Origin of the sequence: Pseudomonas sp. PB105, from assembly GCF_009764655.1 — a bacterium.
GTDB lineage: Bacteria > Pseudomonadota > Gammaproteobacteria > Pseudomonadales > Pseudomonadaceae > Aquipseudomonas > Aquipseudomonas cyclaminis.
The window spans coordinates 1-43610 of sequence record NZ_RWIO01000033.1 but is presented as its reverse complement, the minus strand read 5'-3'; the positions used below and the strand labels follow the sequence as shown (position 1 = coordinate 43610).

41 protein-coding genes and 2 pseudogenes are annotated in these 43610 nt (G+C 60.9%); 14 read left to right on the top strand and 29 right to left on the bottom strand.

From position 1 onward, the window contains the following. Positions 1-181 precede the first annotated feature (181 nt). The 12 genes from EJD88_RS07285 to arnC form a co-directional block, all read right to left on the bottom strand. Positions 182-1333, bottom strand: a complete 1152-nt coding sequence (locus EJD88_RS07285) for an acyl-CoA dehydrogenase family protein (protein ID WP_158877462.1) — start codon at positions 1331-1333, stop codon at positions 182-184. A gap of 3 nt (positions 1334-1336) precedes the next feature. Then, a complete protein-coding gene (locus EJD88_RS07280; protein WP_158877460.1) occupies positions 1337-2440 on the bottom strand; it encodes an enoyl-CoA hydratase/isomerase family protein in 1104 nt (367 codons plus the stop codon). A gap of 142 nt (positions 2441-2582) precedes the next feature. Beyond that, complete coding sequence (locus tag EJD88_RS07275; protein WP_112195272.1) at positions 2583-3293, bottom strand: HPP family protein; 711 nt, start codon at positions 3291-3293, stop codon at positions 2583-2585. A gap of 163 nt (positions 3294-3456) precedes the next feature. Continuing rightward, entirely contained in the window at positions 3457-3615 is a 159-nt protein-coding gene (locus EJD88_RS27360; RefSeq protein WP_371926550.1) for a hypothetical protein, read from the bottom strand. Between the two features lie 272 nt (positions 3616-3887). Further along, positions 3888-5510, bottom strand: coding sequence for a glycosyltransferase family 39 protein (locus tag EJD88_RS07265; RefSeq protein WP_158877458.1), 1623 nt, complete (start codon positions 5508-5510; stop codon positions 3888-3890). Between the two features lie 3 nt (positions 5511-5513). Further along, on the bottom strand, positions 5514-6893 hold the full coding sequence (locus tag EJD88_RS07260) for a UDP-glucose/GDP-mannose dehydrogenase family protein (protein ID WP_099582982.1): 1380 nt from the start codon (positions 6891-6893) through the stop codon (positions 5514-5516). Continuing rightward, the gene (gene arnF, locus EJD88_RS07255) at positions 6890-7291 is read right to left on the bottom strand and encodes a 4-amino-4-deoxy-L-arabinose-phosphoundecaprenol flippase subunit ArnF (protein WP_099582980.1); all 402 of its coding nucleotides are present in this window, start codon (positions 7289-7291) and stop codon (positions 6890-6892) included. The genes EJD88_RS07260 and arnF overlap by 4 nt, the downstream gene beginning before the upstream one ends. Continuing rightward, positions 7288-7635: a 4-amino-4-deoxy-L-arabinose-phosphoundecaprenol flippase subunit ArnE gene (arnE, locus tag EJD88_RS07250; RefSeq protein WP_158877456.1), complete on the bottom strand. Its 348-nt coding sequence runs from the start codon at positions 7633-7635 to the stop codon at positions 7288-7290. The genes arnF and arnE overlap by 4 nt, the downstream gene beginning before the upstream one ends. Beyond that, positions 7632-9287 carry a lipid IV(A) 4-amino-4-deoxy-L-arabinosyltransferase gene (arnT, locus tag EJD88_RS07245; RefSeq protein ID WP_158877454.1) on the bottom strand — a complete coding sequence of 552 codons (1656 nt, stop codon included), beginning with the start codon at positions 9285-9287 and terminating at the stop codon, positions 7632-7634. The genes arnE and arnT overlap by 4 nt, the downstream gene beginning before the upstream one ends. Continuing rightward, on the bottom strand, positions 9284-10168 hold the full coding sequence (gene arnD, locus EJD88_RS07240; RefSeq protein ID WP_112195263.1) for a 4-deoxy-4-formamido-L-arabinose-phosphoundecaprenol deformylase: 885 nt from the start codon (positions 10166-10168) through the stop codon (positions 9284-9286). The genes arnT and arnD overlap by 4 nt, the downstream gene beginning before the upstream one ends. Continuing rightward, positions 10168-12159 (bottom strand): bifunctional UDP-4-amino-4-deoxy-L-arabinose formyltransferase/UDP-glucuronic acid oxidase ArnA, encoded by a 1992-nt coding sequence (gene arnA, locus EJD88_RS07235; RefSeq protein ID WP_158877452.1) that lies wholly within the window; start codon positions 12157-12159, stop codon positions 10168-10170. Before arnA ends, arnD begins: the two co-directional genes overlap by 1 nt. Further along, positions 12156-13187, bottom strand: a complete 1032-nt coding sequence (gene arnC / locus EJD88_RS07230; protein WP_099582972.1) for an undecaprenyl-phosphate 4-deoxy-4-formamido-L-arabinose transferase — start codon at positions 13185-13187, stop codon at positions 12156-12158. Before arnC ends, arnA begins: the two co-directional genes overlap by 4 nt. Positions 13188-13586: 399 nt before the next feature. On the opposite strand from arnC, the gene EJD88_RS07225 reads away from it, so the two are divergent. Further along, the gene (locus EJD88_RS07225) at positions 13587-14393 is read left to right on the top strand and encodes a M949_RS01915 family surface polysaccharide biosynthesis protein (protein ID WP_158877450.1); all 807 of its coding nucleotides are present in this window, start codon (positions 13587-13589) and stop codon (positions 14391-14393) included. Between the two features lie 108 nt (positions 14394-14501). Further along, a complete protein-coding gene (gene xerC / locus EJD88_RS07220) occupies positions 14502-15416 on the top strand; it encodes a tyrosine recombinase XerC (RefSeq protein ID WP_112195257.1) in 915 nt (304 codons plus the stop codon). Between the two features lie 181 nt (positions 15417-15597). On the opposite strand, the gene EJD88_RS07215 is transcribed toward xerC, so the two are convergent. Next, positions 15598-16455, bottom strand: a complete 858-nt coding sequence (locus EJD88_RS07215) for an SDR family oxidoreductase (protein ID WP_112195255.1) — start codon at positions 16453-16455, stop codon at positions 15598-15600. Positions 16456-16574: 119 nt separating this feature from the next. Then, the gene (locus EJD88_RS07210) at positions 16575-17783 is read right to left on the bottom strand and encodes a multidrug effflux MFS transporter (RefSeq protein ID WP_158877448.1); all 1209 of its coding nucleotides are present in this window, start codon (positions 17781-17783) and stop codon (positions 16575-16577) included. A gap of 146 nt (positions 17784-17929) precedes the next feature. Between EJD88_RS07210 and EJD88_RS27510 the strand changes: the two are divergent. Both EJD88_RS27510 and EJD88_RS27505 read left to right on the top strand, forming a co-directional pair. Then, a pseudogene (locus tag EJD88_RS27510) lies at positions 17930-18685 on the top strand (MCP four helix bundle domain-containing protein); the annotation flags it as partial. Continuing rightward, positions 18680-19543, top strand: coding sequence for a methyl-accepting chemotaxis protein (locus EJD88_RS27505; RefSeq protein WP_371926549.1), 864 nt, complete (start codon positions 18680-18682; stop codon positions 19541-19543). The pseudogene EJD88_RS27510 and the gene EJD88_RS27505, both read left to right, overlap by 6 nt. A 65-nt stretch (positions 19544-19608) precedes the next feature. On the opposite strand, the gene EJD88_RS07200 is transcribed toward EJD88_RS27505, so the two are convergent. The 4 genes from EJD88_RS07200 to EJD88_RS07185 form a co-directional block, all read right to left on the bottom strand. Then, complete coding sequence (locus EJD88_RS07200) at positions 19609-19980, bottom strand: DUF4019 domain-containing protein (protein ID WP_256673652.1); 372 nt, start codon at positions 19978-19980, stop codon at positions 19609-19611. A 171-nt stretch (positions 19981-20151) separates the two neighbouring features. Next, positions 20152-20760 carry a dTMP kinase gene (locus EJD88_RS07195; RefSeq protein WP_158877444.1) on the bottom strand — a complete coding sequence of 203 codons (609 nt, stop codon included), beginning with the start codon at positions 20758-20760 and terminating at the stop codon, positions 20152-20154. A 39-nt stretch (positions 20761-20799) separates the two neighbouring features. After that, positions 20800-22122: an LLM class flavin-dependent oxidoreductase gene (locus tag EJD88_RS07190; RefSeq protein ID WP_158877442.1), complete on the bottom strand. Its 1323-nt coding sequence runs from the start codon at positions 22120-22122 to the stop codon at positions 20800-20802. Positions 22123-22138: 16 nt separating this feature from the next. Further along, positions 22139-23095 (bottom strand): ABC transporter substrate-binding protein, encoded by a 957-nt coding sequence (locus EJD88_RS07185; protein ID WP_158877440.1) that lies wholly within the window; start codon positions 23093-23095, stop codon positions 22139-22141. A gap of 299 nt (positions 23096-23394) precedes the next feature. On the opposite strand from EJD88_RS07185, the gene EJD88_RS07180 reads away from it, so the two are divergent. Beyond that, positions 23395-24264, top strand: coding sequence for an oxaloacetate decarboxylase (locus EJD88_RS07180; RefSeq protein WP_099582933.1), 870 nt, complete (start codon positions 23395-23397; stop codon positions 24262-24264). Between the two features lie 74 nt (positions 24265-24338). On the opposite strand, the gene EJD88_RS27355 is transcribed toward EJD88_RS07180, so the two are convergent. Continuing rightward, positions 24339-25694 (bottom strand): PAS domain-containing methyl-accepting chemotaxis protein, encoded by a 1356-nt coding sequence (locus tag EJD88_RS27355; RefSeq protein ID WP_158877438.1) that lies wholly within the window; start codon positions 25692-25694, stop codon positions 24339-24341. Between the two features lie 181 nt (positions 25695-25875). Between EJD88_RS27355 and EJD88_RS07170 the strand changes: the two genes are divergently transcribed. Further along, positions 25876-26256 carry a RidA family protein gene (locus EJD88_RS07170; protein ID WP_158877436.1) on the top strand — a complete coding sequence of 127 codons (381 nt, stop codon included), beginning with the start codon at positions 25876-25878 and terminating at the stop codon, positions 26254-26256. A gap of 70 nt (positions 26257-26326) precedes the next feature. Next, complete coding sequence (locus tag EJD88_RS07165) at positions 26327-28306, top strand: U32 family peptidase (RefSeq protein WP_158877434.1); 1980 nt, start codon at positions 26327-26329, stop codon at positions 28304-28306. Here EJD88_RS07165 and EJD88_RS07160 read toward each other — a convergent pair. Beyond that, on the bottom strand, positions 28284-29189 hold the full coding sequence (locus EJD88_RS07160; protein WP_158877432.1) for a DMT family transporter: 906 nt from the start codon (positions 29187-29189) through the stop codon (positions 28284-28286). The genes EJD88_RS07165 and EJD88_RS07160 overlap by 23 nt on opposite strands. 109 nt (positions 29190-29298) lie before the next feature. Between EJD88_RS07160 and EJD88_RS07155 the strand changes: the two genes are divergently transcribed. Then, positions 29299-29739 carry an Lrp/AsnC family transcriptional regulator gene (locus tag EJD88_RS07155; protein ID WP_158877430.1) on the top strand — a complete coding sequence of 147 codons (441 nt, stop codon included), beginning with the start codon at positions 29299-29301 and terminating at the stop codon, positions 29737-29739. Between the two features lie 118 nt (positions 29740-29857). Here EJD88_RS07155 and xylB read toward each other — a convergent pair whose 3' ends face one another. From xylB to EJD88_RS07130, 5 genes are read right to left on the bottom strand one after another with little or no spacing between them, the layout of a single operon-like run. Then, positions 29858-31318, bottom strand: coding sequence for a xylulokinase (xylB, locus tag EJD88_RS07150; protein ID WP_158877428.1), 1461 nt, complete (start codon positions 31316-31318; stop codon positions 29858-29860). Between the two features lie 16 nt (positions 31319-31334). Continuing rightward, positions 31335-32327 carry a LacI family DNA-binding transcriptional regulator gene (locus EJD88_RS07145; RefSeq protein ID WP_158877426.1) on the bottom strand — a complete coding sequence of 331 codons (993 nt, stop codon included), beginning with the start codon at positions 32325-32327 and terminating at the stop codon, positions 31335-31337. A 21-nt stretch (positions 32328-32348) separates the two neighbouring features. Next, positions 32349-33281, bottom strand: a complete 933-nt coding sequence (locus EJD88_RS07140) for an ABC transporter substrate-binding protein (protein WP_099582920.1) — start codon at positions 33279-33281, stop codon at positions 32349-32351. 34 nt (positions 33282-33315) lie between these two features. Then, entirely contained in the window at positions 33316-34293 is a 978-nt protein-coding gene (locus EJD88_RS07135; protein ID WP_099582919.1) for a ribose ABC transporter permease, read from the bottom strand. Further along, complete coding sequence (locus EJD88_RS07130; protein WP_158877424.1) at positions 34286-35818, bottom strand: sugar ABC transporter ATP-binding protein; 1533 nt, start codon at positions 35816-35818, stop codon at positions 34286-34288. The genes EJD88_RS07135 and EJD88_RS07130 overlap by 8 nt, the downstream gene beginning before the upstream one ends. A 314-nt stretch (positions 35819-36132) precedes the next feature. On the opposite strand from EJD88_RS07130, the gene EJD88_RS07125 reads away from it, so the two are divergent. The 4 genes from EJD88_RS07125 (at position 36133) to EJD88_RS07110 (ending at position 39524) form a co-directional block, all read left to right on the top strand. After that, entirely contained in the window at positions 36133-37482 is a 1350-nt protein-coding gene (locus EJD88_RS07125; protein WP_112195231.1) for a HAMP domain-containing sensor histidine kinase, read from the top strand. Beyond that, positions 37467-37850 (top strand): response regulator, encoded by a 384-nt coding sequence (locus tag EJD88_RS07120; RefSeq protein ID WP_099582914.1) that lies wholly within the window; start codon positions 37467-37469, stop codon positions 37848-37850. Before EJD88_RS07125 ends, EJD88_RS07120 begins: the two co-directional genes overlap by 16 nt. Before the next feature lie 9 nt (positions 37851-37859). Next, a complete protein-coding gene (locus EJD88_RS07115) occupies positions 37860-39092 on the top strand; it encodes an EAL domain-containing response regulator (protein ID WP_099582912.1) in 1233 nt (410 codons plus the stop codon). 84 nt (positions 39093-39176) lie between these two features. Then, positions 39177-39524, top strand: coding sequence for a helix-turn-helix domain-containing protein (locus tag EJD88_RS07110; RefSeq protein WP_158877422.1), 348 nt, complete (start codon positions 39177-39179; stop codon positions 39522-39524). On the opposite strand, the gene EJD88_RS27170 is transcribed toward EJD88_RS07110, so the two are convergent. From EJD88_RS27170 to EJD88_RS07100, 3 genes are all read right to left on the bottom strand, one after another. Next, entirely contained in the window at positions 39515-39649 is a 135-nt protein-coding gene (locus tag EJD88_RS27170; RefSeq protein ID WP_256592792.1) for a hypothetical protein, read from the bottom strand. The genes EJD88_RS07110 and EJD88_RS27170 overlap by 10 nt on opposite strands. An 11-nt stretch (positions 39650-39660) precedes the next feature. After that, entirely contained in the window at positions 39661-39873 is a 213-nt protein-coding gene (locus EJD88_RS07105; protein ID WP_158877420.1) for a hypothetical protein, read from the bottom strand. 70 nt (positions 39874-39943) lie between these two features. Then, complete coding sequence (locus EJD88_RS07100) at positions 39944-40489, bottom strand: hypothetical protein (protein WP_099582907.1); 546 nt, start codon at positions 40487-40489, stop codon at positions 39944-39946. Positions 40490-40907: 418 nt separating this feature from the next. Here EJD88_RS07100 and EJD88_RS07095 point away from each other — a divergent pair, with 418 nt between their 5' ends. Together EJD88_RS07095 and EJD88_RS07090 are read left to right on the top strand one after the other, a co-directional pair. Then, positions 40908-42317, top strand: a complete 1410-nt coding sequence (locus EJD88_RS07095) for a circularly permuted type 2 ATP-grasp protein (protein ID WP_099582905.1) — start codon at positions 40908-40910, stop codon at positions 42315-42317. 3 nt (positions 42318-42320) lie between these two features. Beyond that, positions 42321-43271, top strand: a complete 951-nt coding sequence (locus tag EJD88_RS07090; protein ID WP_112195228.1) for an alpha-E domain-containing protein — start codon at positions 42321-42323, stop codon at positions 43269-43271. On the opposite strand, the pseudogene EJD88_RS07085 reads toward EJD88_RS07090, so the two are convergent. Then, positions 43268-43373: pseudogene (locus EJD88_RS07085) on the bottom strand (alpha/beta hydrolase); the annotation flags it as partial. The gene EJD88_RS07090 and the pseudogene EJD88_RS07085 overlap by 4 nt on opposite strands. Between the last annotated feature and the right edge of the window lie 237 nt (positions 43374-43610).

Below are 43610 nucleotides of genomic sequence, written 5' to 3'. Positions count from 1 at the left end.
CTGCGCAGCAGCCCCAAAACCAGGCAACTTGGTTTTTCTGAAAAAACGCGGTGGCTTTGATGGGGCTGCTTCGCAGCCCAGCGCGGGACAAGCCCGCTCACCACAACAGCCCAGTTGCCATAGGCTCAGCATCCACGGGAAGTTATGTAGATACCTATGCCGGTGAGGGTGCGTGAGTCGGTCAGAGCTGGTAGTGCTTGAGCTCCCTGGCAATCACCATCCGCTGAATCTCGCTGGTCCCTTCGTAAATCTGCGTGATCCGCGCATCCCGGTAGTAACGCTCCACCGGGTAATCCTCCAGGTAACCGTACCCGCCATGTATCTGCATGGCTGACGAGCAGACCTTCTCCGCCATTTCCGAGGCAAACAGCTTGGCTTGTGACGCTTCCGACAGGCACGGCTTGCCGGCACTGCGCAGGCGGGCGGCGTGCAGGATCAGCAGGCGGGCGGCGTTGAGGCGGGTTTGCATGTCCGCCAGCAGGTTGGCCACGCTCTGATGTTCAATGATCGGCTTGTCGAACTGCACCCGGTCACGGGCGTAGGCCAGCGCCGCTTCAAACGCCGCGCGGGCGATACCCAGGGCCTGGGCGGCGATTCCGATGCGTCCACCTTCCAGATTCGACAGCGCTATCGCCAGGCCTTTACCGCGTTCGCCCAGCAGGTTGGCTTCCGGGATCGTGCACTGGTTGAGGGTCACCGCGCAGGTGTCAGACGCACGAATACCCATCTTGTGTTCGGTACGGTCCACCACAAAACCCTGGGTGTCGGTGGGCACCAGGAAGGCGGAGATGCCTTTCTTGCCCAGGCTCGGGTCGGTCACGGCAAAGACGATGGCCAGCTTGGCGCGTTTGCCGTTGCTGACGAATTGCTTGGCGCCGTTGATCACCCACTGGCCTTCACGCAGCTCAGCGCGGGTGCGCAGGTTATGGGCTTCGGAACCGGCCTGGGGTTCGGTCAGGCAGAAGCAACCAATCGCCTGGCCACTGGCAAGCTGGGCCAGCCAGGTTTCCTTCTGCGCAGTTGTGCCGTAGTTGAGGATCGGCCCGCAACCTACTGAATTGTGGATACTCATCAGCGCGCCGGTGGCGCCATCGCCGGCGGAAATCTCTTCGACTGCCAAGGCATAGGCCACGTAATCGACGTAGGTGCCGCCCCATTCTTCCGGGACCACCATGCCCAACAGGCCCAGTTCGCCCATCTTGGCGACCAGGTTGTCGTCGATCCAACCGGCTTTTTCCCAGGCTTGGGCATACGGGGCGATTTCACCCCGCGCAAAGTCGCGCGCCATGTCGCGAATCATCACTTGTTCTTCTGTGTATTCAATGTCTTGCATGATTTATCTCGCAACCTGCTCGAACTGTTGGAAGAAGCTTTCGACATGGGCCGCCGCCAACCCATGCAGGGTGGACGGGTTCCAGCGTGGGGTCTTGTCCTTGTCGATGATCAGGGCACGCACGCCTTCGATCAGGTCTCCGCGCTCGAACCATTGACGGTCCAGGTGCAGCTCAAGGGCAAAACATTGTTCCAGCGTCAGCCGGCGGCCCTTGCGCAGCATTTGCAAGGTGACGGCCATGGCCAGGGGGGAACGGGTCTGCATCAGGTGGGCGGTGTTGAGCGCCCACGCATGGCTGTCGGCAACAGTAACGGCTTGTAATTGCTCGACCATGCTGGGTACATCCGGCAAGCCGAAGAAATGGTCTATCGCCGGGCGCAAGGCCGCCAGCGGCGCATCGGGCAGTTGCTGCACCGCAAGCTTTGCCAGCAGGCCTTGCAAGTCTTTGAGGGGGGAGTCGTGCCAGCGCAGGTGGTCGAGTTTCTGGTCCAGTTCGTCGAGCTTCGCGCTGTCGAGGTACCAGTCGGCCAACCCGCAATACAGCGCATCGGCAGCACGGATCTGCACGCCGGTAACGCCGAGGTAGATCCCCAACTCGCCCGGAATGCGCGGCAGAAAATAGCTGCCGCCCACGTCGGGAAAATAACCGATGGCCACTTCCGGCATGCCCAGGCGGCTGCGCTCGGTGACCACACGCAAATCCGCACCTTGCACCAGGCCCATGCCGCCGCCCAAGACAAAGCCGTCCATCAGGGCGAGTACGGGCTTGCGGTAGTGGTGGATCGCGAGGTCGAGGGCGTATTCCTCGACGAAGAACTCTTCGTGCAGGGTGTCGCCGTTCTTGAAGCTGTCGTACAGCGAGCGAATATCGCCACCCGCACAGAAGGCCTTGTCGCCAGCGCCGCGCAGGACCACGGCGTACACCGAAGGGTCGTCTGACCAGGCCTGCAGTTGCCGGGTCAGGCTGCGAACCATGTCCAGGGTTATGGCGTTTAAACCGGCGGGGCGGTTGAGGGTGAGGTGGCCGATATGGTTGCGGACGTCGGCGAGTACCTCTTCCTGAGGTGTATCGGCACGGCTTGCTTCGGATGAAACCTGAGCAGTCATCTCTAACTCCCTGCTTTTATTGTTCTTTATCAAGATGTTCGCGGACGAACCTTCTCGCGATCCTACCAGCGCAAATTTGCGCAGTACAACCCGGAATCATGCAGGTGGTTGTTGCATTTATGCAGGGTGGCTGTGGCCTCGGTCAGGGCGTGCGATTGGCCAGCACTTCGCCGATGCTGCGACGGCGCGCGTGGGTTTCGGCCGCGTGAATCAGTTGCTCAAGCTCTGCAGGTGCCACATCGTAGAACTGTTCCATTTCGGCGAGGGCCAGCTTCAAGTCGACGGCGGTCACGGCAGGGTCCGGAGCCGCATTGGCGTTATTCAAAACGATTGACGGTGACTCGACAGCGCCCTTGGGATAGCGCGTGCGCGTGGCATTGTTATAGGCCAGGGCACAGGCCAACAGCGCGCCGGCGCCGAGCAGCACGGCGCCCAACTCATGCCAGCCCAGCGCCGCAGAGGCCGGGTCGGCCAGCACCAGCGTCATGGCCAGGCCACCGGCGGGTGGGTGCAGGCATCGCAGCCAGCACATCAATACCACCGACATGCCCGCCGCCAGGCAAGCGCCGCCCAATGTGCGCCCGAGCACGCGCGCAACCAGCAATGCCACAACGGCGGCGCACAGGTAGCTGCCGATGATCGACCAGGGCTGCGCCAGCGCACCGGACGAGACCGCAAACAACAGGACTGCCGAGGCCCCCAGCGGGCCAAGCAGGTGCAACGCGACCTCCATGCCAAACACCTGGGCACAGAGCCAGACACTGAACAGTGTGCCCAGGGCCATGCCAATGGCAGCACGGCTCCATTCGGAGGGACGGGTATTGATTGCAGCGGGGAACCAGCGAGCGAGCATTGAACAGGAATCCATAAACGGCGGGCAAAAAAAAGGCTTGTCTGGTTGCCCGGAAAAGCCCTCTGAAAGTTCCTGCATTTGGGGGAGGAACCTGCGCAGTGTGCCGTGCCCTATAGCGCAGCGCCAATGCATATTAGTGAGGTTTTAATACAAAAATAATGAACTAGACGCGAATGCACTGGGTATTGGGCTTGCCCAGAACGCGGTTATCGGTGTCTTCATTGAACAGCTGCTTCTGCAGGTTTTCCTGCATGCCAGGTTCACCGGCCAGGGGGCCTTTTAGAGCGACGAGGGCATTGCGCAGCGCCATCAGTCGATCCAGCGGCGGAATCGGCAGGTAGCCGATATGCACTTCATCGCGGACCAATGAGGCAGGGGTATTCAGTAAATGATGATTTGGCACGGCATTGTCCTCTCACGAAGCGAGCCGCAGCAGGCGCTGCGCCTTCTAGCGTCCTTGTAGTTATTCATGGCCAGTGGCGGTAGATACTTAACGCACCTGGCGATCGAGTTTAACGTTGGGGTTCGGACGTAGGAAAGTGATATGACACCAGCCTTTACGTATAGGTGCGTAGGAGGTTTCCGCGTGGCAACTCAAGGCTGCGTGGGTTTGACCAGGTGCAGCAGCACATAGGGATTGCGGTCGAACTCACCGGTCAAGGTCGGCGTGAGAGTGGCAAAGCGCGGATCTTTGAGACCTTCAAAGTCCACCTGACTCATCACCAGCCAGGCCGGGCCTTGCAGGGGCGTCAGGTCGGCCGCCTGTTGGGTGAACAACGGCACCTGGTCGCAGTCAAGGTTGACCATGTATTTAATGGCCTTGGCGTCTTTGCCCAAGCCGTGCAAGACCACGGGGGCGCGCTGTTGCATCACCTGTTGGTGAACCCGCAAGGTAAATGTGCGGGTGTCATAGACACTGCGCTCCAGCGGTTCGACCACCAGAATGTACGTGGACCACACTGCCAACACCGCCGCAATGGCCGGACCCACCGGTCGCAGGCGAGGCACGCACCACGCCGACAGTGCCACTGCCTGCAGGACGCCCAGCACACCTAACATCAGCCACAGCTGGCTCAGCTGTTCCGGGTAGCGTGGGCGGGCGAACAGCAGGCCGGCGATCAACAGCGCGGGCAATAGCGTCCATATAACCAGCATCAGCCCGCGCAACCAGGCAAACAGCCGCCCGTGCGCGGTAGAGAAGGGATACGCCGCAATAATCGCCGCCATGGGCAGCATCGGCAGTACATAGCGCGCCTTCTTCGCCTGGGGAATCGACAGGCCAAGCAACACCAGCAAGCCCGCTGCGGCGCAGTACAGCACCAACTGCACGGCCGGGTCAGGTGTGCGCCGCCCGCTGATTGCTACAGCCAGCAGCACCAATAATGCCAATGGGTAGGCCAACGCGTAATTGCCCAAAGAGCTGGTGAAGTAATACAGCACGCCGCTGGAACCTTCGCTGCCATCCATGCGCCCGAGGAACTGCATGCGGATCACATCCTGCATGAAGCCCTCACCGCCACTGAGCTTGGCCATCAGCAACAGCAGGCCGACACACGCCACCAACAGCGCCAGGGCCACCAGGCCGAAGCTCACCAGTTGGCGCCATTGCCGGTTGATCAGGTAATAGCTGCACAGCACGCCGGTAGGCACCACCAGGCCAATCGGGCCGCGTATCGCAAACCCCACGATCAAGAGCAGGAACAGCCAGTGCAGGCGCTTGTCGGCAGCGAAGTGGTCGTGGGCGTAACCGAGGTAGAACACCGTCAAGGTGATGGCGGCGAGCATCTGGTCCAGGGAAACGGCGCGGGTTTCGCTGATAAACGTGGTGCTCAACAGCAACACCGCAATGCTCAACAGGCCCCAGCGCTGGGAGTAGGGCGCCGTCAGGCGATACACCAGAATGACGATCACTGCCGAGGCCAGCGAAGTGGGCAGCCAGGCGGTGAGGCTGGTGACCTGGCCCAAGGGCAGCGACAACAGCCAGGTCATCAGCGTCGAGGTGGCCAGATAATCGGCATACGGCTGGCCGTAAGTGGTGGGGAAAAAGCCCGGCCCATGGCGCAGCATTTCCTGGGCGAACAGCACGAAGCGTGAGTCGAACCCGATAATCGCCTGGTGCCAACTGCCGGCGATAAACAGCAATAACGCCAGCAATCCCAAACCGAGGGATTGGCGGCGGATCGTGGTACTCAGCAACGGCAGTTGGGCTGTGTTCACGTATCAGGCTTCCACGACCTGCGGCACCCACTGCTGCTGCGGAATCGGCAACTGGCACGAGTCGCCCCGGCCAATCGGGAAATATTGGAAGCCCTTGCGCGACAGGCGTTCGCCGTCGTAAAGGTTGCGGCCGTCGAAGATCACCGGGGTTTTCAGGCGCTGGTGGATCAGGTCGAAATCAGGGGCCTTGAACTGCTGCCATTCGGTGCACACGATCAACGCATCGGCGCCCACCAGGGTGGACTCCGGCGTACCCATCAGCATCAGCCGCTCTTCGTCGCCGTAGAGGCGCTGGGTTTCCTGCATGGCTTCCGGGTCGAAGGCGCGTACGTTGGCGCCCGCCGCCCACAGCGCTTCCATCAGCACGCGGCTGGGGGCATCGCGCATGTCGTCGGTGTTGGGCTTGAAGGCCAGGCCCCACAGGGCGAAGGTCTTGCCGCGCAGGTTGCCCTGGAAGAACGCATTGATGCGCTCGAACAGCTTGCTCTTCTGGCGTTGGTTGATGGCTTCCACGGCTTCCAGCAGGTCGCTGGAGCAGTTGGCCTGTTTGGCGCTGTGGATCAAGGCGCGCATGTCCTTGGGAAAGCACGAACCGCCGTAGCCGCAACCGGGGTAGATAAAGTGATAGCCGATGCGCGAGTCGGCACCAATGCCCAGGCGCACGGCTTCGATGTCCGCCCCCAGGTGCTCGGCCAGCTCGGCGATCTGGTTGATAAAGCTGATCTTGGTGGCCAGCATGCAGTTGGCGGCGTACTTGGTGAGTTCGGCGCTGCGCAGGTCCATGAAGATGATGCGGTCATGGTTGCGGTTGAACGGCGCGTACAGATCGCGCATGACCTCGCGGACTTCTTCGCGCTCGCAGCCGATGATGATGCGGTCCGGGCGGCGGCAGTCAGCAACCGCCGAGCCTTCCTTGAGGAATTCCGGATTGGAGACGATATCGAACTCCAAGTGGCGACCCGCGACGTGCAGGGCTTTTTCGATGTGGGCGCGCAAGGTGTCGCCGGTGCCCACAGGGACGGTGGACTTTTCCACCAGAATGACCGGGGCCACCCGATGACGAGCCACGGCATCACCCACCGACAGCACGTATTTCAAGTCGGCCGAGCCGTCTTCATCCGACGGCGTGCCGACGGCGATAAACAGCACTTCACCGTGTTCGACGGCGAGCTTTTCATCAAAGGTGAAATGCAGGCGCCCGCTTTCCAGGTTCTCCTTGACCATCGCGGCCAGCCCCGGCTCGAAGATGCTCACATGGCCTTGCTGCAGCAGCTTGACCTTGTTTTGATCGACGTCCATGCAGATCACATCATGACCGACTTCGGCTAATACGGTGGCCTGTACCAGGCCGACGTAACCACTACCAAATACACTGATTTTCATGGGGCATTCCTGGGGCTTGTAGCACTGGCACGACGAGAGTTGATGATCAGCACACCGAGGATGACAAGCGCCACCCCCAGGGTTTTTGAAACGGAAAAATGTTCGTTGAACACCGGCAGGCTGGCCGCCAGCAGGTACACCAGCGCGTAGCTGATGCTCAGCAGCGAATAGGCGCGACCCAGTGGCAGGTGCTTGAGTGCGCCGAGCCAGCAGAGCATCGACAACGCATAGGCGCAGATCGCCAGGCTCACCACGCCGAGGGCGCCCGGATCAATGCGGGCCGTGAGCCATTCGTTGGGCAGCGGCAAGCGCGTCATGCTCCAGCGCATGCCCAACTGGGCGGCGCTGACCAGGCCGACGCTGCCCAGGGCCAGGGCGAAGCCTTGAGCCCGGCTCATACCTGGCGCCCCAGCAGCACGACGCCGGCAATCACCAGCAGCACACCCAGCCAGTGACGACGGTCGATGGTTTCATGGAACACAAACCGCGCCACCAGGGTGACCAGCACGAAATTCAGGCTGAGCATGGGGTAGGCGATGCCGACTTCCAGGCGCTGCAACACCAGCAGCCACACCAGCAGCCCCAGGCCGAGGCACACCAGCGCCGCCCACAGCCACGGTGAGCGCAGTTTCAGTGCCCAGCCGTCGGGCTGGTCGCGCCAGCCTTCTACAGCAAATTTCTGTGAAACCTGGCCCATACAGGTGAGCAGGCAGGCCGCCAGTAACAACAGCAGGGTGATCACGGCGCCACCTGCGGGAAGATCAGAATCATCAGATTGCCTTGCTCATAGCGCTGACCGTCAGTGGGCAGCAATGCAACTTCGGCAATTTCATCGTCACCTTTAACGCGCATCACCACACCCACCGCACCTTTTTTGCGGGCGTCGCTCATCCACTGCTGGACTTGCCGGGTATCCACCTTGTGATGGGCTGCATCCGGATAAGCGAGGCCGTACTTCACTTCGCCGATTGTGTTGTAGAGCGTCACGTCCGGCCGCTGCAAGCGCCACGACAGCGCCGAGGCCGCACCCAGGTCATTGCTCAGCAACGCGGTGGCCGGCTGCAGCTCCTGCAGGTGATCGATGATGAATTGATCCGGCGTCTTGTTGTAGACCACCGAGTGCGGCAGTGCGGCCGGCAGCAGGGCAACCATCAGCCAACTGCCCAGCGCCGGTGCCGCCCACAGGTGCAGCGGCCGTGCGGCCTGCAACAGGTTGACGATGATCCAGCTGAACAGAAAGGCAAACACCAGCACCAGGCTTAGGGTTTCGTCGCCGTGTGCGTACACCGGCTTTTTCAGTTGAACCCACGTCAGCGCCAGTAATACCGCGACGCCAATCACCAGGTTCAGCCAACCGTTGATCCGCAGCACACGGCCACGGCCGGCAGCGAGTTTGTCCGCCAGGGTCGAGCCCATCAGCAGGGCCAGGGGCAGCAGGCACGGCATGATGTAGGACGGCAGCTTGCCTTTGGCCAGGCTGAAGAACGCCAAAGGCATCAGCAGCCACAGCAGCACGAAGCCGATTTTTGCACTGCGCTTGTCCTGCCACGCCTGTTTGAGCGTTGACGGCAGCAGGGCCACCCAAGGCAGGCAAAACGCGACCAGCAACGGCAGGTAATACCAGAACGGCTCGGCGTGCTGGGCATCGTCGCCGGCAAAGCGCTGGATATGCTCGTGCCAGAAGAAGAAATTCCAGTAGTCCGGCTCTTGCAGGTGCACAGCCAGCGCCCAAGGCAGGCTGACCACAATCGCCACCACCACGGCAACCACGCCGAACTTGAGTAACTCGCCAAAGCGTTTCTGCCAGATCGCGTAGGGCAGGGCGATCAACACCGGCAGCAGCCACGCCAGGAAACCCTTGGTCATAAAGCCCATGCCACAGGCAAAGCCCAGCAACGCCCATGAACCCAGGCGGCCATTACGGGTGGTGCTGTCGAAGCAGAACCACAAGGCCACGCCGGTCAGGTTGACCCAGAAGGTGAACTGCGGGTCGAGGTTGGCATAGCCGCCCAACGCCGCGATGCTGACAAAACTCATGTACAGCACGCTGCTGACCAGGCTCTTGTGCGGGGCATTCCACAGCCGACGCGACACCAGGTACACCAGCAGGATGCTCAGGCCGGTACTCAGGGCCGAGGCGAAGCGAACGCCAAACAGGTTCTGCCCGAAGATCGCCTGGCCCAGCGCGATCATCCAATACCCGGCGGCGGGTTTTTCGAAGTAACGAATGCCCATGAAGTGCGGCGACGCCCACTTGCCGGTCAGCAGCATTTCCTGGCTGATCTGCGCGTAGCGGGTTTCATCCGGAATCCATAAGCCATGGGTGGCCAGCGGCAGCAGGTAAAACACGCCGAATGCCAACAGGAGCAGGGGCAAGGCCCAGCGGCGGATCATGCCTGCTGTACTCCCAGCCAACCCTCGCGGCCGCTCAAGGCGCCGCGTACCAACTGTTGCTGGGGCAGAGTGGTCACGTCCGCAGGCAACAAATCGCCCAGGGGGGTGAAGTGGATGCCGCGCTGCCCAGCCTGGGCAAGCAACTGGCGAAAGTCATTGGCCATCAGAATCCCTTCTACTTCTGCGTGGATTGTGTAGACGTTGAGCTTCGACTCGGCAAACCGGTCGAGGATGAAGCCATTGAAGTCTTTGGCAGCCACCACCGGCCCGACGACTTCGTCGAAGGTCGGCAGGTCCACCGGAATTTGTGGGGTGCCCGCGCTGCCATCGGCCAAGGTCGGTCGAAACAGGCTGGTACCCCGGCAATCACTGTTATAGCGAAAGTTGAAACCTTGCTTGGCTTGCACCACGCGCTCATCGGCACGCCAACCGGCGGCCGCCGAGCAATCGACGCGTTCACCCAGGATGTCGCTCAGAGTGTCGACGCCACGCCGGACCTGCTCGACCAACTGTGCCTCGCTCCAACGCCCGGTATTGGCCTGCCAGCCGTGGTGATCCCAGGCGTGCAGGCCGACTTCATGCCCGGCGGCCTTGGCCTGGCGCATCAGGTGCCCCAGGTCACGGCCAATCGGCTTGCCTGGCCAGGCGGTGCCGGCCAGCAGAATATCCAGGCCATACAGGCCAACGGCGTTGGAACGCAGCATCTTCCACAGGAATTGCGGGCGGATCAGGCGCCACAAATGGCGCCCCATGTTGTCCGGCCCGACACTGAAGAAGAACGTCGCCTTGACCCCGGCTTCATCCAGGGTTTCGAGCAGCTGCGGCACACCTTCACGGGTGCCACGGTAGGTGTCGACGTCAATGCGCAAGCCAGCCTTCATTACTTTTTGTCCGCGATTTCGAGCATGGCTTCACGCAGGAAGAAATCCAGGGTGTTGCCGATGGTTTCGCTCATTTCCACGGTCGGCTCCCAGTTCAGCAGGCGCTTGGCGTTTTCGATGCTTGGCTTGCGGTGTGCCACGTCCTGGTAACCGGTGCCGTAGAACGCCTTGCTCTCGACGTCGCGGAAACCGGCGAACGGCGGGAAGTTGCCGCGCAGCGGATGCGCTTCGAACTGACGCAGCAACTCTTCGCCCAACTGGCGGATGCTGGCTTCGTTTTCCGGGTTGCCGATGTTGATGATCTGGCCGCTGCACGCATCGTTGTCGTTATCAATGATGCGGGCCAGGGCTTCGATGCCGTCGGCGATGTCAGTGAAGCAGCGCTTCTGCTCGCCGCCGTCGAACAGACGGATCGGCGTGCCTTCCACCAGGTTCAGGATCAGTTGGGTGATTGCACGGGAGCTGCCGATACGCGCCGAATCCAGGCGGTCGAGGCGCGGGCCCATCCAGTTGAACGGACGGAACAGCGTGAAGTTCAGGCCCTTGGCGCCGTAGGCCCAGATCACGCGGTCCAGCAGTTGCTTGGAGACCGAGTAGATCCAGCGCTGTTTGTTGACCGGGCCGACCACCAGGTTGGAGGTGTCTTCATCGAAGTACTGGTCCTGGCACATGCCATAGACTTCGGAGGTCGACGGGAAGATCACGCGCTTGTTGTACTTGACGCAGTAGCGCACCAGCTTGAGGTTTTCTTCGAAATCCAGCTCGAACACGCGCAGCGGGTTGCGGGTGTATTCGATCGGCGTGGCGATGGCCACCAGCGGCAGGACCACGTCGCACTTCTTGATGTGGTACTCGATCCACTCGGTGTGGATGCTGATGTCGCCTTCCACGTAGTGGAAGTTGGGGTGGCTGCGCAGGCGCTCGATGGCGTCGGAGCCGATGTCCAGGCCGTAGACTTCGTAACGGTCGTCACGCAGCAGGCGCTCGGACAGGTGATTACCGATAAAGCCGTTGACGCCCAGGATCAGTACGCGGGTGCGGCGCGGCGTGCGGCCGGACTCGGCGCCGCGCAGCACGGAACCGTCCACCAGGCCCAGTTCATTGGCCAGGGAAGGACCGGCCAGGTACAAGCCGTTGTCGTTGCGCTGGCCGAACTTGACCACCAGGGAGTCTTCACCGCAAGCGATGCGCAGCGGGTTGACACTGATCACACGGCCCGGCGCCAGGCCTTCGTTGCCCTTGACCACCTCGGCTTGCCACACGATCAGCTTGTGCTCGCCCACAGCGCAGAAGGCGCCCGGATACGGTTGGGTCACGGCGCGAACCAGGTTGAACAGGGTTTCAGCCGGTTGTTTCCAATCCAGCTTGCCATCTGCCGCGGTGCGGCGACCGAAGCAAGTGGCTTGGCTTTCATCCTGTGCGGTTTCGGTCAGCTTGCCTTGGGCCAGTTGCGGCAAGGCATCGCGCAGCAGGTTGCTGGCTGCTTCACGCAGCTTGGCGTGCAGAGTGAGGCCGGTGTCGCTGCGGTCAATGGTGACTTTCTGTTGGGCGAGGATCGCGCCGGCATCGGCACGCTTGACCATGCGGTGCAGGGTCACGCCGGTCTCGGTCTCGCCGTTGACCAGCACCCAGTTGGCCGGCGCGCGACCACGGTATTTGGGCAGCAGCGAGCCGTGCAGGTTGAACGCGCCTTTGCTGGCGATGGCAAGCAAAGGCTCGCTCAGCAGGTTGCGGTAGTAGAAGGAGAAGATGTAGTCCGGGTTCAGCTTGGCGATGCGCTCAATCCACAAGGGATGGTTGGCGTCTTCCGGGGCATGTACCGGGATGCCATTGCGTGCGCAGAGTTGGGCGACGGAGCCGTAGAAGTTGTTTTCCTTGGGGTCGTCGGCATGGGTAAACACGGCAGCAATTTCGTAGCCGGTATTGAGCAGCGCTTCAATGCCTGCACACCCAATATCGTGGTACGCGAATACAACAGCTTTTGAACTCATGACTGGACCTGATCGGCAGAAGTGGAAGTATGGGAAGACGCCAGGCCGTCAACGACGACCACGGGAGCCGGTGCTGCCGGTTGGTTGCGCAGCACTTTTTCGATAAAGAAACGGGGGCGGGCGCGCACATCGCTGTACATGCGGCCCAGGTATTCACCCAAGAGGCCCATGCCAATGAACTGGCCGCCGGTGAACACGAACAGCACTGCGAACAGCACGAACAGGCCGTCGCCCGCCCAGTCGGCACCGAAGGCCAGGCGCAGGACGATCAGCGCGAAGGCGAACAGCATGCCCAGGGCCGCCAGGCTGAAGCCGACAATGGACAGCAGGCGCAAAGGGGTGGTGGTCATGCAGGTCAGCAGGTCGAACATCAGGCTGATCAGGCGCATGGCGCTGTATTTGGACTCGCCGTGTTCACGCTCGGCGTGGTGCACCAGGATTTCGGTGGTGTGGCGCGCGAAACCGTTGGCCAGGATCGGGATAAAGGTACTGCGCTCGCGGCAGGCGAGCATGGCATCGACGATGGTGCGGCGGTAGGCGCGCAGCATGCAGCCGTAGTCTGTCATGGCCACGCCGGTGGAGCGCTGCACGGCAAGGTTGATCAGGCGTGACGGCCAGCGGCGAAAGGCCGAGTCCTGGCGATTGTTGCGCACGGTGGCCACCACGTCGTAGCCGAGGGCGGCTTGTTCCACCAGGCGCGGGATTTCTTCGGGCGGGTTCTGCAGGTCAGCGTCGAGGGTAATCACCACTTCGCCCCGGCATTGTTCGAAACCAGCCATGATCGCCGCATGCTGGCCGTAGTTGCGGTTGAGGATCACGGCCACTACGTGGCTGCCGTCTTCAGCTGCAGCGTCTTCGAGCAGTTGGGCAGAATTGTCACGGCTACCGTCATCCACCAGGATGATTTCGTATTCGTAGGCCAGTTGCTTGCAGGCTGCGGTGGTGCGACGCAGCAATTCGGGCAGGCTTTCTTCTTCGTTGTAGACCGGGATAACGATCGACACGCAATGAATAGGGTAGGGTTTCAAAGAATCATGACCTCGGGGTAAGTACAACTTGGCGCGTGAAAACAGCAGCAATCATTGGGCGAAAAGGCAGCCCGCTGATAAAAAGGCGGCGCTAAAGATGAAGCATAATCAACAGGTTAGTCGCTAATGCGCGGATTGCCATGAAGTGCTGTGTTTAAGATTAAGCGTAAAAATGTGGAACAGATATGAAAGGCAGATGAAAAACTCGTTTATTTGACAGGCAGACAGCTAGGGTTCAGCTAGTCAACTAAGGTGGGCTGGGGCGATATCGGAACTGTCTGTAAGGCGTTTGGTTCCGGTGTGACACGCCCATCCCGGCTTGGCGTTTTATTCAACAATCTTCTCTGCAATACCCGCCAAGTGCCGGTAAAGTAAGCGCTCTCTTGCCAGGGTGATCGGATGAATAGCGTGCAGCTTTTACGCGGCCAGTTGCGGCCGGTATTGATGGGGTTGTTGATGAGCGTGGCGTGTGTCGCGACCGTACGCGCCGATGAAGGCGTGGCGCTGACCAGCATCGATCAGGTGCCGGAGGGCGTGGAAGTGCGTGGCAAGCAGATCGCCGCCTATACCTGGGACGACCGCCAGGGCAAGAACCTGCTGGTGCTGGCTGAACAGGTCAGCGAGCGGGATGACGACGGCACCCAGTCGGCCTTTGTGTATGCCGCCCAGTACCTGATTGACGGCAACCGCCCCAAGCGCGTGTGGATGCTCTACGACGATGTACAGCATTGTGAGTTCGACGCCTCCCTGCGCTTCGATCAGGGCGCAACCAAGGTCACCGACCTGGCCGGCGATGGCATCACCCAGGCCACTGTGGGCTATTCGCGCACCTGCACCAGCGACGTCAGCCCCAATGAGTTCAAACTGATCATGCACGTGGGCAAGTCGCAGAAGTACCGTTTGCGCGGTGTCGACCGCTACGGCGCCGCGTGGTGGGATGAAGAGGCCGGGGCACTGCGCGGTATGCCGCTGCCCAAGGATTGCAGCATCGCCGGGCAACAGGCGCTGGTCAGCCAGTACAAGGAGCAGGGCACCGAATTGCCATTGCCGGGTTGCTATGGCGATGAGAAGGATTTCGCCAAGGCGCCCGAGGCGTATCTCACGTTCATGCGCCAGCATTGGTTCGCACTGATGCAGAAGCAGGACGCCGAGTGGAGCCAGGCCCAGACCCAGGAACCCACCGAGGATGAAGAAACCGCCCCGTGATTTGGTAAGAGGGGCCGCCCTGCGCTAGACTCGGCCCTCGCCAATTCACTAAATACCTCGATTAAACAATGGCTTGTTCGAGGTATTTAATCCAAAGGCTGATCTATTTTGTCTGAGTCTATCCGCAACCCACTGACCCTCTACCTCACCCGTTTGGCACCTTCCAGCCAACTGACCATGCGCTATGTGCTGCAGGACGCTGCCGACCGCCTGGGCTTCGAGGACATCAACCTTGAAGACATCGACTGGCACCTGCTGCAACCTGAACATGTCATCGCCCTGGTGGCGGCCTTGCGCGAAGACGGCTACGCGCCGAATACCTCATCGTTGTACGTCAACGCGGTGCGCGGGGTGATGAATGAAGCCTGGCGCATGAGCCTGATCAGCCAGGAACATTTGTTGAAAATGCGCACGGTCAAACCCGCGCCCGGTACACGGCTGGGCCAAGGCCGCAACCTGCGGCGCACGCTGATCCGCGAAATGATGGAAGTCTGCGCCGCTGACCCTCGACCACAGGGGCTGCGTGATGCGGCGGTGATCGGCATTCTCTACGGCTCTGGGATGCGCAAGTCGGAATCGGTCAACCTTGACCTGTCACAGATCAATTTCGACGAACGCAGTTTGCGGGTAATCGGCAAAGGCAACAAAGAACTGATCAAGTACGCGCCGGACTGGGCTTTTGCCAAGCTGCAGGCGTGGTTGGCGTTTCGGCGTGAGCAACTGAAGGAGGGGGAGCAGGACGACAGTTTCCTGTTCAATCGCATCCGTCGGGGCAGCCATATCACTCGGGAACGCATCACCAAACATGCGATTTACTACATTGCCCGGCAACGCGGGGAGCAGGTGGGGGTCAAGATCATGCCCCACGATTTTCGCCGTTCGTTCATCACGCGGGTGATCGAGGAACATGACCTGTCGATTGCGCAGAAACTGGCGCATCACACCAATATCCAGACCACCGCCAGCTACGACGTGCGTGACGACAACGAACGCCGTCGAGCCGTAGACCGGTTCGACCTGTAGTGAGCGGGCTTGCCGCGCCGGGCCGCGAAGCGGCCCCAAAACCTACCGACGCAGTACCACTGAATAATCTCGGCAGCTTTATTGGGGCTGCTTCGCAGCCCGGCGCGGGGCAAGCCCGCTCACCACAGCAAGCCCGCTCACCACAGCAAGCTCTCCCTCACCACAAGGATCATGTTCGGCCTTAGAGGATGGGTTTGCCCCCAGTCACCGCATAGCGTGAACCGGAGATGTAGCTGGCTTCATCCGAAGCAAGCAGCACATATATCGGCGCAACTTCCACCGGTTGGCCCGGACGGCCCAGCGGGGTTTCCTCGCCGAAGTGCTTCACATCGTCATCGGTCATGGTCGCCACGATCAACGGCGTCCAGATTGGCCCTGGCGCGACGCTGTTGACACGAATGCCTTTGCTGCCCAGAAGCTGAGCCAGGCCACCCGTGAAGTTGGCAATCGCGCCCTTGGTGGCGGCGTAGGCCAGCAGCGTCGGTTTGGGCATGTCGGAGTTGACCGAGCTGGTGTTGATGATCGAACTGCCAGCCTTCATATGGGGCAGGGCGGCCTTGCAGATGCGAAACATCGCCGTGATGTTGATATCGAAGGTCTTCACCCATTCCTCGTCCTCGATCTCTTCGAGGGTTTCGTGGGTCATCTGGAACGCGGCGTTATTGACCAGCACATCGATGCGGCCGAACTGCTTGACGGTATTGTCGACCACGGCCTGGCACTGGGTTTTCTGCGCAAGGTCGCCGGGCAGCAACAGGCACTGTCGACCGGCTTCTTCCACCCAGCGGGCGGTTTCCTTGGCGTCTTCGTGTTCATCCAGATAGGCGATGGCAACATCGGCGCCTTCGCGGGCAAACGCAATGGCAACTGCGCGACCGATGCCGCTGTCGGCCCCCGTAATCAGCGCGATCTTGTTGGCCAGTCGGCCGGAGCCTTTATAGCTTTGCTCGCCACAGTCGGGGTACGGGTCCATTTTCTTCTGAGCGCCGGGGACCGATTGGGCTTGGGGGGCGAAGGGCGGACGTGGATAGTCAGTCATTTCAATCTCCATAGGTTCCTAAGGGTGCTATGGAGTTAGTAATTTCGTGGCCGGCGATAGTTGTGCCGGATCCCGCCCAAGCCCGACGAATGGTTGGCGCCTCCCCCTGCCGCAGGCCATCAGGGGGAGGGCGGGGCGCTCGCCAGGTGGGCGGGCAAACGGCGCAATGTCCAGATAACCGTGAGCATCGCCGCGACCGCGCAGAGCGCAATGCCGATGATCATTGGCGCCGGCGTGTGGTCGGCAAAGACACCGACCAGTGTCATGGACACAGCGCCCGTGATCATCTGAATCGCGCCCAGCAAGGCAGAGGCCGAACCCGCCACCGCGCCGTGATCTTCCAGCGCCAGAACGCCGGCCGCCGGCAACAGCAAGCCAAGGAAGCCGAAGCCGATAAACAACAGGGTCATCATCAGGGCCAGGCTATCCACCCACAACGTGGTGAGCGCCAGCAGGAGCATGACCGCCGCCACCGCGGTGACCGACCCGCGAATCAACGGCACCAGGCCGAAGCGGGCACTCAGGTGCGCGGTCAATTGGCTCATGGCGAAAAATGACGCTGCATTCAGGGCAAAACACAGGCTGAATTGCGTGGGCGTCAGGCCGAAATACTCGATGTACACAAAGGGTGCGCTGCCGATAAACACAAAGAAGGTAGCCAACCCGAAGCCGCTGACCACCGACAAACCGATAAACACCGGATCGCGCAGCAGTGTCCCGTAACTGCTGAAGGCGTTGCCCAGGGTCTTGCCCAGGCGACGCTCGGGCGGGTGGGTTTCGGGCAATTGCACCGCCGTCATGACCATGCACAACAAGGACACCACCGCCAGCACGGCAAACACTTCGCGCCAACTCCAGAGCGCAATCACCACGCTGCCGGCCAGCGGCGCGAGGATTGGCGAGACACTCATCACCAGCATCAGCAACGACATGAGGCGCGCTGCTTCATGACCGGTGTACAGGTCGCGCACGATGGCCCGTGGGATCACCATGCCGGCGCAGGCACCAAACGCTTGCAGCGCCCGAAAACCAATCAGCACTTCGATGGTCGGCGCCAGGGCGCAACCGATACTGCCAATGGCAAAAATCAGCAGGCCGGCATATATCGGTGGTTTACGGCCGAAGACATCGCTGATCGGCCCGTAAAACAGTTGGCACACACCTACAATCACGAAGAACACAGTGAGGCTCATCTGCACAGCGGCGGGCGAAGCGTGCAGGCTGGCACCCAGGGTTGGCAACGCGGGCAGGTAGATGTCGATTGCGAACGGGCCGACGGCGGTGATCAGGCCCAGCAGCAGGGCCAAATGGGCAATACTTCGAGACATGGGCAGTTCCGGGCGGAGCAAGGGACGGCCAGCTTAAGGGATCCGTGCAGATCCGCAAACTTAGGCTTCACTAACCAGCAACTGTTGCCGATAACGTTCATAGCGGTTGGGCTCCCAACCGGCGGTCCAGGTATGGGGATACCCGCATGACGATCAAATTACGCTTGATGCTGTTGATAGCGACCGGGATGCTCACTGCCCTGGTCATGAGCCTGGCCAGTTACCTGGGCAACGCGCGCATGGGCGAGGCGGTGCAGGCCAACGAAGTGAGCATGACGGTGCTGCGCAACCATATGGAAGCCGACATGATGCACGACGCCCTGCGCGCCGACGTGCTGTCGGCCATGCTGGTGGGCTTGGGGAAAAGCACCAGCACCAAGGCCGAGGTCACCAGTTCGCTCAAGGAGCATGCCGAGCACTTTCGCCAGGTACTGGGCGACAACCTCAAGCTGCCGTTGGATGAAGCCCTCAAAGCCAGCCTGGAAAAAATCAAACCCAGCCTGGATACCTACGTCAGTGCCGGTGAGCGCATCGTCGCGCTGGCGTTGGAAAATCCCGAAGCTGCTCGCGCAGAACTAGACAGTTTCAACACCGCGTTCAGCCACTTGGAAGACCAAATGGCGGCCCTGAGTGAACTGATCGAAACCAAGACCCAGCAGACCGGCGAGGGCACGCGTCAAACCATCAGCACCGCCAACTTCACCCTGGGCACGGTGTTGATTGCCAGCCTGTTGCTGTTGTTGGCTCAAGGCCGCTGGGTCATCCTGAGCATCATGGGGCCGCTGCAAACGGCTAGTCGCATCGCGGCGAGTATCGCCAGGGGCAACTTGAGCGAACCGATTGTCGAACCCAAGCGCAAGGATGAAGCCGGCACGCTGATTCTGAGCCTCGCCACTATGCAGCGAGACTTGCGCGGCATGATCGAAGTGGTGCGCAGCAACGCCCACGGCGTCAATGGCATGAGCGAACAATTGAGCCACGGCTGCCATGAAGTCGCCGGCAGCAGCCAGCAACAAAGCGCGGCCGCCAGCACCATGGCGGCAGCAGCCAGTGAAATGACGGCGAGCATCGAAGAAATCACCCGCCACGCCGGCCGCGCCCTGGACATGGCCAACCAGGCTGAAGCCTTGGCCAAGGATGGTGGCCGAGTCATCCACCAGGTGGTCAAGGACATGGATGGCATTGCCCGTTCGGCGCAGCAATCGGCCCAAGTGATCCGTACGCTGGACAAGGAGTCCGAGGCGATTTTCAGCATTATCCAAGTCATCAAAGGCATTGCCGACCAGACCAACCTGTTGGCCCTCAACGCCGCGATTGAAGCGGCGCGTGCAGGTGAACAAGGCCGGGGTTTTGCCGTGGTCGCCGATGAAGTGCGCAGCCTGGCGGGCCGCACCAGTGCCTCGACCCAGGAAATTGCCAGCATGGTCGCACGCATCCAGCAAAACACCCGGGAGGCGGTGACCAGCATGGAGGAGGGCGTCACACAAGTGGACAAAGGCATGGCAGTGACGGCGGAAGTCGAACGGGCAATCCGCGAGATTCTGCAGGCCACGTTGAACACCACAGAGTTGGTGAATGACATTTCGCGCACTATTGGCGAGCAGAGCCTGGCCAGTAATGAAATCTCGCATCAGGTGGAAATGATCGCCGGCATGTCGGAAAACAACAGCCGCGTGATTGGGCAAACGGCGTCGACCACGGATGAACTGTCCAGTCTGGCGGGTAAATTGTCGCAATCGGTAGACCGTTTTCAGCTTTGACGTGGGCAGGGCCGGAACACTGTTTATATAACTCAACTAAATAGATATTTAGTTGAGTTATATCATTATTGAATAACTGAGGCGGCGTCCGGCGAGGGGGCTTTCTTGGCGGCCTCACCGAAAACAACGCGCATATTGACGAAATAACCGACGATTCCCCAGTGTTTGTCGTCGTCACGCACGATCACTTTCTCTTGGACAGTAGCCGTGGCAAACGTCGAGGCGAACTCGATCACTGCGTAATTTCCGGCGGGTGCGTCCGGCATCTGATCAATAAAGCCGATGGCGTTGCTGTTGCGGCGTGCCGGGATCGTTTGCAGTGACCTTGGGCGTGTTGTTGTTGAAGCTGATATCGCAGCCACTGAGCAAGCGATGCGAGCGAGAACACCAAGACTGCAAGCAGCTTCATGCAAAATCTCCAAGACACTGATCGACATCCGTTGCGACGAGTAAAGATGACACGTGAAGGAGTGCCATCAGGCCGGTGAAAAAGGCTGGCGTGGTGCGTGAATTCTTCAGCCCTACGCCTGGCAGTCAGATACATATGGTTACGCATAATGTATATTATGTTAAATCATGTTTCTATATCGCGTACTCCACTGATTGACTCACACCACTCTCTGAATCTCAGCCACCACCTGCATCGTTGCCTCTTCGATCGTTCCTTCATTACGGCACAACACCCAGCCATGTTCGGCAGCCGCCTGCTCAAACGCCTGGGTGCTGGCAACATGTTCTTCCAGCGCATGCATGACCGTACTGCTTAACCCGCGCCGTCGTGCTGCCGCTCGCGCCCATGAGATCTCAGGCGCGGTGACGACACCGACGTGCAGGTCTGGCACTCGCACGTTTCGATCAAAGTTCAACTGGAGAATCTCTGCGAACGGCACGGTCCGGCGGAACGCTGCGTCCGATGGGTACCAGCGATCAATCAATATGAGGCTGTCCCGTGGCTGTTTGGGCAGCACGTGCTGAGTGATCCACGCCCGACTCTCAGCAAAACGCTCGCAAACCCTCAATTCCAATTCCCGACTTGGATGTCTGACGAGTTCGTTGACGAGGGCCATCGTTTGCGCTCGATGTGGGTCACTTTTGCTTTCGCAAAGCCGGATCACCTTCAGGTTGTCTGCCCTCAGTACGGTCGTGACGGCCTCCAAAAGCGTAGTTTTGCCAACGCCCTTGGGCCCATCCAGGGTAATAAACAGCTGAGAACTCATTCTTCATACATCAGTTGAAAACCGATGCGCACTCTAGCATCACTCGCGCACGAACCTCGGAATCGCAAGGCCCAGGCTTTCGCGCAACGTCGTGCCTTCATACGCCGTGCGATACACACCTCGCGCCTGTAACAAAGGGATCACTTCCTGGGTAAACCGCGTGAACTGCTGCGGATGCCCTATATAAATGTTGAACCCATCCACAGCCCGTGCTTCGAACCATTCGGCCATTTTCCGTGCGACGGTTTCAGCCGATCCCACAAAAGCGCCCGGACGCAACTGCCGGCCAAACTCCACGGTCTGACGCAACGTGAAGCCTTTTTCCCGTGCATGGTCTGCAATGCGTTTGGCGGCAGTAAAGAAGCTGCTGCGTGCCGCTTCCAGACTTTGCTGTGGAAACGGCGCATCGAGGTCGTACTGGCTGAAATCATGCCAGCCGAAATTGCGCCCAAACTCCTTCAGTGCGAGCTCAAAGCTATGGTCGGTCTGATGATAGTGCTGCTCGATTTCCCGCGCGTGTGCATCGGTGTCGCCGACATAAATCTCGGCGCCCGGCATCACCAGCAATTGCTCCGGGTCGCGCCCCTGTTGCACCGCCCTGCCCTTTATATCCTGATAGAAAGCCTGGCCCTGCTCGATACTCGCAGCATGGGTGAAGATCACATCCGCCGTCGCAGCACCCAGCTCGCGGCCCTGCTGCGAATCACCGGCCTGGAAGATCACCGGTTGGCCTTGCGCTGAACGTTGGATATTCAACGGGCCGACCACCGAAAAGTGTTCGCCCTGGTGGTTCAGGCTATGCAGCTTGCTGGGATCCAAAAACTGCCCGGTCGCCCGGTCACGCACGAATGCATCCTCCTCGTAGGAGTTCCACAACCCCTGCACCACCTGGACGTGTTCGACCGCGCGGCCGTAGCGTGTGTCGTAGTCGTAGTGTTCATCCCGGCTGTAATTGCCCGCAGTACCGGCATCGCCGCTGGTCACCACGTTCCAACCTGCACGACCTTTGCTGATCAGGTCCAGTGAAGCCAGGCGCCGCGCCACGTTGTACGGCGAGTTGTAAGACGTGGTCAGCGTGCCGACGAGGCCGATATGGCGGGTGCTCACGGCGAGCGCCGATAACAGGGTCAGTGGTTCCAGGCGATTCAGGTAATGGGACGGCGAGCCCGGCGTGATGAACTGGCTGTCGACGATGAATATGAGGTCGAACAGCGCCGCTTCGGCCTGACGCGCAATGTCGATGTACCAGTCGATGTTGACACTGGCATCCGCTGGCAGCTGCGGGTCAAGCCACAAGTTGTGGCGACCCGGCCCGCCGCTGCCCATGGTCAGGGCGCCCAGTTTGAGTTGTCGTTTGGTCATTGCAGAGGCTTCCTGTTCACGGCTGTTTATTGGCAACGGCAGGCTGCAAGGACGCCGTGAACGAGTCATCGAACAGGCTGGCGGCCGAGTAAGACTTGACCAAGCCCTGGCCGGTAAAAAAGTCCACGGTCTTTTGCGCTTCAACGGAAGATTGGGCGGTCACGGGCTCTACGGTGGTGCGCGCACGGGCAAACCAGGTTCGGGCGATATCCGCGTCCGCTCGGGTACGTTTGGCCCACGCATCGGCGTAAGCATCGGTGTTGGCCGGCGCTTGGCGAGCCCAGTCACGGGCCTTTTTCAGGCGCTGCAGAAAATCGTTGATGGGCGCCCGTTTGGCGTCCACGGCACTGGCGTTGGCGGCAATGAAACTCTGTGCTGGAATCAACCCTTCAGCCGTGGCGAGCACCCGCGCACCTTGGCGTTCCTGTTGTGTCACGTAAGGTTCCCAGGTCGCGATGACGTCAACCGAGCCGCCTTCCAGCGCATGGGAGGCGTCCAGCGCGCTGAGATAGCGCAGCTCCAGCGAGTCGCGGGCCACGCCGGCTTTATCCAGCGCCGTCAGCAGCAGTTGCTGGCTCCAGGAGCCTTTCCATATCGCCGCACGCTTGCCCTTGAGATCGGCAAGACTCTTGATGGGCGAATCCTTGCTGACCAGGATGGCCACGCCGTCGAGGCTTTGCCGGCTGACCGCAATCACTTTGATCGGCGCGCCCAATGCGCCCAGAAACAGCACCGGCGCATCCCCCAGCAGGCCTATATCCAGGCTGCCGACGTTGAGCGCCTCAGCAACCGGCGACCCGGCGGTAAATTGCTTCCATTCCAGGGTATAGGGCAAATCATCAAGCACCCCCGCCGCTTCCATCACGGCCTGGGCGTTGTAGCTTTGGTCACCAACCACCAGCGTTTGCGCCGTCGCGGTCAGGCTCAGCAAGGCGGCGGCCAACCCGGCCGTCAGTGTTGTCAGGTAACGCACGTTCGTCTCCAGATGCCTTGTCAGGCAGTTCAAGTCGATCCGTGCGTACGGTCTCGGTCGGGTTAACAGGAATAATCTGCGCCATACGATGAGGCGCGCCACGGCCGCTGTAAAATACTGATAACGCATAACGTAATTCTATAATAATGTCTTATGTGCATTTCTAGGTGAGCGTGCTACATCTGTTTCGCGCATACCCCATGCTCAAACGTCATAATCCCCGGCCCGCCTGCATGGTAATCTCGCGCGACCACGAATAGACATAAGTCGTCATATGACGATCAGAGCCAGGAAAGAACATGCCCAAAAAATCTCACTCAGCGCTGCGCCGTAACTTCCGCGAATTGCTTGCCAAACCGAGCTGCGTTGAAACCGCTTCCGTATTCGACCCCATGTCCGCGCGCATCGCGGCAGACCTGGGGTTTGAAGTGGGTATCCTGGGAGGGTCAGTCGCGTCGTTGCAGGTATTGGCGGCGCCCGATTTTGCGTTGATTACCTTGAGTGAGTTCGTTGAGCAGGCCACGCGCATCGGGCGTGTGGCCCAACTGCCGTTTATTGCAGATGCCGACCACGGCTACGGCAACGCCCTCAACGTGATGCGCACCGTCGAAGAACTAGAGCGCGCCGGCGTGGCCGCATTGACGATTGAAGACACCTTGCTGCCGGCGCAATTCGGGCGTAAATCCACTGACTTGATTTCCATCGAGGAAGGCATCGGCAAAGTCCGCGCCGCCCTGGAAGCCCGTGTCGATCCTGAGCTGTCGATCATTGCCCGGACCAATGCGGGTGTATTGCCCACCGAAGCGGTGATCGAACGCACCCTGGCCTATCAAAAAGCCGGTGCGGATGGGATCTGCATGGTGGGTGTGAGCGACTTCGAACACCTGGAAAAGATCGCAGAAAAGCTCACCGTCCCCTTGATGCTGGTGACTTACGGCAATCCCAAGCTCAACGACGCCCAGCGTCTGGCTAGCCTGGGCGTGCGCGTGGTGGTTGCCGGGCATGGCGCCTATTTCGCGGCGATCAAAGCCACTTACGACAGCTTGCGTGCCCAACGCCAGTTAACCCACAGCACCTCCAACCTCAGCGCGACCGAACTGACGCACACCTACACGCTGCCCGAAAGCTACGTGGCGTGGGCTGAAGAGTTCATGGACGTCAAAGAGTAGGTAGCAGTCCCAACGCGGGCTGTGCGACGATTCGACAAGCCCGCTCACCACAAAAGCTGATCTGCTCCCCGCTATCAGCCAACCCAACCTACGGCAGTCTTGGGAATCACCTCCGACTCATCCAGCTTCGACGCAAACATACTCACCGCCTGCACCGCATCGCTGGTGCTGGTGCGAATCTGCAAGATCACCGAACCTGCTTGGTCCGCCAGTTGAACGCCACGTTGCGCGCCTTCTTGGGTGGCATTCATGCTGGTCACCGCGTCGCGGGTTTCGGAGAGGATCATGCCGATCATCTCGGCGATTTCCGCCGTGGAGCGGCTGGTTCGGCCAGCCAGTTGCCGGACTTCGTCGGCCACTACCGCGAAGCCTCGGCCTTGGTCGCCGGCCCGTGCGGCTTCGATGGCGGCGTTGAGTGCCAGCAGGTTGGTCTGGTCGGCAATGCCACGAATAGTGTTGACGATCGCGGTGATTTGCTCGGAACGATCGCCCAGTTGCCCGACCAAACGCGCCGAGGAGCCGATGTTTTCAGCAATCCGGCGCATCTCCGTGGCAGTTTCCTGAATGACCTGGGTGCCGTGCTCGGCAAACCGTTCGGTCTCGGACGAGATGTGGTAAGCCCGCGAGGCGCCACGGGAGTCTTCTTCGAACTTCTCCACGCGTTCGGTGATGTCACTCGCGAACTTGACGATCTTGAGCAGCTTGCCGTCGCCGTCGTAGACCGGGTTGTAACTCGCTTCCAGCCACACGACCCGGCCATGTTTGCCGAGGCGTTTGAATTGCCCGGTGAAGAATTCGCCGTTGTTCAAGCGGCGCCAGAAGTCGGCGTACTCGTGGCTGTTGATCAAGGTGGGTTCGCAAAACAGGCGGTGATGTTTGCCTTTGAGCTCAGCCAGCGAATACCCCATGACGTTCAGGAAGTTGGCGTTGGCATCCAATACCTGGCCGTTCAAGTCGAATTCGATGACAGCCATTGCCCGGTCCAGCGCCGCCAGTTTGCTGCGGGTAGCCGCTTCCTGTTCGACGCTGGCGGTGATGTCCAACGCGTACTTGACCACTTTCAATACCCGGCCACCCTCATCCAGGACCGGGTTGTAGCTGGCCTCAAGCCAAATGGTCTTGCCTTGGGCATCCACCCGCCTGAACTTGCCCGACACAAACTTGCCGGCCTTGAGGTCCGCCCAGAACTGGCCGTAGGCCGGGCTGCTGGTGAGCGCCGGCAAGCAAAAATCACGATGGGATTTACCGGCCAGCTGCTCGCGGCTGTAACCCAGCGTCCGCAGAAAGTTGTCGTTAGCGGTTAACACCTTGCCATTGAGGTCAAATTCGACCACGGCCATGGAGCGTTCGAGTGCTGCAATCAGTCCCTTGTATTCGGTGACTTCGGCCGTCCTGGCTGCCAGTTCTGTTTTAAGCGTTGTATTGAACATGACGTGAACCTCAACCGTGTGCAGAAGCTATCTCTAACTCGCTATCGGCGGCTGAATACGCGACTTTACGCGGCGTTGATATTTATTTTCTGGCGTCAAAAAGCTGCTCCCGCGGGTTTGCCCAAGCGGCTGATTTCGGGGACCATGGGCGCCTTTACGAACCGTCCAACGAGAGGCAACCATGGCCAACCACGACCTGTCCTACACCCCCGATCCTGATGCCGATTCCATCTCCTCCGACGTGATCGGTTTCAACGGTATCCTGGTCTCCACCCAGATCCCGACCCGCGCTGACGGCAGCCTGGAGCTGGGCGATATCACCTTGCAATGCGAATGCACCCTGCAAGCCCTGAAAGCCGCGCTGGAAAAGGCCGGCAGCTCCATGGACCGGGTGATGCACCTGACCATCTATCTGACGGATATGGCCGATCGCGCCGCGTTCAACGAGGTCTACAAACGCTTCTTCGCCAAGCCGTGGCCCGTGCGTGCGGCGGTTGGCGTGGCTGCGTTGGCGGTAGAAGGCATGCGCGTGGAAGTGACCGCGATGGCCGCCAAGGCCTGAGTGCGTGCCGGTCAGGCATTTCACAGCTACAATGCGCGCCTCAACCGTGACAAGCCTGACTAAAAAAACTATGTCCATGCCCAAGCATCACCTGGAATTGCTCAGCCCTGCCCGCGATGTCGCCATCGCGCGCGAGGCGATCCTGCATGGCGCTGACGCCATTTACATCGGCGGCCCCAGTTTCGGCGCTCGCCATAACGCCTGTAACGACGTGAGCGATATCGCTCAGTTGGTAGAATTCGCCCACCGTTACCATGCGCGCGTCTTCACCACCATCAACACCATCTTGCATGACAACGAACTGGAACCCGCACGCAAGCTGATCCATCAGCTCTACGATGCCGGTGTCGACGCGTTGATCGTGCAAGACCTGGGCGTAATGGAGCTGGATATCCCGCCCATCGAGCTGCACGCCAGCACCCAGACCGATATCCGCACCCTGGCCCGCGCAAAGTTTCTCGATCAGGCCGGTTTCTCGCAGTTGGTGTTGGCCCGTGAGCTGAACCTGCAAGAAATCCGCGCCATTGCCGACGAGACCGATGCCGCCATCGAGTTCTTTATCCACGGCGCCCTGTGCGTGGCGTTCTCCGGGCAGTGCAACATCTCCCACGCGCAAAATGGCCGCAGCGCCAACCGTGGCGATTGCTCCCAGGCCTGCCGCCTGCCGTACACCTTGAAAGACGATCAGGGCCGCGTCGTGGCCTTTGAAAAACACTTGCTGTCGATGAAAGACAACAACCAGAGCGCCAACATCCGCGCCCTGGTCGAAGCCGGTGTGCGTTCGTTCAAGATCGAAGGCCGCTACAAGGACATGGGCTATGTGAAGAACATCACCGCCTATTACCGCCAGCGCCTCGACGATGTGCTCGAAGACCGCACGGACCTCGCCCGCGCATCCAGCGGCCGTACCGTGCACTTCTTCCTGCCTGACCCGGAAAAAACCTTTCACCGTGGCAGCACCGACTATTTCGTCAGCGACCGCAAGATCGACATCGGCGCCTTCGATACCCCGACCTTCACCGGCCTGCCGGTAGGGACCGTGGAAAAAGCCGGCAAGCGCGACCTGCAAGTGGTCACCCATGAGCCGTTGTCCAACGGTGATGGCCTAAACGTGCTGGTCAAACGTGAAGTGGTGGGGTTCCGCGCCAACATCGCCGAGCCCAAGGGCGAGTTCGAGGAAGACGGCCAGAAGCGCTACCGCTACCGCGTCGAGCCGAACGAAATGCCCGCCGGCCTGCACCAGTTGCGCCCGCACCATCCGCTGAACCGCAACCTCGACCATAACTGGCAACAGGCACTGCTCAAGACCTCAGCCGAGCGCCGTATCGGCCTGTCGTGGGTGGCGCGCCTGCGTGAAGAGCAACTGGAAATCAACGCGACGAGCGAAGAAGGCATCAGTGCTGGCGTTACCCTGCCCGGCCCGTTCGGCGTGGCCAATAAGCCTGAGCAAGCGCTGGATACCCTGCGCGACCTGCTTGGCCAACTGGGCACCACCGAGTACCACGCAACGGATATCAAGCTGGACGCGCCCCAGGCGTTCTTCATTCCCAACTCTCAGCTCAAGGCATTGCGCCGTGAAGTGATCGAAGCACTGACGGCTGCCCGTGTCGCCGCCCACCCCCGTGGTGGACGCAAGGCCGAAACCACCCCGCCGCCGGTGTACCCGGAAGCGCATTTGTCGTTCCTGGCCAACGTTTACAACCAGAAGGCCCGCGACTTCTACCACCGTCACGGCGTCCAGATGATCGACGCGGCGTTTGAAGCCCATGAAGAAACCGGCGAAGTGCCGGTGATGATCACCAAGCACTGCCTGCGTTTCTCGTTCAACCTGTGCCCTAAACAGGCCAAGGGTGTGACGGGCGTGAAAACCAAGGTCGCGCCGATGCAATTGATCCATGGCGACGAAGTGCTGACACTGAAGTTCGACTGCAAACCGTGCGAGATGCACGTGGTGGGCAAGATCAAGGGGCATATCCTTGGCCTGCCGCAGCCGGGCAGCGTGGTTGAGCATTTCAACCCGGACAAAATCATCTTCCAGGGCACGCACTGACACTGCGGGAGCGGGGCCACCACCAGCCCCGCTGCAACCCGGCAGCCGCCAGCAGAATCGTTGCCACTCCCAGCCATTGCAGCCAACCCAGTTGGTGTCCGAATGCAATCCAGTCGACACCTATCGCCGCTATCGGGTAGATAAACGATAGCGCGCCGGTCATGGCCGTCGGCAGTTTCTGGATCGCGCCGTACAGCAACACATACATCAACCCGGTGTGGACCACACCGAGGGTGACCAACGCCGGCCAGGCATAGCTCGTCTGCGGCAAGCTGTTCCATGGCACCAGCGGGGCCAACAGCAATGCGCCGGTGATCACCTGGATCAATGCCAGCAAATGCGGCGGCACGCCCTTCAAGCGCTTGATGATCAACGCCGCGACCGCATACAAAAACGCCGCACCCAACGCCAGCGCGACGCCCGCCATATAATCCCCGCCACTGCCTTGTTGATCGCCATGGGCCGTGACGATTGCCAGCATCCCCAGGAACGCCACGCTCAGCCAGGCCAGCTTCTGCAGGGTGATCCGTTCGCCAAGAAACAGCGCCGCCAGCATGACCAATATGAACGGCTGCACGTTGTACACCGCCGTACTGATGGCGATGGACGCACGGGAATAGGATTCAAACAGCAGCAGCCAATTACCGACGATGGCCACGCCGCTGAGCATCGCCAACCCCAGCTTGGCCCAACTGAGCAGGTCCAGGCGCAGGTAACCCAGCAGCGCACAGACCAGCAGTAACGTCAGCCCGCCGATCACGCAGCGCCAGAACACCACTTCGATCACCGACACGCCCGATACCAGCACAAACCAGCCAATGGTGCCGGAGATCAGCATGGCGGCGACCATTTCCCACAAACCGCGACGGATGGATGTGTCCATGATTGAAGCTCCTCAAGTGAGGCTCAATTATGGCAATCTGCTGGGTGGCGGCTCCAGCGACTAAATCAGGCCAGATGCCCGGATCACCTTTACTTATTAGGCGAATACCATGATTGACACTATCGACCAGCAACTGATCACGGCGCTGATGGACGACTCGCGATTGTCGCTCAAGGTGCTCGCGGGCATTACCGGGCTGTCCTCGCCGAGCGTCAGTGAACGCCTGCGCCGCCTGGAAGAGCGCGGCGTGTTGACCCACTACACCGTAAACGTGGACCCCAAGCACTTCGGCTATCTACTGCAAGCCATCGTGCGCATCCGCCCCCTGCCCGGCCAATTGCAGGAAGTGGAACGCCAGATCCAGGCGATCCCCGAGTTCACCGAGTGCGACAAGGTGACAGGCGAAGACTGCTTTATCGCCCGCCTGCATGTGCGCACCATGGACCACCTCGACAGTTTGCTCGACCGCCTCAACGTCTACGCCGAAACCAACACCGCCATCGTCAAGAAAACCCCGGTGAAGCGGCGTTTGCCGCCGTTGGCGGACTAGATGCCAAGTACTCCCGTCGCATCCGTAGCAGCTGTCGAGCGCAAGCGAGGCTGCGTCAGCGCAGTGTCAGGCACACCGCACACTCAGCCCCGCCAAAGCTCGGGGGATATTGATTGCTTCAACTACGCAGCGCCTGCGCAGCCCTCAGTAAGCCTCGAAATTGCACATACCGCGCCTCCAGCACTGGCTGTTGTGACTCGTCGGGCAGGTAGCGCGCCTTGACCGGCATGCCCTTGGCCAGCAACTCCTCGCCCTGCCCCACCGCCAGCAACCCCAGCTTCGCCGCCCCGATACACGCGCTCAACTCGCTGCCGTGCAGGGTATGAATTTCCCGCTGAAGGATATTGGCCAACAACTGCGCCCAATACTCGCTACGTGCACCACCGCCCACCAGCGCACAGGCGCCCACGCTGGCACCGGCCGATTGCACGGCGCGCAACGCATCCAGCAAGCCAAAGCCAACGCCTTCCATCACCGCATACCCGAGCATGGCCGGTGTGCAGTCGTGCCCCAGGTTCATGAAACCGCCACGCAACAAGGGATCGTTATGGGGCGTGCGCTCCCCGGCCAGGTACGGCAAAAACAACGGCGTGTTCAGCGGCACCGCCTGGGTGATCGGCAATTGCGCCTGGACCTGATCGAGCAACGTTTGCTCATCCGCCGTTCCGGTCAGTCGCGTGACCCAACGCAGGCAACTGGCGCCCGCGAGCATGGCGCCCATGGTGTACCAGCGCTCGGGCAACGCATGGCAGAAGCTGTGAACTGCGCTGGCCGGGTTGCCAGCGGCATGATCGGTAATGGCCACAATCGCCGCGCTGGTGCCGAGGGTGATGAAACCGTCACCGGCGTTGATTGCACCGATCCCCACAGCGGCCACCGGGTTATCACCGCCACCACCGGCAATCACAACGTCTGCTGAAAAACCGAGGTCACTCGCGGTCACACGCGCACTCGGCGCACCACCTTCCACCAGCCTGGGCATCTGCGCAGGCGTGAGGCCTGTTGCGTGCAGCATCGGGGCGAACCACTCGCGGCGCGCCACATCCAGCCACAATGTGCCGGCGGCATCCGACATCTCGCTGATGCGCTCACCACTCAGGCGCAGACGCAGGTAGTCCTTGGGCGACAGCACGCAGTCAATCGCCTTGAACACGTCAGGCTCATGCCGCTGCAGCCACAACAGCTTGGGTGCGGTCAGCCCGGCCATGGGCAAACTGCCGGTGACGTCGGCAAACGCCGACCCCAGTTGCTCGGCTTCGGCCACAGCGCGGGAGTCGTCCCACAGGATCGCCGGGTACAGCACGCGGTCGTCATCACCGAGTAAAACCGCACCGTGCATCTGCCCGGACAACCCGATACAGGCCACACGGGCAAACGCCTCATGCCGACGCAATTGGTCCAAGGCCTGTAGACAGGCCTGCCACCAGTCTTCAGGGGTCTGCTCGGACCAGCCGCTGTGGCGCCGCGACACACTCAAGCGCACGCCGGCATGGGCCAGCACGGCACCGTCGGTGTCCATGAGGATGGCCTTGAGTTCAGAAGTGCCGAGATCAATACCGAGGGAAACAGGACCGTTCATACGTGGGTTATTCCAATCAATCACAGCCGCAGGAGTTACGTAATTGCAGGGTCGGCGCCAGTCGTACGCTCTGCGGCGGCGAGCTGGGCGAAGCCATGCGTTGCAGCAGTAAGTCCACCGCACGTGCGCCGAGGGCCTGGACCGGCTGTGCGATCAGGCTCAAGCGCGGCACGAAGAAATCCGCCCAATCGAAATCATCGAAGCCCACCAGGGCCATCTGCCCCGGCACCTCGATCTGCGCCTCCCGCAGTGCCTGCATGGCACCGAGGGTCATCAGGTTATTGCCGGCCATGATTGCCGTAGGCGGCGCAGCCAGGCGCAGCAACTGCACGGTGGCCTGGCGTGCCGGCTCGGTGTTGGAGCCGCCGTTGACCAACAATTGCGCATCAAACACCAGCCCCGCCGCCTGCAACGCCGCTTTGTACCCGGCCACACGCTCATCCGTGGTGCTGAACCCGGCACGCCCGGCAATGAAAGCGATACGGCGATGCCCATGGGCAATCAGGTGTTCAATAAGGGCCTGGGTCGGCTGCGCATTCTCCACCCCGACCTGGTCGAACTGCTCACTCATCATGCGATCCACGAGCACCGCCGGAATCTCGTTGGCCTGCAAATACTCCAGGGCCATCGAGCCGTTGGACGGCGCCAGCACAATCCCGTCGACGCGCCGGTGATGCAGCGCCGTGACCACCCGCAACTCTTGCTCCGCGTCGTCATGGGTATCGACAAACAGCATCATGTAGCCGTGTTTGGCGCACTCGGTTTCAATCGCGTGCACGGTTTCGCTGAAGTAATGGTTGGACAACGCCGAGATCGCCACGCCAATGGTGTTGGTACTGGAACGGGCCAGCGAGCGCGCCAGGGTATTGGGGATATACCCCAACGCCTGGATCGCCCGCTGCACCGCCTGCACCGTGGCCGGGCTGACTTTGCGGGTGCCGTTCAACACATGGGACACGGTCGAGGTCGACACCCCCGCCCGGCTTGCCACGTCATCCATGGTGACCACGGCGCGGTTCCTTTCAATAGATCAATGTTTACTCGACCAGCCGCTGTACGTACCGACGTTGTCGCGTGTGATGAGTTTGGGGGTGAGCAGGGTAACCGCTTCGGCCGGGGCTTTGTCATTGAGAATGTCATTGCCCACATTCACCGCGGTCTGGGCCATGGCCCAAGGGTCCTGGCTGGCAGAGGCCTGGATCTGGGTGTCGGTCTTCAGGGCGTTCTCGATATCCGGCGCGCCGTCCACCGAGGTAATGATGATGCCGCTGCGCTTGAGCTGCTTGGCCGCCAGGTCGCTGCCGATAGCCTGCGGGTCGTTGATCGCGAACAGCCCGTCGATTTTGGCGAAGCGCGTGAGGTAACCCTGCATCACATTCAAGCCGCCTTCGCGCGAGCCCTTGCCGTCCTGGTCGTCGGACAGCACCTTGATCTCCGGCGCCCCGGCCAGCGCCGCCTTGCAGCCTTTGACGCGGTCGGTCACAGCGGTGACTTGCGGGCCGTTCTGGATAATCACATTGCCTTTGCCCGAGAGCTTGTCCACCAGGTACTGGCAGGCGAGCTTGCCGGCTTCGACGTTGTCGGTCTGCACGGTAGCGTTCACGCCTTTTGCGTCGACGTCCACCGCGACCACGACGATCCCGGCGTCGCGGGCCTTCTTGATCGCCGATGCCATGGCGGAGGGGTCCACGGCGTTGATCAGAATCAGGTCGACCTTGGACGAGATGAAGTTATCGATCTGTGAGAACTGCTTGCTCAGGTCATAGTCGGCCGACACCGAGGTGACCTTGACGCTGGGGTTCAGCTCCTTGGCGCGGGCGGTTGCGCCGTCGGCCAGGGTCACGAAGTACGGGTTGCCCAACGAGCCCATGCTGATGCCCAGGGCTTTGAGTTCACGGGCCTCCACGGCTTGGGACATCAGGGCAGCCAACGCAACGACGGGGAACAGGTGTTTAAGCTTCATGGTGATCTCTCTTGTGATTGTTGTATGAGTGAAATCAGGTCCGCGCACCGGACTGGCGATAACGATCCAGCGCCACCGCGCCAATGATCACGATGCCCTTGATGATGTACTGCCAGATATCCGAGACGCCCAGCAGCACCAGGCCATTGGTCAGCACCGCGATAATCAGCGCACCGATCAAGGTGCCGCCAATGGTGCCCACGCCGCCGGTAAAGCTGGTGCCGCCGAGGATCACCGCCGCAATCGCATCCAGCTCATAGGATTGCCCGAGTTGCAGGCCATTGGCCGCGAACAGCCGCGAGGCGCTCATCACCGCACCGAGCCCGGCCAACGCACCGGACATGGCATAGACAAACAGCAGCACCTTCCACACCTTGATCCCGGACAGCCGCGCCGCCTCTGGATTGCCGCCCACCGAATAAATCTGCACGCCCATCACCGTGCGGCGCAGGATGAACCACGACAGCGCCACCACCGCCACGGCGATCACCACCAGCCACGGCACACCCAGGATCGAGTCGTTGCCGATAAATGCAAACGGCAAGTCGGGGTTGAACACCGTCTTGTCGTCCGCCAGCAACCGCGCCAACCCACGCATGGCGGTGAGTGCACCGAGGGTGACGATAAACGGCGGCAGGCGCATAAAGGCGATCAACCCGCCGTTGACCAGCCCCAGCAGCAGGCCAAAGCCAATCCCGGCGGCAATCCCGAACATGCCGAACTGCGGCGACATCGACGCCTGCAACGCCACCACAGCGGATGCCGCCAGAATCGCGCCCACCGACAGGTCGATGCCCGCCGTGAGGATCACAAAGGTCATGCCCGCCGCCAGCACCACGTTGACCGAGGCCTGCTGGGTGATGATCGACAGGTTCTGCACCGTCAGGAAGTTCTCGCTGGCCAAGGCAAAGCCCACCAGCAGCAGGATCAGCACCGGCAACATGCCGACCGTGCGCATCAGTTCGCGGGCGCGCTCTGCCTTGCCTGTTGTTGCAATCATTGAATCAGCCATGGGCAACCACCTGATCGCCACCGGTGGCGAGGTCAATAATACGTTCCTGGGATATAGCGTGGCCCGAGGCCCCGCCGACTTCGGCCACCAACTGGCCTTCGCGCATGATCAGCACCCGGTCGCAGGTGCCGATGATTTCCGGCAGCTCGCTGGAAATCACCACGATGCCCACGCCGGCCTGGGCCAGTTGGTTGATGATGCGGTAAATCTCGGACTTGGAACCGATGTCCACGCCCCGGGTAGGTTCGTCGAGGATCAGCACGTGGGGCTTGACCTCCAGCAGCCGGGCCAGCAACACCTTCTGCTGGTTGCCGCCGGACAGCGCGCCCACGTTGACCTTGCCCGACGCCACGCGAATCGACAGTGACTTGATGGCAGCATTCGCGCGCTGCGCCGCATGCCCGCGATCGAGTACGCCACCTGCGTGGGCATCCGGCACGCAAGCGCAGACGTTGATGTTGTCGGCCACGCTCATGTCCAGGAACAGGCCCTGGGCCTTGCGGTCTTCGGTGAGGTACACCACGCCGGCGCGAATCGCGTCCGCCGGGGTGCGCAGTTGGGTGACGGTTTTGCCCACCACTTCCAGGGTGCCGCTGGTGCGTGGGTCGGCGGCAAAGATCAAGCGCGCCAGCTCCGTGCGCCCTGCCCCGACCAGCCCGGCGATGCCCAGCACTTCACCGGCGTGCACGTCGAAACTGCAGTTGCGCACGCGCTTGCCATCGGCCATGTCGCGCACGCGCATCACCACGTTGCCGGGGTTGTAGGCGGCGTGTTCCTTTTTATAGAAGCCGGAGAGGTCGCGGCCCACCATCATCTTTACCAGCACCTCGGCCGACAGCGCGTCGCGGGTCAGTTCGCCGATGTACTGGCCGTCGCGCAGCACCGAGACGCGGTCGGACAACTCGTAGATTTCGGCCATGCGGTGGCTGATATAGATGATCGCCAACCCCTGGCTGCGCAGTTGCTTGATCAGCGCGAACAGGCGGTCGGTCTCGCGGGACGACAGCGGCGTGGTGGGTTCGTCCATCACCAGAATCCTGGCGTGGGCGTGCAAGGCGCGGGCGATTTCCACCAGTTGGCGCTCGGCTATCGACAGGCTGTTGACCTGGGTGCTCGGCGTGAACTCCGCGCCCAGGCGTTGCAGCACTTCGATGCAGCCAGCCTGCATGGCCTTGCGGTCGATGGTCCAGCCTCGGCGCAGTTCGCGGCCCAGGTAGATGTTCTCGGCCACGCTCAGGTTCGGGCACAGGCTCAGTTCCTGATAGATCACGGCGATGCCGAGGGCTTTGGCGGTGGCGGGGTTGTAGGTGGCGATGGCTTGGCCGGCAATGCGGATTTCGCCGCCGGGATCGGCCTGGTAGGCGCCGGAGAGGATTTTCATCAGCGTCGATTTGCCGGCGCCGTTCTCCCCCATCAAGGCGTGGATTTCGCCGGGGTAGACCTTCAGGCCGACACTTTTGAGCACGCGCAAACCGTTGAAGGTTTTGCTGATGCCCTGCATCTCAAGCAAGGGTTCAAGGCTCATCAATGAGCTCCTGGTTTTATTATTTTTGTGGTCGAGCGAGGACGACTCTAATTCAGATACATTTGCTTACGCAAGCGCTTGCCTACGCCTTTTATCGATTAGTGAAACGTTTCATCAACGCACAAAATTAAAAACACCCAAATGCAGACGTATCACACCAAACGGATACGGTTAGCCATCAAAGCGCCATAATCTCTGCTATTGTCCAAGCACCTCATCTCCTCCTCGTCGCGTCATTGCGATCTTCTGTGAGCATGCTCTGCGCCCTCGCCTGCTGACGAAGGCGGGCCTGAAGTTCACGGAACGCGCTAACGATGGAAACACCTGGAATCACGCCGCCGCAGTCACGCGCGGAAAAAATCGTCGAATTCAAACGTCAGAAAACCCTGCTCAAGACCGGTGCCCTGCAAGACGCCATCTTCAACAGTGCTTACTTCTCCAGCATCGCCACCGACGAAAAAGGCGTGATCCAGATCTTCAACGTCGGCGCCGAACGCATGCTCGGTTACGCCGCAGCCGATGTAGTCAACCGCATCACCCCCGCCGATATTTCCGACCCTGCTGAGCTGATCACCCGCGCCGCCGCCCTCAGCCAGGAGCTCGACACGCCCATCACGCCTGGCTTCGAGGCGCTGGTGTTCAAAGCCTCGCGGGGCATCGAGGACATCTACGAGCTGACCTACATCCGCCAGGACGGCAGTCGCCTGTCCGCCATGGTGTCGGTGACGGCGTTGCGCAATCGCAATGACACCATCATCGGCTACCTGCTGATCGGCACCGACAACACTGCGCGCAAACAGGAAGAAGCCGAGCGCAAAGGCTTTGAGCGCGCCCTGGAAGAAAAAAACCTGGAGTTGGAACACGCCAACCTCATGAAGTCCGAGTTCCTCGCGACCATGTCCCACGAACTGCGTACGCCGCTGAATGCGGTGATCGGTTTTTCCGAGGCGTTGAAGGACGGCCTGGTGGGCGACATGAGCGAGATCCAGCGCGAATACATCGGCGATATTTTCACCAGCGGCCAGCACTTGCTGTCGCTGATCAACGACATCCTCGATTTGTCCAAGGTCGAGGCCGGGATGATGGACCTGGAGCTGGAGCCGGTGGAACTGGCCGGCCTGTTGGCCAACAGCCTGCTGATCGTGCGCGAAAAGGCCGCCCTGCAGCGCATCCAACTCAAACTCGACAGCCAGGACGACCTGGGCACGTTGGTGCTGGACCTGCGCAAGACCAAGCAGATCGTCTACAACCTGCTGGCCAATGCGGTGAAGTTCAGCGCACACGGCAGCGACGTGACCCTGGCGGTACGGGAGGTCGGCCGCGCGCAAGTCGGCGAGGTCCCCGGCGATTGGCCGGTACACGGCTTTGCCCTGCAACCCAGCGTGCACCAGCGATTCCTTGAGCTGAGCGTAAGCGATAGCGGAATCGGCATCGCCCCGGATGACATGGGCAAGCTGTTCAAGGCCTTCAGCCAGATCGACAGCAGCCTGGCGCGCAAATTCGAAGGTACCGGGCTGGGCCTGGCGATGGTCAAGCAACTCACCGACCTTCAGGGTGGCAGCGTTGCCGTGGCCAGCCGCGAAGGCCTGGGTGCGCGTTTTGTGGTGTGGCTGCCGCTGCATCGTGCGATCGACACAGCGGAGGCCACATGCCCGAAATCCTGATTGTCGAAGACAACGAAGCCAACATGCGCCTGGCGCGCTTGTTGCTGGTCAACGCCGGCCACAGCGTGTTGTGGGCCGCCGATGCCGAGAGCGGCCTGACCATGGCCCGCGAACACCAGCCGGCGCTGATCCTGATGGATATTCAATTGCCAGGCATGGACGGCCTGGCAGCCACCCGATTGCTCAAGCAAGACCCTCATACCGCGCACATCCCGGTGATCGCCCTCACCGCCATGGCCATGAAGGAAGACCGGGAAAAAGCCCGGTTGGCCGGGTGCGACGCGTATGTCAGCAAACCCCTGCGCTACAAGGAGCTGTACCAGGAGATCGACACCCTGCTGAACCCGACCCTCACTCCTCCTGTATGAGTCCTCTCCATGGCCAGCTCACCCGCAACGCTATTGATCGTTGACGACGAACCCCAGGTTCGCAAGTTGTTGGAAACCCTGCTGCATCACGAGGGCTACGTGACCCAGAGTGCCTGCTGCGGTGAAGAGGCCTTGCGCCTGGTGGCGCAGCAGCCGCCGGACCTGATCCTGCTGGACATCATGATGCCGGGCATGGACGGCTACGAGGTCGCCAGCCAGCTCAAGGGCAACCCGGCCACGGCGAACATCCCGATCATCATGCTTTCGGCGTTGAGCGACGCCAGTGCGCGGGTCAGCGGGTTGGAGACGGGCGCTGAAGAGTTCATCAGCAAACCGATTGAACGGGTCGAGTTGTGGCTGCGCGTGCGTAATTTGCTGCGGCTCAAGGCCCATGGCGACGAGCTGAAAAAACACAGCATCATGCTTGAGCAGCAACTGCACGCCGATGACACCACCCTGTTTACGGTGCACGACCTCGCACGCCAAGACATGGAAAAAGCCCTGCGCGGCGCGGTTGAACGCAATGAGTTCACGCTGCATTACCAGCCCAAGGTCGAGGTAGCCAGCGGAACAGTCTGCGCCTTGGAAGCCCTGCTGCGCTGGGACCGGCCCGGCTATGGTGCGGTCTCGCCCGCGGTGTTTGTGCCGATCCTGGAGAGCCTGGGCCTGATCGTACCCGTTGGGCGCTGGGTCATTGAACGGGCTTGCGAACAGATCGCCAGGTGGCAGCGCAGCGATATCGGTGCACGGGAGGTCTCGGTGAATGTCTCCGGCCTGCAATTGATCAACGGCGACCTGATTGCCGACATTGCGCGAATCCTCGCCAAAACCGGGGTTGAAGCGCACTGGCTGGAGGTTGAATTGACCGAAGGCTCACTGATGGAAAACACCCAGCGCACCATCGCCAGCCTCCAACGTTTGCGCGCCATGGGCGTGAAGATCTCCATTGACGATTTTGGTACCGGCTATTCAAGCCTGGCCTACCTGCGCCGCTTTCCCCTGGATACATTGAAGATCGACATCGCCTTTATCCGTGAAGTCACCACTAACCCGCAGGACGCGGCGATCACCCGCACGATTATCGAACTGGCCCACGGACTGGGCTTGCTGGTCGTCGCCGAAGGCGTAGAAACCGCTGCACAACTGGCGTTCCTGAAGGAGGCCGGGTGTGATCAGATTCAAGGTTATCTCTACAGTCGGCCACTGCCAGTGGAAGCGCTGGAGCAACTGTTGCTCGCGTAGGGCACGCATGACACATCGAAAAAAACTGAATTTCGCACCGTACCGCAGCTTCTAACTGTCAGGACCAGCAGCGCGAGAAATGCGATGAAGAAGATCGGCCAGCGGTTGTATGAAGAGCGCCAACGCCTGGGGTATTCCCAGCAATACCTGGCTCAGGCCGGCGGCGTAACGGCGCGGGAACAGCGGCAGTATGAGCTGGGGGAAGATATGCCGCGCGCCGATTACCTCGCCGCGTTGGCCGCTGAGGGCGTGGATGTGGTGTACGTGATTACTGGCAAGCCCAGCACTGTTATCTCCATCAGCCGTGCGCAGGCGCAAACACTGATCGACAACCGCGTGCTGGGTCAGGAATTGCCGCCGGACGGGCAGGATGAAGGCGATATCTACTTCATCCTGGACCCGTCGTCACGGGACACATCGGATCAATCCTGATCCTCGGTATTGCCTACGTCCGCCGCTTCATCCAGATCATTCAGCGGCACTTCAGCATCATCCATCAATGAACCTGGGTCTTCATTGCCCGGGTCGTTGAGTTCTTCGTCGAGTTCTTTTGACATGACCCTCTCCTCTATCCGCCTTGTGTGTCGATGTCCGCATCGGTTTCAGGCTTTTGCTCAGGCTCAGGCTCGAAATCGGGGCTATAAGCGTTCTCCTCGGCTTTGGGATCACGCTCGGCATTCCGGTCTTTTGGTGCATCCGCAGCCGTCGACGGTGCTGGCTCGCCGCCATCAATCGCCGGGTCGTTACGGTTGCTGGTTTGCGGGTCGTCAGTTGTGCTCATGGTGCTCACCTCTACTTGGCCTACCTGATGTTAAGGCGCTGCGAGGCCGCTTGAAGTTCCGTTCGATTGCTTAGCGGATGGGATTGTCGATCTGGATGTAGAACGCATACATCCCCAGCAACAGCCAGAACGCCATGAACAACCACGGTGCGCGCATCGAAAACAACAGCGACTTGCGATAGCCCTTGTGGGACGACTCCACTTCCGAGAACAGCGGCGACTCGTCATAGGCCAGGCCCATCACTGGCTCGCTGCGCAGCAGCTCGCTTTGCTTGTAATGCCAGTGATCAATGATGTCGTAGGCCGCACGAATGCCCGGCCAGGCGTTGAGCGAGCTGAGGATGCCCAGCACCGCCAGAAAGACCGGCACCACCAGGGTAAACAGCTTGCCCCACTCCGGATTGAGATTGCCCATGCCCGATACAAAGGCGATGACCAGAAACGACTGCGCCGTGAGGTACGCATCGGTGCGGTTGGCGAGGATGCTGGTTTCGTACTGGATCTCGCGGCGGTAGAAGTCCAGGCGGTCCTTGGGTGAACCAAAGATCTTGGCGCTGTGTTCGCTGTGATCGGTCAGCGCCGCTTCCGGTGTGTGCGGAGAGATGATTCTGGGCACGATCGTGCTCCATTAGGCTTCGAGTCCTGTTAGAAAAACCTGGCGCGGGTGAAGTTCAAGTTTGTTGCGCACCAAACAAGGGCGCCCATTGCCTCTTTGTGGGGATTGGGCCTGCTCGTCGCTGGAGTGCGCAGCGATGCGATTCTTTTTGGGGGCTGCTGCGCAGCCCGGCGCGGGGCAAGCCCGCTCACTACAAGGTCATTGAGCACGCGGGCATGGGTTTCGGCACACGCATTGCTTAACCCATTCATCTGCCCGTAAACAGGAGCAATCGTTACCCCCCGACCCAGAGCCGACCTCATAAGAAAGTAAGGACCAGGCCTGCTGGCACTCTGCGCCACAGGCTCATAAAAACATGCGTTTTTTAAAGCGGCAGTGCCACCCCCCACGCAACCCTGGGCACTGACAAGGTACTGGAATGGCTCGATCTTTCTTTGATGAAATGAATGACGCAAATGGCGTATGCCGTGCGCACTATCAGGATTTCTCCCGCTGGCTGGCCAACACGCCGCCGGAACTGCTGGCCCAGCGCCGCCGCGAGGCCGACCTGCTGTTCCACCGCGCCGGGATCACCTTCACCCTCTATGGTGACGAGCAAGACACCGAGCGCCTGATCCCCTTCGACATCATCCCCCGCAGCATCCCCGCCAGTGAGTGGAGCGTGATCGAACGCGGCTGTATTCAGCGGGTCAACGCGCTGAACATGTTCCTCGCCGATATCTACCACGACCAGCGCATCATCAAGGCCGGGATCATTCCGGCGGATCAGGTGCTGGGCAATGAGGGCTATCAGAAGGCGATGGTCGGGCTGGACCTGCACCGCGATATCTACTCGCATATATCCGGCGTCGACCTGGTGCGCGACGGCGACGGCACGTACTACGTGCTCGAAGACAACCTGCGCACTCCCAGCGGCGTGAGCTACATGCTCGAAGACCGCAAAATGATGATGCGCCTGTTCCCGGAAGTGTTCGCCAAGCAGCGCATCGCACCCGTGGACCACTACCCCAACCTGCTGCTCAAGACCCTGAAAAGCGCCAGCCGCCTGGATAACCCCAACGTGGTGGTGCTGACCCCTGGCCGCTTCAACAGCGCATTCTTCGAACATGCGTTCCTGGCGCGGGAAATGGGCGTGGAGCTGGTGGAAGGCGCCGACCTGTTCGTGCACGACCTCAAGGTCTTCATGCGCACCACCGACGGTCCCAAGGCGGTGGATGTGATCTACCGGCGCATCGACGATGCCTTCCTTGACCCCCAGGCATTCAACCCGGACTCAATGCTCGGCGTGCCTGGCCTGGTCGCGGCCTATTGCGCCGGCAACGTGGTGCTGGCCAACGCAATAGGCACTGGCGTGGCGGACGACAAGTCGATCTACCCCTACGTGCCGGCGATGATCAAGTTTTATCTGGATGAAGAGCCGATCCTGCAAAACGTGCCGACCTTCCAGTGCCGCAAGCCGGATGAACTGTCCCATGTGCTGGCCAACCTGGGCGAATTGGTGGTCAAGGAAACCCAAGGCTCCGGCGGCTACGGCATGCTGGTCGGCCCCGCCTCCACCGCCGCCGAGATCGAGGACTTCCGCCAACGCATCAAGGCCCGTCCTCACGCCTATATCGCCCAACCGACCCTGAGCCTGTCCACCTGCCCGACCTTTGTCGAAAACGGCATTGCCCCGCGGCATATCGACCTGCGGCCCTTCGTGCTTTCGGGCAAGGAGACCCGCCTGGTGCCCGGTGGCCTGACGCGGGTGGCGCTGCGTGAGGGCTCGTTGATCGTCAACTCGTCGCAAGGCGGCGGAACCAAGGACACCTGGGTGGTGGAGGGCTGAATCATGTTGAGTAGAACCGCCGCAGATCTGTACTGGATGTCCCGCTACCTGGAGCGCGCCGAGAACCTGGCGCGCATGCTCGAAGTCAGTTACTCGCTGTCGTTGATGCCGCAAGCCGGGCACACCGATGGCCTCGACGAACTGGCCATGTCGTTGCTCAGCAGCGGCACCCTGGACAGCTACCTCGAACGCCATGAAACCCTGGACGCCGAGCGCATGCTGCACTTCTTCGCCCTCGACGAAGAAAACCCCGCCAGCATCTACAACTGCCTGCGCGCCGCCCGTGGCAACGCCCACGCCGTGCGCGGGCGCATCACCGCCGATATGTGGGAAAACCTCAACGCCACCTGGCTGGAAATGCGCAGCATCGCCGCCGGCGGCCTGGCGCGACACGGCATCAGCCACTTCTGTGACTGGGTCAAGCAGCGCTCGCACCTGTTTCGTGGGGCGACGTCCGGCACCATCATGCGTAACGACGCTTACCGGTTTATCCGCCTGGGCACCTTCGTTGAGCGTGCGGACAACACCTTGCGGTTGCTGGATGCACGCTACGAGATGTTTGGCGAAGAGTCGGAAGAAGTCAGCGACCTCTCGGCACGCGGGTATTACCAGTGGAGCGCCCTGCTCCGTGCGCTTTCGTCCTTCGAGGCGTATACCGAGCTGTACCCCAACGCGCTGAATGCGCGCTCGGTGTCCGAATTGCTGTTGTTACGCAGTGATGTACCGCGTTCGTTGCATGCGTGCATCGAGGAGTTGAGCCATATCCTGGCGGACCTGCCCGGCAGCTATGGCCGTGCGGCGCAGCGCCTGGCGGCGGAATTCGAGGCACGGCTGCGCTATACCGGGATTGATGAAATTCTTGAAGACGGCCTGCACAGCCGTCTCACGGACTTTATCGACACCGTGCGGGAATTGGCGCGGGCGATCCATAGTTCTTATCTGGAAGTGGTCTAGCGCTGGCGTAAAAAATCCAGCAGCAGCCGGTTGACCTGCGCAGCCTGCTCGTTCTGGATCCAGTGCCCGCAGTTGGCAAAAAACATGCTGTTCCAACTGCGGGGCGGGCCCTGCTCGGGGCCGGCGACGCGTTGCTCGGTGGATTGGCTCATGAGGCATAGGAATCTACACAACTCTTAAAGGTTGACACCGAACCCTGTGGTGAGCGGGCTTTTTGTGGTGAGCGGGCTTGCCCCGCGCTGGGTGGCGAAGCCGCCCCAATCCAGGCACCGCGTTTTTTCAGTCATAACCCATTGGCCGGTTTTGGGGCCGCTTCGCAGCCCAGCGCGGGGCAAGCCC

Bases quoted from the DNA above. Each gene is read 5' to 3' on its own strand.
- EJD88_RS07120 (WP_099582914.1), top strand. From the start codon at position 37,467: ATGCCCGAAATCCTGATTGTCGAAGACAACGAAGCCAACATGCGCCTG.
- EJD88_RS07130 (WP_158877424.1), bottom strand. From the start codon at position 35,818: ATGAGCCTTGAACCCTTGCTTGAGATGCAGGGCATCAGCAAAACCTTC.
- EJD88_RS07160 (WP_158877432.1), bottom strand. From the start codon at position 29,189: ATGGACACATCCATCCGTCGCGGTTTGTGGGAAATGGTCGCCGCCATG.
- xylB (WP_158877428.1), bottom strand. From the start codon at position 31,318: ATGAACGGTCCTGTTTCCCTCGGTATTGATCTCGGCACTTCTGAACTC.
- arnA (WP_158877452.1), bottom strand. From the start codon at position 12,159: ATGAGTTCAAAAGCTGTTGTATTCGCGTACCACGATATTGGGTGTGCA.
- EJD88_RS07135 (WP_099582919.1), bottom strand. From the start codon at position 34,293: ATGGCTGATTCAATGATTGCAACAACAGGCAAGGCAGAGCGCGCCCGC.
- arnT (WP_158877454.1), bottom strand. From the start codon at position 9,287: ATGATCCGCCGCTGGGCCTTGCCCCTGCTCCTGTTGGCATTCGGCGTG.
- EJD88_RS07190 (WP_158877442.1), bottom strand. From the start codon at position 22,122: ATGACCAAACGACAACTCAAACTGGGCGCCCTGACCATGGGCAGCGGC.
- EJD88_RS07110 (WP_158877422.1), top strand. From the start codon at position 39,177: ATGAAGAAGATCGGCCAGCGGTTGTATGAAGAGCGCCAACGCCTGGGG.
- EJD88_RS07155 (WP_158877430.1), top strand. From the start codon at position 29,299: ATGATTGACACTATCGACCAGCAACTGATCACGGCGCTGATGGACGAC.
- EJD88_RS07215 (WP_112195255.1), bottom strand. From the start codon at position 16,455: ATGACTGACTATCCACGTCCGCCCTTCGCCCCCCAAGCCCAATCGGTC.
- arnF (WP_099582980.1), bottom strand. From the start codon at position 7,291: ATGAGCCGGGCTCAAGGCTTCGCCCTGGCCCTGGGCAGCGTCGGCCTG.
- EJD88_RS07140 (WP_099582920.1), bottom strand. From the start codon at position 33,281: ATGAAGCTTAAACACCTGTTCCCCGTCGTTGCGTTGGCTGCCCTGATG.
- EJD88_RS07210 (WP_158877448.1), bottom strand. From the start codon at position 17,783: ATGTCTCGAAGTATTGCCCATTTGGCCCTGCTGCTGGGCCTGATCACC.
- EJD88_RS07275 (WP_112195272.1), bottom strand. From the start codon at position 3,293: ATGCTCGCTCGCTGGTTCCCCGCTGCAATCAATACCCGTCCCTCCGAA.
- EJD88_RS07285 (WP_158877462.1), bottom strand. From the start codon at position 1,333: ATGCAAGACATTGAATACACAGAAGAACAAGTGATGATTCGCGACATG.
- EJD88_RS07225 (WP_158877450.1), top strand. From the start codon at position 13,587: ATGAATAGCGTGCAGCTTTTACGCGGCCAGTTGCGGCCGGTATTGATG.
- EJD88_RS07165 (WP_158877434.1), top strand. From the start codon at position 26,327: ATGTCCATGCCCAAGCATCACCTGGAATTGCTCAGCCCTGCCCGCGAT.
- EJD88_RS07280 (WP_158877460.1), bottom strand. From the start codon at position 2,440: ATGACTGCTCAGGTTTCATCCGAAGCAAGCCGTGCCGATACACCTCAG.
- EJD88_RS27170 (WP_256592792.1), bottom strand. From the start codon at position 39,649: ATGTCAAAAGAACTCGACGAAGAACTCAACGACCCGGGCAATGAAGAC.
- EJD88_RS07105 (WP_158877420.1), bottom strand. From the start codon at position 39,873: ATGAGCACAACTGACGACCCGCAAACCAGCAACCGTAACGACCCGGCG.
- EJD88_RS07090 (WP_112195228.1), top strand. From the start codon at position 42,321: ATGTTGAGTAGAACCGCCGCAGATCTGTACTGGATGTCCCGCTACCTG.
- EJD88_RS07170 (WP_158877436.1), top strand. From the start codon at position 25,876: ATGGCCAACCACGACCTGTCCTACACCCCCGATCCTGATGCCGATTCC.
- EJD88_RS07195 (WP_158877444.1), bottom strand. From the start codon at position 20,760: ATGAGTTCTCAGCTGTTTATTACCCTGGATGGGCCCAAGGGCGTTGGC.
- EJD88_RS07095 (WP_099582905.1), top strand. From the start codon at position 40,908: ATGGCTCGATCTTTCTTTGATGAAATGAATGACGCAAATGGCGTATGC.
- EJD88_RS07200 (WP_256673652.1), bottom strand. From the start codon at position 19,980: ATGTCGATCAGTGTCTTGGAGATTTTGCATGAAGCTGCTTGCAGTCTT.
- EJD88_RS07180 (WP_099582933.1), top strand. From the start codon at position 23,395: ATGCCCAAAAAATCTCACTCAGCGCTGCGCCGTAACTTCCGCGAATTG.
- EJD88_RS07115 (WP_099582912.1), top strand. From the start codon at position 37,860: ATGGCCAGCTCACCCGCAACGCTATTGATCGTTGACGACGAACCCCAG.
- EJD88_RS27505 (WP_371926549.1), top strand. From the start codon at position 18,680: ATGCAGCGAGACTTGCGCGGCATGATCGAAGTGGTGCGCAGCAACGCC.
- EJD88_RS07260 (WP_099582982.1), bottom strand. From the start codon at position 6,893: ATGAAAATCAGTGTATTTGGTAGTGGTTACGTCGGCCTGGTACAGGCC.
- EJD88_RS27355 (WP_158877438.1), bottom strand. From the start codon at position 25,694: ATGTTCAATACAACGCTTAAAACAGAACTGGCAGCCAGGACGGCCGAA.
- arnD (WP_112195263.1), bottom strand. From the start codon at position 10,168: ATGAAGGCTGGCTTGCGCATTGACGTCGACACCTACCGTGGCACCCGT.
- EJD88_RS07125 (WP_112195231.1), top strand. From the start codon at position 36,133: ATGGAAACACCTGGAATCACGCCGCCGCAGTCACGCGCGGAAAAAATC.